This is a genomic window from Akkermansia sp. KLE1798 (genome assembly GCF_001580195.1).
Lineage (GTDB): Bacteria > Verrucomicrobiota > Verrucomicrobiia > Verrucomicrobiales > Akkermansiaceae > Akkermansia > Akkermansia biwaensis.
Genome location: NZ_KQ971090.1, coordinates 107,493 through 161,128, shown reverse-complemented (window position 1 = coordinate 161,128; position 53,636 = coordinate 107,493). Strand labels below are relative to the sequence as shown.

Below are 53,636 nucleotides of genomic sequence, written 5' to 3'. Positions count from 1 at the left end.
GTACTGCCGCCGTGTTGGCGTGCCGAGAAGTCTAATAAAATCATGCCATTTGTCAATATCATTTGGCTATTTTTCGACAGATTTTTTATGCAATTTTACAACTCGTTGATTATAGACATTTTAAAAAATCGTATTTTCTCACAAAAAAGCCCCCTTTCACAAGGAAAGGGGGCAGAATGTTTCGGATGGCTTAAGCTTCCTTCTGTTTTTTCTTTATGGCGGCATATTGGTGGACCAGCGGCAATTCGTGGAATGCTTTCAGGGCATCCTCTTTTGCCTGTACATAGTCTTTTTTCTCCATGGCCATTTCCATCATGACTTGATAACAAGCGGCATTGTAGCCACCATCACCGCGAGTATTGGCATCCCGCATGATTTGCAAGGCGCGCCGGGAGGCATCATAGCTGTTTTCCCGCATTTCATCCGAACTTCTATAGATTTTCAACATGTAGGAGGCCAGGGTATCTTCCCGGGGAAAGCGCGAAAGCATCTTGTCCAGAATATCAACCGCTTTCCGGTAGTCCTTTTCCTGGAAAGCCTGTTCAGCATGCACTTTAGCTACTGAGAAAGAAAAAGAGGAACTGTCAGAAAAACGCTCTGCATTTTCTTCCATCAATTTGATGTAATCCTCATATTTTTTCTGTTTGCGGAGTTCAAAGGATTTCTTTAATACTCCCTCAAGCTCCTGGTCGTATGCCTGGCGTTTGGCAAGCTCTTCACTCAATTTGTCTTTGTCCAGCGTTTCCCTGCGTGCCAGATCAGCCACCCAGGAAGGCATCCTCTTGATCTCTCCCGCCCATACAACCACACCATCACGAATGGCCACGGCAGACGGGAAATATTGCAGTTTAAGAGAATCAAAAAGATTCCTTACAGAGTCATCCGAAGGGACCCCGACCGGATAGGGAGACCACATGCCGGGACGTTTCAGGCATTCCTTTACCTGTTCCTTGTTCAAAGGACTCACCGACAATGCCAGCACTTTGATATTGGGATGATCCAGCAATCCGTATTTCTTCAAGACAATATCTAGTGTATTGGCAGGACGATCCCCTACCAGCTTTCCATCCTTCGGGAAAGCCCGCCAAAAGTCGATGAAAACGGTTTTCCCGGCGGGAAGTCCCGCCATACCGGGATGGTTGAACCACGTCTGCTTTTTCAAGAGAGGCGTATAAAAAGAGTCTTCCTGAACGGGATTTATTTCCTGCGCCTTGCGGGGCGGTTCCGGCTTGATTCCCTTCGTCACACGATCCAGCAAGGACTGGAGCGTTTCCTTGTCCCCGGTCTGTTCCTGCAGCTTTGCCCATGCTTTTCCCAGGGATGAAAGCGTAATAGCTTTTTCCATATACTCCAGCGCCTCCTTGTCTTTGCCCTGCTTTTCCCGCAGTTCCGCCATCATGCTCCACGGAAGAGACGCCTCCTTGTTTCCTTTTTTCGAGATTTCAATGCACCGGCGCAAGCACCGTTCCACCAGAGCGGCATCCAGTTTATCAAACGGCATGGTATCCGCTTCCAGCAGGCTTCCGGCTACATTTATCTGCACACGGTAATTATCCGGATATTCTTCTGTCAGATCATTCAGCACCGATTGTGCTTCATCGTATTTTCCCTGTTGCAGCAGAACATTGAAAGGTATGGTTTTCAAATAAATCAGCCTGTCCTGCGGAAATTGATTCGATTCCTGAATTTGCTTCAAAAGGGGTGCAACCCCCTGTCTGCCATTTTTCTGGGCAAGCTGGCTGACCATCTGCATCGTCTGCATGAAAATCTTATTTTCCTTGTCTCTCGCCTCCTCCGTTTCAACCGGCAGAGACGCCGCAGAGAAGTCCGGCTTCAACATGGACGTCAACAGTTCTTCCGAGAGCTTCGCCGGATGCCCCCGCCAGATAAGTTTTCCGTTCTTGATGGCAAAAGCGTGCGGGATTCCATTCACTTCCATCGGATCCAGCCATTTTGCCTTGGTGCGCTTCCCATCCACGTCCACCGCCATGGTATAGTTGAGGGGAGCCGGCCTGTTTTTCAGAAATTCTTTCAGAGCTTCCGGAGACTTGCGGTCCATCACGTTTACCCCGATGATCTGCATGTTGGGATTTCCCTTGAGTACCTGGTACAGATGTTCCATATGGGGCATCGCAGCAAGACAGGGGCCGCACCAGGTAGCCCAAAATTCAAAGATATACACTTTGTCTTTTTCCCATTTTTTCACGGGCTCTCCCTGCAGCCATACCTCCGGAATTCCATCCAGGGGCATTTCAGGCAATGCTTCCGCCGGGACGGCAGTTTGATTTTCTTTTTTTTCAGGAGAAGCGGCCATGGAAGGCATGCCCGCAGACATCATAAAAACAGCGGAACAGCCCAAAACAAGCAGAGTGGAATTCAGCATAGTAAAACCATACTCCTGGAGCCTGATGCGTCAAGACTATAGAAGAGGAATTCCCGGCGGATGGCACAACAAGGTTCATTTCTTCCAATGCATGGAAATTCATAAGACATCTGACCATTGAAGAAGAAAGAAAATGCTAAGCATGAGCTTTTTTGCACAAGTGCAGAAAATATCAATCTCCAACATCCACATTTTTTTGAATTTCATTGGTTTTAAGAAAAAAAATTTACCTTTTGCGATAATCAAAGACAATATTATTTTCCAAAAGAGAAAACACATTAGAAAGGTCTTGCCAGATTTTTCTGAATGCGAAAAATGCGCGCATGGATGATATGAAGTCCAGCATCAGGAAGTTTCTGGCCCTCACAAAAATGACTAGGGATGAATTCGCCGACCTTTGCGGCGTAAGCAAAAGTCAGGTTGACAAATGGCTCTCCACCGTACCCATCCCTGCTGCACGACAACGCCTCATTTCCAGAATCATGGAGGAAGAGTACGCCAAACACGCTCGCGCAGCGCAGATCAAGAATCCAAACAGTATCCACGTTCCGGTAACTCCACAACGATATGAAAAGTTCAGATCGGAAGCGGAAAGACATGGTTTGACCGTACCAGAATGGGCCAGTGAAGCTTTGGACGCACTTTCCAACATCAAGTGCAAAAGGTAGAAAGCCGGTCCAGATACCCAACACTATCATATGGAAAGGAAAAATAGAGAGCTGAACATTCACCGCCCATCCTGCGCACAATTACCAAATTCCCAGTAATTTCATGTCAGACGACGAAATACGCACCACAGTCAGGGAATGGCTTCAATGCCAACACCGCAAGTCCTATCAACTGGCCGGGGAAATAGGAATCCGTCCCCAAACATTTTACGCCCAGATGAGCGTACGCAAAATATCCGATAACACCAAAAGAGCGCTTGCCCGGGTTATTCCGGCATTGATGTCTGAGTTGGATTTGAGCTTATCGTCTTCTCCGGATAGAGACGATCCGGAACGCCTCAAAGTCAAGGAATGGCTCAAGGCACAGGGTAAAACTCGGCAGTGGCTGGCGGAACAATGCCGCGTTTCCGTCCGTACCGTGCACACTTGGTTTTCCGCAAGCGGGAGCATTCCCGCAACACAGTCCCTGTTTATCGAGAAGCTGATGAAGGAAGACGTTCCGCATCCCATGCCCCTGCATGAGTTTTCCGCCAATTTTTCCGAGGCGGAGATGTTCATCATCCATAAATTCCAGAAGCTTCATCCCGGCATTGACCTGAATACATACGGGATGTATAAAATTCTGGAACTGTGCATCAATACTCTTTTACAGGACGAGCACAGCCGCCCCGCATCCGTGCCAACTTCTACCAGCATTCCGGAAGATTATCTTCAGGCGGCTGAAAGGCCTTTTCCCTCAGGGAAACAGAGCGCAGACATGCTCCATAAAAGGCAAACCCCGCAAGCTTGCAGCTTACGAGGTTTATAATGGCACGTCCAACAGGATTCGAACCTGTGACCCACTGCTTAGAAGGCAGTTGCTCTATCCAACTGAGCTATGGACGCATGGCGTGGAAGGAGAGTAGCAAAGATGTTCTCTGCTTGGCAAGCCCGTATCTGTAAAAAACGGTGTCCCGGCTGCCCTTCAGGCATTGTCCGGAAAAGACATGCCCGCAAGTCCTCCCCCGAATTTTTCCACCAGCGGTTCCTGATGAGAGAACATCCGCTCTCTTTCCTCCGGCTCCGTGTCAATATAGCCGTGCAGATGCAGCAGGCCATGCACCATGTACCGGAAAAGTTCCCGGCAAACGGGTTCGTTGTATTCCACCGCCTGGCGGATGGCGGTATCATAGCTGACGACGATTTCCCCCAATCCGTCGCCATGAGGGAAGGTGATGACGTCCGTTTCAGAGGGATCATCCAGAAAGCGGGCATGCACATCCCGGATGGAGTCATCATCCACAATGCTTATTTCCACTTCCTCCAGGCCGGAGAGGACGGGCACGGGTCCTTCCGGAAGGGCCAGAACGGCAGACAAACAATCATTCAGAGCCAAGGACAGGGACTCCATAACGGCAGGCGGGATGCGCCCTTCCTCCAAATGGCTGTAAAGTTCAAGATGCGGTTTCATCCTTTTCCTCTCCCTCCGGATTTTCTTCTTCCGGTTTTCCTGCATTTTTCCCGCCGGAAGCGTCATCCGGCAGTTCCATGATGCCGGGAGAGGATTTGCCGTCCTGCGCCTTTCCTTCCTGCTTCCCTCCATTTTCCAGCTCGGACGCTTCCGCGTTTTTTTCTATTTTTGCTTCCGGACTGTGGGCTGGGGAAGGATACGCAATGCGGTTGTGATGGATGCTTTTCAGCGTTTGAATAAAACTGTTCCGGATTTTCTTGAGGTCTCCAAAGGTAAGTCCGCTGTCATCCAAATGACCGTCCACCACTCTTTGCTTGAGCAGTTCATCCACCTTTTTCTGCATTTCCTCGCAGGAAACCCTGCCCATGGAACGCGTAGCGCTTTCCACAATGTCCGCCAGGCTGACGATGCCCGTCTCCTTGCTCTGCGGATTCGGCCCCTTGTAGCGGAAGTTGGATTCCACCACTTCCGGAACGTCATCCGGGGAAGCGAGACCGCTTTCCACCCTGCTCAGGATTTCATCACGGTATTGAAGGGCTTTCCGGTAGAAGAAGTATGCCAGGGATGTACCGTGGTGCTGTTCGATGGCATCCACCAGAGGCCGCGGCAGGTTGTTGGCCCTGGCCATTTCCACGCCGTCGCTGACATGGTCAATGATGATGCGGGCGCTCATGCTGGGCGTGAGTTCATCATGGGGATTGGGGCCGTCCATGATGTTTTCAATGAAATAGAGGGGATTTTGCACCTTGCCGATGTCATGGTAGTAGGCAGCCACCCGGCATTCGATGGGGTTGGCGCCAATAGCCTCCGCCGCGGCCTCCGCAAGCTGGGCAACCATGAGGCAATGGTGGAAGGTTCCCGGCGCCTCCATTTGCAGACGTTTCATGAGGGGGCGGTTCATGTCCGCCATTTCCAGCCAGGAGATGGGCGTAATAATTTTGAAGACGCCCTCTATGATGGGGAGTACCCCGCTGATCAGTACGCTGGTGAGCATGCTGATGCCGAAGGATACCGCTACGCATAGCAGCACTCCCACCAGGTCTGAGTCCCACGCCTGGAGATTGACGACTCCCATGATGCAGCTCAGCACCATGATGAGCAGCCCCACGAAGAATCCCGCCCGCAACAATTGGGCACGATTTCTGAGGTTATGCGTAAGAAGCACCGTGAGCATGCCGGACAGGGAGCTCAAGATCCAGAACTGGACCTGTTTTTCCGGCATGTATTGCTCAGGAAGCACGAAGAAGCCGCCGAGCATGCAGATGCAGATGGTGGCGAACATCCCCAACAGCGGCCCCAGAAGCACCGTCACGATCAGAGGAGCCATCATGTAAGGCAGGTAGAGAAGCTCGTTGCCGATATCCGACGTGATGTCCGCCGTCACGTGGCGAATAAGGCTGAAGAAGAGCAATTGCACCAGAACAGTGCCCCAGGTAACTACAAAGGTTTTGTTCTTTTTGCGCTGGGAACCGGCGCAGAGCCAGTACATCGGCATCAGCGCCAGCGTCACAGAGAAGAGCAGGAAGGCCTCGGAAACATGATGCCATACGGACCTGCCCCAGTGCGGGCTGTAACTGCCCATCCATTGCAGGATGATGAAAACCAGGATGCACAAGGCAACGGAAACCACAGGATTGGAATCCAGGCGGTCGCCCGGGGTATGCTGAACTCCGGCAACCTTTTCCGGTCCCTTGCCTTCTTCCGCCGCGGCGTGTTTTTTCAAAAGATGAAACATGATTGATTATTTGGGGTACACTTCCGAGATTTCCGGAATGGTACCCAGTTTGGCCATCTCCTCTTCAATGAGGGGATTGACACCCGTATGCACCATTTCCATGGAAACGCGCAAGGCATTGCGGATGGCTACGGGGGAGGAACTGCCGTGCGCGATGATGGTGACGCCCTTCACTCCCAGCAGGGGGCTGCCTCCTACGGCATCCGCAGAAAGGCGCGTCTTCATGGCCCGGAACGCACCGGACGCACAAGCCGCTCCCATCATCCGGAGGGGATTCGCCTGGAGTTCCATTTTAAGCCATTTGCCAAATGCCTTGGCCGTGGCTTCACAGGTTTTCAGCAGAACATTGCCGGTAAATCCGTCCGTCAGCACTACGTCTATTTCGTGCTCAAAGAGATCGTGGCCTTCCACATTGCCCACAAATTCAAAGGGGAGCACGCCGCGCTCCTCCAAATACTTCAGCAATGCAAAAGTGCCTTTGGTGAAGTCCGTTCCTTTTTCGTCCTCGGACCCGTTGCTCATGATACCCACTTTCGGCACGGGCTTGCCATAAACGGTGCGTGCCAGAATGCCGGCCATAACGGCATATCCCACCAGATGCCGGGGCTTGGCATCCGGGTTGGCGCCGGTGTCCGTCACATTGCAGACTCCGAATTCATTGGGAAGCTGCGTCACGATTCCGGCGCGTTCCACTCCGTTGAGCAGGCGGAGCTTAATGGTGGCGGCCGCTACGGCCGCTCCCGTGTTGCCGGCGCTGACAACAGCGTCCGCATCCCCTGATTTGACAAGATCCACGGAGACGGACATGGAAGAGTTTTTCTTCTGCCGGACGGCCATCAGACCGGATTCATTCATTTCCACTACTTCCGCCGCGGGCACGATCTCCACACGCGGGCCGGACAAGCCCCAGCGGTCGCAGGAATTACGCACCACATCCTCCCTGCCTACGAGATAGATTTTTTCAATGAGGGGGAAGTCCTGCAGGGCCCGTTTCGCCCCGTCCATGTTAATATCGGGCGCATTGTCGCCGCCCATCACATCCAGTGCAATCTTCATACGTATTTGTTGAAGAAATATGTTAGCAGAAAAACACTCCGCTTCAAGCAAGTTCAGCCGCTTTGCGAAGCAAAAGCGGCCGAGGGTTCAAAATTATTACGCCGCGGTACGGCGGAAAATTTTTCAAAGTTGTTCAGGATCGCAGGCTCAGGCTTCCGCCTTCACCACGATTTCCTTGCCGGAACGGGTCGTGTAGGTGCCGCAACTCGGGCAAGCGGTATGACCGGGGATGCTGCTGCCGCAATTCTGGCATTTGCGAAGCTTCGGAGCACGCCATGCCTGGGCGGCAAGGCGGGTACGCTGCTTCATCTTGGACGTTCTGCGCTTTGGTGCTGCCATAATTTTAGTTGGTAAAAAGGTGATTAATGCTGGTCCCCCAGTTCATTGAGGGCGTCCCACACGCCGCTGTTTTCAATCGGGGCAGGACTGTTTACACCCGTTTGCCCCTGTTTGTCCACTCCAAAATACGGAGTTTTCGCCATACAGTCGTTTTCCATGCCGCCGTCCGCACATTTCGGGTATGCGGGAAAGTCCAGCACGATTTCTTCCCTCATGGCATCAGATACATCTACAACCGTTTGATTGTCAATTTCAAAAGAAGACGCAAAATCCTCCACTTCCACCACGTAGTCAAAGCGGCCCAGGCAGCGGACACAGCGGAATTTGAAGGGAGCGGAAATTTTTCCTCTCACGAACAGTTCATTTTCAAACCTCTGAACCTGCAAGTCAAAGGCAAGCGGCCCGATGGACGTGACTTCTTCATCATCTATGCCGAAGATTTCCGAATCCAGCTCCCCGCTGTATTTTTTCCCCGCTTCCGGCAAATTCTCAAGCTCTACCAGCAATCTTTTCATAAATGCATCTTACAGGCTGATTCCGCGCCTGACAAGCAGACAGGGCGGCACCCGCATCCGCAGAAGCAGGAATGACACGCGCGCCGGCAGCCGGAATAACGGAAAGCCGCTGCGGCCTAGCCGGGAGGCCATTCCAGCTTCCTCCCGGCTAGGATGTGCATGTGCAGATGCGGGACGGCCTCCCCGGCATCGGGGCCGTTATTGATAACGAGACGAAAGCCGGATTCATCAATACCCAGGCTGCGGGCAATTTTGCCTGCGGCCAGCATCATGTGGCCCAAGAGGGCGGCATCCCCTTCATCGGCCAGGGACAGGCGCGGAATGGGCTTGCGGGGAACGAGCAGCAGATGCGTGGGAGCCTGGGGACCGATGTCCCGGAAGCAGACGCACTGGTCGTCCTGATAGACAATGTCCGCAGGAATTTCCCCGGCACAGATTTTTTCAAACAGCGTGAAAGACATGGAATCAAAAAGAAGTCGTCAGGTTGTTTACCGTTTTGCAGAAGGCTTGAACAGATTATTCCCTGGCGGCGGAAGCCCGGCGCAGGCGGTCCATGATGGCGCGGCCCAGCCCCGCTTCCGGAACGGGTTCCGCCACAATGACGTCAATGGCCCCGTTTTCATCCATCTGCCTCATGAGGGCAAACAGGCGTACGGCGGCTTCCGCCAGACGGCCGCTGCCGGGGCTCATGGCCACCACCTCCGCCCAGTTTCCCTCCTGGGCCAGATCGGACGTGCCTTCGTAGGAAAGCAATCCGTAGCGCACGCCCTCCACAGGCGTGAACTCCATGCCGGGCTCCAGCAAAATCATGGGCTTGCGCGGCGCGTAATGACTGGCGAGCTGGCCGGGGGCATCCGCAGGGGCGGCTTCCGACAGGGGACAGGAAGAGGGCTTGCGGCGGATGACCTTCACCATGTTCCTGAACTGTTCCCTGGTGACAGGGCCTTCACGGAGCAATTCCAGGGCAGGCTTTCCCTTGTCGTCCACCATAGGCCGCACGATGGTGCTTTCCAGCCCTTCGGAACAGGCCCCGGCATCCAGGATCATTTCAATGTTGCCGCCCAGCTCCTTTTCCACCGCGGAGGCGGAAGTAGGGCTGATGTGGCCGAACCTGTTGGCGCTGGGCGCCGCTACGGGCCTTCCCAAAGCCTTGGCCACTCCGCGCATCGCCGGATGGGCGCTTACCCGCACGGCTACCGTAGGCAGTCCGCTGGTGACGATGTCCGGAATGATGTCAGCCTTCGGCAAAACCATGGTCAAAGGCCCCGGCCAGAATTTGGATGCCAGGGTGTGCACCAGTTCCCGAAGCTCTTCGGGAATGTTCGTGTATTTCTCAATTTCTTTCCCATGATGCACATGAATGATGAGCGGGTCGAAAGAAGGGCGCCCCTTGACTTCAAAAATTTTAGCCACCGCATCGGGATTCAGGGCATCCGCCCCCAGGCCGTAAACGGTTTCCGTGGGAATCCCCACCAGAGCACCCGCCGCCAGCGCTTCAGCCGCGCGGACATACAGCTTGCGGTTGTCTGACAGGGGATCCACCTCGAATATGTCGGTTTGCATGGCCCTATCCTTGCCTGAAGGATGCTCCTGCGTCAAGCCAGACATCATCCCCTGCCCTTCCTACGGGCCGGAAAAGGGCATACGGCTAAAAAGTTGTTTTCTCAAACGGGCGGATTGGTTACACTTGGGGTATGAAGGACCCGGTGCGCCCCCCCCTGCCTAACATCATCCTGATCGGGCTGATGGGGTGCGGCAAAACGACCATCGGGAAGGAATTGCATCGGGAAACGAATCTGCGCTTTACAGATACGGACCAACTGATCGAGCAGCAGACGGGCATGAGCATTCCGCAGATTTTCAAGACTCTCGGAGAATCCCACTTCCGTGACCTGGAAACCGGCGTCCTGCGCCAAATGCAGTCCGGCAGCAGGCACAGCCGCATCATTTCCACAGGCGGCGGCATCACCATCCGCCCGGAGAACCGGAAACTGCTGAAGGAACTGGGGTTCGTGGTCTGGCTTCATACGGATGTGAATACTCTGTACCAGCGCATTTCCCGCTGTTCCAACCGTCCCCTGCTGCAAGCTCCGGACTCCAGGGGGGTGCTTGCACGTCTTATGGACGAACGGCTTCCCTTTTATCAGGAAACAGCCCATCTCACCATAGATACGGCCAATCTCCACATTCACGAGATCACCTTCGGCATCCTTGAATCCGCCCGGGTGTTCCGTTCACGCTGACACAGCTGCATATTCCTTTTCCGTGAGCTGCTTCCCCCAGGGGCTTTCCGTCCTTTTGCAAGAAACAACAAAAGGCGATCCTCACAGGAGGAACGCCTTCAGGGAAAGCTGAACGGTTATGCGACTCAGGCCTTGCGAGCCTTGCGGATCATGGAGTTCACCGTTTCAGACGGCTGGGCGCCGTTGGAAAGCCACTTGTCAACCTTTTCCAGGTCGATGGTGTAGTTGACGCCTTCCTGCATGGGATCATAGGTGCCTACCTGTTCGATGTAACGGCCGTCGCGGCGAGCGCGGCTGTCTACAACTACGATTTTATAGTAAGGACGGTCCTTGGAACCCTGACGGTTGAGTCTGATTGCTACTGCCATATCAATTTTAAATAAAAGATGTTAATGAGAACTCCCGCGTTTTGTCGCTCGCATGCGTGCACGGTCAGCTTCCCATTGCGGGTGCAGATGTATGCGATATAATGGGATCATTGTCAACACCAGAGTTGTTTTCCGGCAAAAAAACCTTTTCATCCCTTCTTCCCTTCATTACGAAAAACTTTCCACGGCCATGCGCCCGAAGGAGTACAGCATGCTGATGCCGAATCCGGCAAGTGCCAGGGACAGCGCGGCGTCCACCCAGCTGGCATGGCGGTCATAAAAAATCCGGATGGGATGCCAGCGGAATACCAGCGCCCAGAGGATCCATCCCACCGTGCCCGTAACCACGATGAGCACGCCGATGAAGAAGGCATAGGAGACGGAATGATTCTTTTCCAGCAGAGGGGCGGCCAAAGCCACGAAGAAGAAGGTGGCCTTGGGATTCATCAGATTCGTCAGCAGAGCGTCCCGGTAAATGGAGGAGGCCGGGGGGACGTTTCCGTCTGCCGGAACGGGAGACTTACCGCCACGGGGCCATATTTTCCAGGCCAGATACAGCATCCAGCAGGAAGCCAGGCAGAAAAGCGCCAGCCCCAGCGGACTGTGAAAAACGGAAGCCCCCACCGTGCACGCCAGCGCGGCATGCGCTACAACACCCGTGCCGATGCCCAGGGCGGCCATCACCCCGGCTCCGAATCCGTACGCCAGCGTGCTTCTGGTGACGAAAGCCTGGTCGGGACCGGGAGAAGCCTGTGAAAGCAGCAGAATTCCTGCAAAGATGAGTTCTTCCATGGACGGGGAAAGTGAAAGTCATGCCCGGGGATGCGCCTGCCTGTAAACCTCCGCCATTCTGGCGCGCGTCACATGGGTGTATATCTGCGTGGTGGACAGGGAAGCGTGGCCCAGCAGTTCCTGGACGGAACGCAGGTCCGCCCCGGCATCCAGAATATGCGTGGCGAAGGTATGCCGGATTTTATGGGGGGAAATGGGGAACGGGATGGAGGAAAGCTTTACGTATTTGTCCAGCATCATCTGCACGGCACGGGCGCTGAGGCGGGTGCCTATGCGGGAGACAAAGAGGGGGGAATTCTTCGGCAGTCCGGCCATGGAAGCATACGTTTCCAGGGCGGACAGAGCGGGAGCCCCCACAGGCAGAATCCTCTCCTTGCGCCCCTTCCCCATCACGCGCACCCCGCGGAATCGGTGGTCCACGCTGTTGACGTCCAGGCCGACAAGTTCGCTCAACCGCATGCCGCAGGAATAGAAGAGTTCCAGAATGGCGGCATCCCGGTAAGGCAACCACGCCGGGGCGTTGGGAGGCACCGGTACCTTGTACGGCAATTCCAGCAATTCCACCATCTGGTTGATGGTCAGGAAAACGGGCAGGCTTTTTTTCTTTCTGGGCAGGGAAACGCCCGTCATCGGACTGGCCTCCAGACCGCAACGCCGCATCATGAACAGGTAAAAACTGCGCAGGGCGGCAAAACGCAGGCGGATGGACGCCGTAGCAGCCTCATCCTTCAATTCCTGAAACAGCCAGTCCCTCATCTGTTCAGCCGTGCAGGCCTCCCACGCCGTGAAAGAAGCACCCGCCCATGTCCGGAACTGGCGCAGGGCGCGGGCATAAACCTCAACCGTATGCGGGGATGCCTGTTTTTCCACCTCCAAATACTGCAGAAAGGCCCGTTCCGGTTCCAGCGGCTGTTCCATGGCGAAACCAGAGTTATTCCGATTCTTCCTCCTGCTCTCCGTTCACAGGAGCCTCCAGCAGCAGAACCTCGCTGATATTCGCCCTGATGAACAGGTCTATGTCGTCCGGCTCTTCCATGGAGTACAGAGGGTTGTCCCGGTAGCTGTTCGCAAGGGCCTGTTCCCTTTCCATGGGGCTGAGCGTACCGTCCTTGTCCAAGTCGTAAAGGTCCATCATTTCCTTCAGCCTGGCCTGGTACAGAGCGGCCGCATCTTTCATCACAAGAGCATGTTCCTCCGGATCAATGCGTCCGTTTCCATTGGCGTCATACTTTTTCAACAGCATGTTCCTGGTCAGCAAAAACAGGCCCGGCGCCACCATGAAGCGTTTTTTCCCCGGCGTTCTGATTTCCACCATGGGTACGGCTCGTTCCATCCCGGGAGGCGGAGGAGGGGGTGGAGGCCCTTCCTTACGGCGCATGTCCGGTCCTCCGTCCCTGCCGCGTTCCCTGCGGAGTTTTTCCACATATTCCCGGAACGCCTTGTATTCCGTAGGAGAAAGTTTTCCGTCTCCGTCCTTATCAAACTGCATCATGAATTTCCTCCGGGCCTCCTGGCGCGCGGCACGTGCGTCCTTCACCAGCCGGACCTTGTCCTCTTCGGACAAGACGCCCGTTCCCGTGCTGTCATACTCGTCCAGCACCATCTGGCGGATCAGCAGAGTTACCTGCAGGCTTTCCAAACCGGGCCTGGGAACAGGAGGAGCTGCTTCCCGCCCCTCCACGGCAGGAGCCTTAATCCGGGCCGCAGCCTGCGGCAGGAAACCGCACGCCAGCGCGGCGGCACATGATAGGATGAAAGGCTGGAACAATTTCATGGTCACTTTTATTAACCCCGCCTTGAAAAGACGGTTTCAAAAATAAACATCCGCCCCCTGCCGGCGGGCGGCACAAGGCGGATGCGGAAAATGCGGAAAACGCGGAAGCGGCGATTACTTCTCAACGTGAACGATCGCGTTCTTTTCCAGTTCAACGATCACGCCTTCCGCAATCTTGAGGGAAACGGTGCGGTCGTTGACCTTTTCAATAAAGCCGTGGAGCCCTGCGTTCGTCACCACCTTGTCCCCGCGCTGCAGGGATGCGATGCGCGCCTGCTGCTCCTTCTGGGCTTTTCTCTGCGGGCGGATCAGCATCACCCAGAACAGAATAATGATGACCACGAACATGAACATGGGACCGCCGAAGATCTGCTCGAAAATATTCGGCTGTTCCGGCGCCGGCTGGCCGGCGGGAACGCTTTCCGTGGCTGTGGTGACGGGAGCGGCAGGAGCTGCCGCACCATCCTGGGCCTGTGCTAACATAAAGATACTCATAAAATGTCGTTTGCTTGATACCGCGCGATGAATGAATCCTTGAAGGAGCCGAACGTGCCGACGGCTATGGCCTCACGCGCTTGAGCCATAAGCCGGAGATAGAATTCCAGATTCTGGAAAGAAAGCAACCTTAAAGCGAGTATCTCCCCCGCTTTGAAGAGATGGCGCACGTAAGCCCGTGAGAATTGTGTGACATGCGGATGCCCTTCCGGGTCGATGGGGCGCACATCCGCGGCCCAGCGCTGGTTCTTGATATGCATGGGGCCGTCCGGTGTCAGGGCCACCCCGTGGCGCGCCAGGCGGGTAGGCATCACGCAGTCGAACATGTCCACGCCGCGGGCAATCATCTCCAGAAGCTGGGGAGGCGTGCCCAGCCCCATCGCATAACGGGGCTTGTCCTCCGGCAGCCAGGGGGCGGAATGGTCAATAGCCCGGAGCATCTCCTCTTCCGGCTCACCCACGGAAACGCCTCCTATCGCATAGCCGTCAAAATCCATGGCCGCCAGTTCCTCCGCGCACCGTTTTCTCAAATCCGCGTACACGGACCCTTGAACAATTCCGAAGTGGTGCTGCCTCCCTTCCCCGGAACAGGGCCGGTGTTCCTGCACCCATGTCTTGCACCGCCTCGCCCAGCGGAGCGTGTAGCCCAGGGAGCTTTCCGCATACTTCCGGTCACAGGGGTAGGGAGGGCATTCGTCAAAAAGCATGGCAATATCGCTCCCCAGATCCGCCTGTATCTCCATGGAGCGTTCCGGACTAAGCATCATGTACGCGCCGTCCAGATGATTCTGGAAACGCACGCCCTCCTCCGTAATCTTGCGGAGCTTCGCCAGCGACCAGACCTGGAACCCCCCGGAATCCGTCAGAATGGGACGGTTCCACGAAGAAAAACGATGCAGCCCCCCCATTTCCCTGATCAATCCGGAACCGGGACGGAGAGACAAATGATACGTATTCCCCAGAATAATTTGCGCGCCCAGGCTTTCCAAATCCTGGGGATGCAGCGTTTTCACGGAACCCTGCGTGCCTACGGGCATGAAAATGGGTGTCTGCACCCGGCCATGCGGCAATTCAAGCGTACCCAGGCGCGCGGCCGTGGACGAATCTTTCTGATGAAGAGTAAAAGGCATGAAAATCAGGCTTACTGGCGTTTGATGAAACGGGCGAAGTAGGTAGGCTTGCCCATGGATTCCCATTGAAGCTGAAAATCCGTTTTCGGATAAAAGAAATCCCCTTCCTCCCAATTCCCGCGGCGGAACAGGCCGCAGCGTTCCGCGCGGTCCAGCACCCACAGGAAGTATTCCTCATGGTCCGTCTTGAACAGGAACTCCCCGCCGTCCGCAAGGGAACGGTGCAGCACGGGCATGAAATCATCCTGTATCAGGCGGTTCTTATGATGCCTCTCCTTCGGCCAGGGGTCCGGAAACAAATAATGCAGCCTGGAAATCCAGCCCGGTCGTAGCAGCCATTCCAGAAAATAACGGCTTTCCACCCGGCATACCTTCACGTTATCCAGGCCGCGGGATGCCGCCCTGGAACACACGCCCCGCACCCGTCCCAGCAATCTCTCAATACCCAGAAAACGGCGTTCCGGATAATGTGCCGCCATCTGAAGAAGAAAACCCCCGTCCCCGCACCCCAAGTCCACCTCGAACGGACCGTCTTCCCCGAAAATCTCGGAGGGGGCCAGCTCGCCAAAATAGTCTTCCGGAATAAATGCAGGCTCTGTCATGGGAATCAACGTGCGCATAAGATGCGTTACAAACCGGACTCTGTCAAATGAGAAGAGCTCCCTCCGCAACATGGCGCAAGGGAGCTCTAAAAAGTGTGCCCGAACGGCCCGGCGTCAGTTCCGGCAGTAAAGGCGGTTGTAAATTTTACGGTCAAACCGGTAATAGCGCGCCGCGCGGTGCGCTACGCCTTCCTCCTTTTCATCCAGTTGCACAATGTACGGCCTGGCGGCTATTTTCTTATGGAAATTGCGCACGTCCATGGACTTGCCGTGAATCTCCTCATTCAGCCTCCGGAGCTGGAGAGCGGTAAACTTGGAAGGCAGCATGTCGTAAATCAGGGCCGGCTCCTTCTTTACGGCGGAACGTATCCTTTCCAGGGCCAGTTCAATGATATCACGGTGGTCAAAAGCCAGCTCAGGCAGGTCATCCACGGGCACCCATCTGGTCTTGTGGCTCTCCATCAGCTTGCGCAGCTTGGTGGAAATCCTCAGCATCGCCATATAGGCCACCGTCACCAGCCGGCCGATCTTCCGTCCGGACGTGGCTTCCACCCATTCCCTGTCCGCCGGGTTCTTGATCCGCGAAGGAGAGCCGAACGTATGGAATTGCTCCAAATGGGGAGAAGACATGCCAGTCATGTCAAAAAGGATGCGGCGAGCAGCCGCATCAAGCTCCTCGTCTTCATAAATCAAATCTCCGGGAAGCTTGGAAATGGCTCCCGTATGCCCAGATTCAACGTGCGTTTTTTCGACCAGGAGGATTTTCAGCCCTTCCTCGTCGAACCCAATCAACACACAATCCACTGAGAGATGCGGATAAAATGCTTGTCTGTTCATTATATAATCTATTGTAGTAAGTTGCCAACAACGCCTCCGAAGCTACGCAAGCATGTAAACCAAGTCAACCCAAATCAACTAACAAGAGCATCCCGAAGCCAAGGGCCAGGCCCGGAAAGACGGAGCCGTCCCTCCGTTCCCCTCCGGTGGCATAACACCTGCAAAAAAGGGAAAAACACAGCGGCAGCTTGCATTTCCCAATGTTCTTTCCGTATAAATACACCATGCACACGGGCATCATCCGGGGAACGGCCATGCTGGCGGGGCTCTTATGGCTGGCCGCCTGTTCGTCCTCCCCCAAAAGCCGGGACTATCCCGGCTACATGACGCGCCCATACACCATACGGGGCCACCGCTACCACCCCATGAGCGTGGAACAGGCCCTGGGATTCGAGCAAACGGGTATCGCCTCCCACTATAATGAGTGCGCCCTGTGGGGCCTTGTCAGCGGATCGACGGCCATCGGGGAAAACGTCCGGCCCTGGCACCTGCACGCGGCTCATCCCACCCTCCCCCTGCCCTGCGAAGTACTTGTACAATCCCTGCGCACCGGAAAATCCGTCAAAGTCCGCGTCAACGACCGGGGGCCGTTCGTCAGGAACCGCATCATTGACCTGAGTGAGAAAGCCGCCGAGCGCCTGGACATGAAACATCACGGCCTGGACAAAGTAAGAATTACCGTCCTGTCCGTAGGGGACGGCAAATGGAAACGGGAAGCACCTCCCCTGGCCACACCCGCCTGAATTCACTTCAAGACGGACTGCGTAGTCTTGAAATGCATCTTGGCCACCTTCGGCAGCATCTCTTCCCCATGCGTGGCCACAAGCTGGCGGGCTGCCTTCACCACCTGGCCGGATGCGCCGAGCGGCAACTTCATGCCGGCAGCCTCTCCCGCAGCATCCATCCAGTTTACGAAGCGTTCACGCGCCAGAATGGAAGCGGCGGCCACCGCAACGTCGCTCTCAGCCTTGGTTCGCTGTTCCAGCCGGATGGCCAGCTTCTTGGCGGCCAGCGCCCTTTTCAGGACAAACGGATTAGCGAACTGGTCGCTCAGCGCCATGGGGCAGTCCGGCACCTTCCCCACCAAGCCTTCAATAACAGTGGCATGCCCCCACGCCAGAAAACGGTTTAAATTCTTGAATTCAGGATAAAGCTGATTGTAGCGTTCCGGCCCGATGCTCACCAAATGGAACCGGAGGCCCGGAACCTTGCGAATTCCCTCCGCCAGAGAGCGAATCCGGGAAGAAGTGGATACCAGCTTACTGTCGCATACGCCCAGTTTCCGCAAAGCCGCCCCGATGCGCGCGTCCGCATACACCCCGGCGATCACCAGCGGGCCGAAATAGTCGCCCTTGCCGCTCTCGTCAATGCCGAAGTGGGCCGGACACACTTCTCCCGCCTCTTCCTCCGGGGCGGACAGTAGCCCCGTTACCTGCGGCTCCAGGATGAACTCGACAAACTCATCCGTCCCTTTTCCTTGCACGAGAAGCTTGTTCTTTTTTTCATATACCGTCACCAGGAGGGAAGGACCGGAAAAGGAAAAACGGGCATAGGGCACCTGCCCCCTTTCAAAGCCCTTTGCGTCAAGAATGGCTTCCAATTTTCCGGCCTGGACGCCGGTCAGCATGGTTGTAAAGGTGGTGCGCATACGCTTTTTCTCTGCTCCGGATATCCGGGGGACAATAATGGAAGCATGCAAACAAGGCGGGTCAAGCAAATTCCCTGCATCACGCAGTTGAATACGCAAAAATCAAGCATGCCACGGATTCTGTGATTTTTTAGGAGACAAATCAGCCCCCGTGAACTATAAAACTCATACATTCATATCATTCTGCACTTCATATGGCTAAAACATTAACAAAACGAGACCTCGTTAACAAGATCAGCGCCGAAACGAACTTCACTCAGATTGAAGTGTTCGACATCGTACAGCGTGCCGTGGACATTATCTCCAGCACTCTTGCAGAAGGAGACCGTGTTGTGATCCGCAACTTCGGCACCTTCCAGGTAAAGGAAGTAAAGCCCAAAGTGGGCCGCAACCCCAAGAACCCTGACCAGGATGTACCGATTCCGGCCCGTTCCGTCGTCAAATTCAAAGTTGGCAAGGAATTGAAGGACCAGGTCGCCAAGCTGACCGCTTCCAAATAAACCCGGCACAGGGAAAGACAAATTACTCCGGGCGCCTTCATCCTCACGATGAAGACGCCTTTTTGTTTGCAATTTTCCTCCCAATCGGGAAAATGGGAACGTGAGCATGTTCCGGATAACGCATCTCTGCCTGATTGCTGCTGCAGGGCTTTGCTCCTGCGCTACCGAGCGCACCGTCACCAACAGTCTGGAAACCAGGGATCAAAAATCCATGGACCTGATGGACCGGTTTGCCGGCGGCTTTTCCGTGCAAAAGGATAAAGACGGAGAAATGAAGATGGTTTCCGAGAAACGAAGCTCTTTTGAAGGCCGCAGATACGGAGGGGAAATCTCCTCCGTTGAGAAAAAAGCCTTTGAAACCTCCGGATTTGAGAAAAAACAGTTTGACGGTGCGGGAACCAGATTTGAAACAAAAAAATGGGATGGCGCCAAATCCTTCATGGACGGAAAAACGGAAGTTCCGGACTTCATCGCCCACGCCAAGGGGGTGAACACGGGCTCCTGGCAGGACGCCTCCAAGCAATACGCCACGCGCAAGGCGGAAATCCAGGGACGCACCTGGAAAGAGGCGGACAAACAATTCAGCCATGAAATCAACAAAGACATTGACGCCAGGCGGAAAAGTTTTGAACAGCCTTCCATGATGAGCATCCGGGAAGCGCAGGCGCACACTATCCAGGAAACCAGGGAAATGATGGGACGGACGGACTAGGGGAAAACGTACAGGACGTGATCCCATGCCACATTTCAGGTTCGACTTTATTTTCAGCAGCCATCTATACTCCCTCTCGTGAGTGCCAAAGACGTTCCGCCTTCCATTACCCTGCCTACCAGCGATTACTACACCATTGTCAAGATGAGCAATCATGCCGTTGTGGGAGTATTCCGCCAGCATGTCTTTGCGCGCCGTTCCTCCCGCCGCTATGCGCCGCCTATTCCCGAGGAACACGACTTTTACTGCGTGAAAAGAACGCCGGACCGTGTCATGGTGCAAATCTTTCACGACGGCAACGAAGTTTACCGTTGCATTTTTGTACCTCCTGCCGATTATTAACGGCAGGACAATCATGAAAGCGCCTCTTTTCAGCCTGGGCTTCTGCCTGACAAGTCTGATTACAGCCTGCTCCCCCCCAACAGGACCCAATGCCTGGACGCCCGTAACATCCGGTGCGCCCCGCCCCCCTATTCACCAGAACGAGGTTCTGGTCATTGACGAATATCCCATGGGGGAATATACCAACGTGGGACATTTTGACGGCCCGGATGGCCGCATTGTCCATGTTTCCATGGATGACAAGGAGTTGATCAACTACTTCACCAAGGAAGCCGCCGCCATGGGCGGCAATACCGTCGTCATCAGGGAGCCGCGCATCCGCTACCGCTCCGGAGAAGGCAAAAGCAGCCGGGTGGACGTCATCTACGTGCGGGAGGAAATGGGAACGCACGGGGCGGAAGACCTGGGCATGGATTCCCTGCCCATTGATGAAGAATCCCTGCGGATCTATTAATACCGCGCTTTCAGGTACAAACCCCTCAGCGCCTGTTAGCCGCGCCGCAATGCGGGCATTCCGCATGGCTGTTATCCGGCGTAGCGTAAAACCGGTATCCGCATATGCGGCACTGGACCTTGCCGCGTCTCTCCAGGAAAGAACGTATACACCCCGTCACAAGGCATGCAAACACCACGGCGGCAAAACCGCCGCACGCGAGCAGAAACAGGCGCGTCAGGAAATCCTGGACAGACATGTTCATGACTCTTCCGCCTCCTTCCATTCTATGGACATGGTGCCGCTGCGCGGCTCCGCAGAAGGAACCCAGCGCAGGGAGCGGACAAACCTCATGGCGGAATCATCCGCGCCGGAACTCCCGGAAGAATCCAGCAAAAGCACCTGGGAAGGAACGCCCCACTCGTCCACAACCACAAAAAACTCGCTTCTCAGACCGGTATGGTCTTCGCTTCTGGCAAAGCCGTCCAGGGCGCCGGACGTCACGATCCGGCCATCCAGGCCCGGAGAATAAAAAGACAAATAAGGAACGCATGTGCCGGAAACATCCAGAGACGGATTCATCATGGAAAGAATATGAAAATCCGGATACTTCCACATGCGCCACACCTGGTCCGCCACGGTCGGCAGCGGAACGGGAGGGAGAAACTCCAGGGGGGTATCCGATGAGCTGAGAGAGGGCAGCGTCACGCCCGTTTCCCCAATGGGGCCCGCCGTCACGGGATCAGCCCACACCGGCCCTCTTACAGGCAGAGGAGTATTGCGGAGCACATACTGATGCAGGCGGGGATTGTCCGCAGGGAACAAAATGACAGCCGCCGTCTGGTTCGCACGCCTCCGGACGCCGGGAACGTCAACATCCACAAACACGGCGGCAGCCGACAGGCAAACGCCGAAAAACAGCATCCACAACAAAATCCGCCAGCGCAGAATGCCGGTCTCACGCCAGTCGAATGTCAACCCCAGATGAAGGTCGAAAATCTTGGCCCGGCTCTTTTTGTTCAGCTTCATGCGGAGGGAAGAAAAGCGGTCAGTCTGCTGGTTCAGTGGCAATATAGCATTTCATTCCCCTGGACAGCACCATATTCTCAAGCTGCTCCCTCAGGCCGTGGGAAACGGAGGAATCAAGCCGCAGGGCGATGCTCATGCGGTCACTTCCGTCCGCTCCGTGGCTGCGGGCAATCCGGTCCAGTTCCGCGGCCACTCCGGGCAATCCTCCTTCAATCAGCCGGTTTCCGAGATAAAAGGACGGCTGCTCTCCGGCCGTAACGGAAATAAACTCCACATCCCCTACGATATTCATCAGGAACCCGGAGGCAGGAGCCTTCACCTCATAACCGTACTCCATTCCCACGCGGGAGGTCATCACCGTCAGCACACACACAAGAATCACCAGATCCAGCAGAACGGTCACCTGCAGGAAAAACGCCCCGGTGGGCAATGTTGAACGGGTTTTGATCTGCACGTCTGTCCGTCTCCTTTAAACGTTCTCAGGCTTCCCTGCCGGCCATGCGTTCCCCGTCCTCGCGCCTCTGGCGGGCGTCGCATACCAGGCAGACGGCCTCTGTTCCGGCCCGTTCCAGGGAATGGACCACCTGACGGGCGCGGGAAGCCAGATAGCAATAAAACAAATAGGCGGGAATCGCGATGCTCAGCCCAAGGGCGGAACTCAGCAAGGCCTGGAACACAGCGTCAGACATGGCCAGAGTCGGAGCTTTCCCTTCCAGCAATCCGGGCTGGGAATAAAATCCGATCAATCCCTGAATGGTTCCCAGCACCCCTACCAGCGGACTGACCGTAGCCACCACCAGCAGCCCGCGGATATTCTTTTCAATCTGGAACACCTCCATCTGCACGGAATCCTCCGCCACCGTGCGCAGTTCCTGGCGTTCCAGACCGGAATGGGCCAGAACGGAAGAGACGACGCGCGCCCCGGGACCGGGCAGAATGGACGCTTCATGCCTGGCTTCATCCACACTGCCGGCGTTCACCAGCCTGGAAATGCCCCTTAAAAAATCCCCCGTGTTGATCTGAATCCTGTGGAAATACAAAATGCGTTCCGCCACAACCGCCAAGCCGTACACGGCCAGCAGGCTCAATACCCAGAACAACGGTCCTATCTTGATGATCAATTCACTCATAACCCACTTTCTCCCGTCAAATCATGCACATTTTTCCTGTCATTTCAATCCAAACCTATGTGGCGCGCACGCCCCGTTTCTGTAAAAGTCGCGTTCCGGCCCACAATACGACAGCCCCTGCTCCCAGCCAGGAACCGAAGAAAAACAGCCATGCCGCATCAAACAGGCACATGCCTGACAACAACAGCCCCACGGCGGCCTGAACACGCGGCCGTCCCGCCTCACGCCGCGCCACGAGGGAAATCACGCAGGTGAACACGGCCAGCCCCACAGCATACCACAACACGGCATTCGGAAGAATGGCGCTGCCCTCCGCATGGGAAAAAACCAGCCCCGCGGCCGTCACCCACAGCCCGCGGCAAAGCCCCATCAGCAGGATGGAGCCGCTCCAGAACTTGTGAAACATATTGTACAGGGAAATAACGATCAGCAGGAGGGCTCCCACGGCAAACTCCCCGCCCAGCAGCATATTCAGCACCAAACCGGCCAATCCGGCCATCAAGGCAATCGCCCTTAAAAAGGACGTGCTGACAGCCCCGCAAGGAACGGGACGATCCGGATACCGGCTGGCATCCCAGCAAGCGTCCACCCGGTCATTCTCCCACATGCCGTACAAATAAAAGAACAGCCCCGTCAACACCACACCCAGATAAATGACGGGCGGCGGCCATTCTCCCCCCGCTACGGCGGCCCATGCCGCCGCCGCATTCGTAAACAGGGTAGGAATATTGGCAGGACGGGCGGAACGGACTACCCCGCTCAATAAACGGCATTCGTGCATCGGCATTTACTTTATATGGAAAACAGGCAGCCACCAAGCATATCCACAGTCAGCAGGTAAGGACCGCGCCGGGGGCTGCCTGGAACCGCTCGGCTGCCATGATACAGCCACTATACATACCCAGAAATGTATTGTATTCACATATCTGTTTCCTATGATTCGGACGCATTCAAGCCTTTCCCACATATTCATGAATATCAGGACCCATATCCAGACGCTTCTCATTTTTACCATGACCTTGGCCGCCCAAGGCCAAAGCGTGGTGGACCCCGGAGCGACCCTGCCCAGGTCCGTCCAGCTTCGTGGAGGGGAAAGCGGTGGGGGAACCGTCCGTCCGGACGAATCCAGGCGCGTTTCTCCGGATGAAGCTCCCGTTTCCCGCCTCAGGCCCCAGCGCATCGTCAACCGGATAGCCGCTACAGTCAACGGACGGCCCATCACGGCCAACGAGGTCAGCGTCCGGCTGATGCCCATCGGCGCCCAGCTGGCGGCACAATATCCCAAGCAGGGACCGGAATTCTACAAGCAGCTTGCCCTGGCCAAGAAAAACATCATTGAAGACCTGGTGGAACGCGAACTGCTCCGCAATGAATTCGAAGGCATGGGCGGCGTCATCCGCGACTCCCTAATCGACCAGGAAATCAACCGCACCATCCTGACCACGTTCAATGGAGACCGCGATGCCTTTTTGAAAAACCTGAGCATGTCCGGCATGACCATCAGATCCTTCCGGGAAATGACGAAAAACCAGCTTCAGGTTCAAATCATGCGCGCTTCCAAATACGACCAGGAAATCCCGCCCACCCCCGAAGAGCTCCGGAAGGAATATGAAGCCACCAAGGAACAGTACCGGGACCTGACCAAGGACAAGGTCAAATTCAAGAAAATCTTTATCCCCATGCTCGGCAACGACTCCGCCTCCACGCCGGAAGTCCAATTCAATCTGGCCGACCTCATCGCCAATGAAATAAGGGCCAAAAAAGCGACCTTCCCGGAAATGGCCACCCGCTATTCCAAGGACATGTACGCGGAAAAGGGCGGCGACTGGCCCATTACCGAACGCTCCACCCTTTCTCCTGAATTTGCCGCCATCATCTTTGGAGCCCAGCCCGGGGAAATCATCGGCCCGCTGGTAGACGCCACCGGCTTCACCATTGTGATGGTGGAAAAAAAGGAACTGGCGCCTCCGCCCCCCCTCTCCGCCATCAAGGAGCAAATCGACATGATGGCGCGCAACAAGCGCAGCAATGAGCGCTATAAAAAATGGGTGGACCGTCTCAGGAAAAAAGCCATCGTCAAGGTGTACATCTAACCTTTTCCCCTTTGCCGGGCCGGCTACAACGGCCGGCCCGGCATTCTACCTCCCCTGTTCTGTCCTCTTATCTCTTTCTCATTCAGTAAAGAGGCCCTTTTTCATGCAGCCTCCTCATACTCTCCGGAAGCTCTCCCATGTCATCCGCTCCCGGAAAGATGCCTTATATGTAACGGAACGGACGGCCTCCGTCATCCCGCCGGATACGTCAACTCCATGCGCATTCCGCACAAACAAACGGAGCCTTGCCGAATAAAATTCTTGCAAGATCGCGGAATTACAGTCGTAATAAGGGGGATATGTTCGCCAACATTACACGTACGACCCTCTGCCTGACGGCATTCAGCATCGCCACCCTGATGGGCGCTCCCCTGGATGCCACCAAAACGGAGAGCCTGGACTGGAACTGGAAATTCGCCCGCTTCGGCAAAATGCCGGACGGCAGCACCCTGCCGGAACCGGGAAAAGCCCTGGGATTCGCCACGGCAACGAGTGAAGAAGCCGGCAACCCCGCCGACAATGCCGTGGACGGAGACAAGTCCACCCGCTGGTGCGCCGACGGCGGCAAAAGCGGAGAAAAACTGACCGTAGACATGGGGCGCCCCGTGGATGTAAAAAACATCAACATTCTGTGGGAAAAGCAGAATAACCACCTTTTCAAGCTGGAAAGCTCCAGCGACGGGAAACGCTGGACAACCATTGAGGACAAAACCTCCGGCCAGAACAACAGCAAGGACGACACGGTGGAAAACAAAAGCGGCAAGGCCCGTTACTTCCGCGTTACCGCTACAGGCAACAACCAGAGCAACTGGGCCAGTATCCGTGAAATCACCTTTACCGACGCCAAGGGAGAAACCATCCGTCCCCAGGCCCCTAATGGTGGCAAGGCCGACACCCCTTCCAGCCCCGGCTTCAACGACAAGAACTGGCGGTCCCTGAACCTGCCGCATGACTGGGGTATTGAAGGCCCTTACCGCATGGAGCTTCCTAATGAAACGGGCAAGCTCCCATGGGCAGGCATCGGCTGGTACCGCAAAACGCTGGAAATTCCCGCAGACGCCAAGGGCAACCAATTCTATCTGGACTTTGACGGCGTAATGTCACGCCCGAAAATCTATGTGAACGGAGAACTCGCCGGAGAATGGAAATACGGCTACGGTTCCTTCCGCGTGGACATCACTCCCTTCCTGAAATTCGGCCAGAAAAACTCCATTGCCGTCAGGGTGGACAATCCCCCCAACTCCTCCCGCTGGTATCCGGGCGGGGGCATTCACCGCCATGTATGGCTGACGGAATCCAACCCCGTTCATATTGAACACTGGGGCGTCTTCGTCAAAACTCCGGAAATCACCAAATCCGCAGCCAAGGTGGAAGTGGACACCACGGTGAAAAACACCACGGAACAGCCCGTCACCCCCACCGTCACGGAAGAAATCCTGGACGGAAACAAGGTAGTGGCCTCCGTCACCACCAAGGGGGAAGCCATTCCCGCCGGAGAAAAAGGCAAGGTCACCAGCACGCTCACGCTCAAAAATCCCACCCTGTGGACGCTCAAGGCTCCCCATCTCTACAAGATGAAAACAATCGTCAAGGTGGGGGACAAAATCATTGACCAGAAATTCACGAACTTCGGCGTACGCACCATCGAATGGAAACCCACCGGATTCTATCTCAATGGCGAGCGCGTCCAGCTCAACGGCGTCTGCCAGCACCACGACCTGGGACCGCTGGGCGGGGCCGCCCACACTCGCGGCTATGAACGCCAGATTGAAATCCTGAAGGAAATGGGCGTCAACTCCATCCGCACCTCCCACAACCCGCCCGCTCCGGAAGTTTTGGACTTGTGCGACAAAATGGGAATACTGGTTATCGACGAGCTCTTTGACATGTGGCACAGTGCCAAAAAGGGACAGGACTACCACAACTACTTTGACGAATGGCACGAACGCGATCTGGTCAACTTCTGCCACCGGGACCGCAACCATCCCAGCGTCATCGCATGGAGCACGGGCAACGAAGTGCCGGAACAGGGCAACAAGAGTCTGCACCACGTTTCCCAGACCCTGACGGATCTCTTCCACCGGGAAGACCCCACCCGCAAGGTAACGGCAGGCTGCAATGACGCAGGCGCCGCCCGGAACGGGTTTGCGGACACTCTGGACGTGTACGGCTACAACTACAAGCCCTGGGCATACAAGGCCTTCTCCAAGGACCGGCCGGACCAGCCCTTCTACGCCAGTGAAACCTCCTCCTGTGTCAGTACGCGCGGAGAATACTTCTTCCCCGTGGACTGGAACAAGAGCAAGGGATTCTTCCTCTACCAGGTCAGTTCCTACGACCTGTACGCCCCCGGCTGGGCATACCGTCCGGACGTGGAATTCGCCGCCCAGGACGACAACCCCAACAGCGCGGGGGAATACGTATGGACGGGCTTCGACTACCTCGGCGAACCCACTCCGTACAACCTGGACGCCACCAACGCCCTGAACGTGCCTGAAGGACCGGAACGGGAAAAAATGATGGCGGAACTCAAAAAGCTGGGCAACCGCGCGCCTTCCCGCAGCTCCTACTTCGGCATTGTGGACTTGTGCGGCTTCAAGAAAGACCGCTTCTACATCTACCAGGCAAAATGGAGGCCGGATGTCAAGATGGCCCATATCCTACCCCACTGGAACTGGCCGGAACGCAAGGGTGAAATCACGCCCGTGCACGTTTACACCAGCGGAGATGAAGCGGAACTCTTCCTGAACGGCAAATCCCTGGGAGTCCGCAAAAAGGGCAAGGGCGAAAAAGACCGCTACCGCCTCGTGTGGGAAGACGTGAAATATACGCCCGGCACCCTCAAGGTAGTCGCCAAAAAGGACGGCAAGGTGTGGGCTACGGACACGGTAACCACCACCGGAAAACCGGCGGCCCTTACCCTGAAGCCGGACCGCAATGAAATCAACGGAGACGGCTACGACCTCTCCTACGTCACCGTTGCTGTCCGGGACGCCCAGGGTCGCATGGTTCCCCGCAGCAAAAACATGCTCACCTTCAAGGTCAGCGGTCCGGTGGAAATTGCCGGCATCTGCAACGGAGATCCCACGGACTTCACCACGATGGCCAATCCGGAAAACAAGAATATCCTGAAAATCAAGGCCTTTAACGGCCTTGCCCAGGTCATTCTGCGCTCCCGCAAGGGAGAATCCGGCAAGGCGACTCTCCAGGTCATCTCCAACGGCCTCAAATCGGCCCAGACGACCGTGACGGTCAAATAAAACTGGAAAAAACTTTCCGACCCAGCCGCCGGTTTCCCTCACGGAAGCCGGCGGCTTTTTCATGCCGCCGCGGAAGGAATGAAATTGACGTTTCAATCCATCCCTCCGTCTCAGGTAGGGATTGAAAGAAAAAAACTTTATGCTACCCTGTTGCGCATGTCTGATCTGCCCAAAGCATATGATCCGTCCCTCGTGGAAGAAAAGTGGCAATCCCTCTGGATTGAAGAAGGTTGTTTCAAGGCTGACCCGGCTTCCGAAAAGCCTGCCTACTCCGTCGTCATTCCTCCCCCCAACGTTACGGGGGTGCTCCACCTGGGCCATGTGCTGAACAACACCATCCAGGACATTCTGGTGCGCCGTGCGCGGCAAAAGGGATATGAAGCCCTGTGGCTTCCCGGAACGGACCATGCGGGCATCGCCACGCAGGTGCGCGTGGAAAAGGACCTCAGGCAGACCACGGGCCAGACCCGCCATGACGTGGGCCGTGAAGCCTTTCTGGAAAAAGTGTGGGAATGGAAGGAAAAGCACGGCGGCATCATCATCAACCAGCTCCACAAGCTGGGCTGCTCCTGCGACTGGGACCGCGAGCGCTTTACGATGGATGAGGAATACACCAGGGCAGTCGGGCAGGTCTTCATCGATCTCTTCAAGGAAGGCCTCATTTACCGCGGGCGCCGCATGGTCAACTGGTGCCCCGTCTCCCTCACGGCCCTTTCCGATGAGGAAGTCATCATGACGGAGCAGAAAAGCAAGCTCTACACCGTCCTGTACAAGCTGGAAGACGGCTCGGGCGCCCTTCATGTGGCCACCACCCGTCCGGAAACCATCATGGCGGACGTGGCCGTGGCCGTAAACCCCAGGGACCCGCGTTATGCCCATCTCATCGGCAAAAACGTGATGCGCCCGCTCAACTCCACGCCCATTCCCATCATCGGGGATGAATATGTGGAAATAGAATTCGGCACCGGCGCCCTCAAAATCACCCCGGCCCACGACAAGGCGGACTTTGAAATCGGCCGGAAATTCAATCTGGAAATCATCGACATCCTCACCCCCGACGGCCATATCAACTGCCCGGACGTTCCGGAGCTGCACGGCATGGACCGCTTTGACGCGCGCCATAAATCCGTGGAAATGCTGGAAGCCGCCGGCCTCATGGTCAAAATTGAAGACTACGACAACAAGGTAGGCTTCTCCGAACGCGCTAACGTTCCGATCGAACCGCGCCTCTCCATGCAGTGGTTCCTCAAATACCCCTGCGTTCAGGAAGCTGCGGACGCCGTCGCGGATGGAGAAATCACCTTCCGCCCCGCCCGCTGGGCGAAAACCTATGCCCACTGGCTGGAAAACATTCAGGACTGGTGCATCTCCCGCCAGCTCTGGTGGGGGCACCGCATCCCCGTCTGGTACAGGAAAGACAAGGCGGAAGAACTCCGGAACGCTCCCGCGCTGGATGCCTCCGCCCTGGAAAACGGCTACATCTACGTGGGAACGGAACCTCCGGCGGATCCGGAAAACTGGATTCAGGACAACGATGTGATGGACACGTGGTTCTCTTCCTGGCTGTGGCCCTTCGCTACAATGGACGATGCCACCCGCGCCAAATTCTACCCCACTACGGACCTGGTCACAGGGCCGGATATCATCTTCTTCTGGGTAGCCCGCATGATCATGGCCGGCTACCGCTTTCAGCATGAAAAACCATTCAGCAACGTCTTCTTCACCTCCATCATCCGCGACAAAATAGGGCGCAAGATGAGCAAATCCCTGGGCAACTCCCCGGACCCCCTGGACCTGATCGCCCACTACGGTGCGGATGGCCTCCGCTTCGGCCTCATGCGCATCGCCCCCACCGGGACGGACGTCCGCTTTGATGAAAGCCAGATCGGGGAAGGCCGCAACTTTGCCAACAAGCTCTACAACGCCACCCGTTTCCGCCTCATGCAGGGCCATGTGGGGAAAGAAGCCGCCCCGCAGTACTCCTCCGTTCACCTGGCTATCATTTCCAAGCTCAGGCAGCTCCACGCGGACGTGGAAAAAGCGCTGGCGGACTACGAATTCAATGCCTTGATCCAGGTGCTGTACCAATTCTTCTGGAATGAATACTGCGACCGCTTCCTGGAAGCCGTCAAGGGCGACCTGAGGGACGGCGCGGACGCCTCCGCACGGGCGGCCACCCTGACCGTCATGGACACGGTGCTCCGCCACTATCTGGCCCTGTTGCATCCCGTCATGCCTCACATTACGGAAGAACTCTGGTCCTCCCTGGGCTTTGCGGACGGCAACGGAGGACTGCCCCTCATGCTCACCCCCCTGCCCTCTCCGGACGGCCTGCTGGCCGGGATGGATGAGGATCGCATCACGCTTGCCTGCACACAAGCCGCCGCCCTCTACGAAACGGCCAACAAGGCCCGCAACCTCAAGGCGGAATACGATCTGTCCAAAAACAAAAACGTCAGCTTCGTCCTGAAAACGGCCAACGACGTTCCGCAGGACATCCTTTCCCGGCTCTCCATCCTGGCGAACGCCAAATCCGTCACCCGGGACGCTTCCTACGCCGCCCCGAAGGGAACTCCTGCGGCTCTCACGCCTCTCGGAGAGCTCTTCCTACCGCTGGAAGGCCTCATTGATGTGGAAGCAGAGCGGGAACGCCTGGGACGGGAACTGGACAAAATCTCCAAGGAAATTGTCAAATCATCCGCCAAGCTTGACAATGCGGGCTTTGTAGAACGTGCCCCTGCGGAAGTCGTTGCCCAGGAAAAGGACCGTCTGGCGGACTGGAAGGCAAAACAGGCTCAACTGAAAGCGATGCTTGATTCCCTCTCCTAAAAGCATATTCTACCCGGAATGAATGATCTTCAACAGTACTTTGAAGACCGGAAGCAATTCGTGGAATTGCTGGAAGCGGTCGGCATCAGTACGCTGAAGGAATTCTCCGCGATTGATCCCTTCACCGTTTTGCCTGAACTCCATCAGGCAAAACGGATACTGAAACTGGAGACGGAAATACCCACGGCGCCCGTGTTCAGGGAATGGGTGGCCCAGGCCCTCACTGCTCCCAGGGCGGCAAGCCCGGACAGCATTACCCGGGCAGCAGACTTCATCCTGCCGCTCGCCACTCCTGTGAACACGACGGAGAAAACGGAAGAAACACCTAAAGTACTTCTCCCGGAGAGAAAATCCGCACTCCCCGCCGGATCCGCCGGCAAGCCTGCGGCCTCCAAATCACAGTCCCGGGAAGAATACAGCTACCGCCCCGCCAAACCGGCTTCCGTGCAGGAACAGCCCAAAACCTATCTGCGGAAAAAAGGCATCAAGCACCTGACTCCTTTTCGGACCTGGATCGGAGCCGTAGCTGTTCTTCTCTTCTTCGCCAGCAGTATCTCCGCCATTGTCCTGACAACCATGATGCTGCTTAACGGAGAACGGGGCTGGCAAATCATCTGCCTCTGCTTCGGCCCCTGGATACTGGCCCTGATTCTTTACCTTGCCGTGGCTCTTCCCCGGAAATGCAGCGTATGCCGGGCACCCCTCTTCTCCTTTAAAAAATACAACCGCAACAAGGCGGCCCACCACATTCCGCTGTTCGGTTATGTATTCGCGACAGCTCTGCATATATTCCTCTTCAACTGGTTCCGCTGTCCGGCCTGCGGCTCGGCCCAGCAGTTGGGCGGTAAATCCCCCGCGGAGAACGGCCGGCATTAAAAGGTCCCGGAAAACGGGCGCAAACTGCCGAAAAAGAGGGGGAAGCCTATAGATTCATCAGGAAGCCTTCTCCGCCCTCTGAATGCTCCACAGAAGCATTTTCTATGGCACTTGTCTGCAACTCCGGAAACCTTGCCAACGGCTTTCCAAACATCCGGATGCCATATTTCCTTCCGTATCCGCTCCCCCGGCTGCAAAAATGGCAACGTACCTTTCTCAAACCGCCATAAAAAAGCCGCCTCCCAAAAAGGAAGGCGGCATTTCAACATCCTGGCGTGTCTCGATTAGAGCACTTCCGGAGCAAGGGAAACAATCTTCATGAACTTCTTTTCACGAAGTTCACGGGCGACCGGCCCGAAAATACGGGTGCCGCGCGGGTTGTTGTCCTTGTCGATAATCACTACGGCGTTGCCGTCGAAACGAAGCACAGAGCCGTCGTCGCGGCGGATCGGGGCGGCGGTACGCACCACAACAGCCTTCACCACGGTACCCTTCTTCACGGAAGCGGTAGGAATGGATTCACGGATGTGGCAGGTAATAATGTCGCCGATGTGGGCCTGACGCGTGCGCTTGCCGATAACGCCAATCATCTTGGCGGAGCGGGCGCCGGTATTGTCGGCCACCTGAACTAAGGATTCCATCTGGATCATGGTATCAAATCTCCTCTATTTAATGGTTGATTCCTGATTAGTGGGTAAGCACTTCCACCAGTTCCCAGCACTTGAGCTTGGAAAGCGGGCGGGTCTCAACGATACGTACCTTATCGCCTACCTTGGCCATGGAATTCTCGTCGTGAGCGTAAAACTTCTTGCTCTTCTTGACGATCTTCTTGAACTTGGGGTGCGGAACGCGGGCAACGTATTCCACAACGATGGTCTTGTCCATCTTGGTGGAGGTCACCACGCCGACGCGCGTCTTGCGAAGGCCGGGCTTCTTGGTTGTTTCGGTTTGTTCGGACATGGATTCTAAAATGTAGAATGTTCTGTTGTTACCGGAAATCCTGCAGCTTACGCTTCCCCGGTTTCACCCTGAATGGTGAGGACGCGGGCAAGGTCCTTGCGGACGGTACGGATTCTCTGGTTGTTTTCCAGCTGGCCCGTGGCCTGCTGGAGACGGAGATTGAAGAGTTCTTCACGAAGGCTGCGCACCAGAGCGGAAAGCTCCTTGGCGGACATAGCACGAAGTTCTTTGGCGGAGTTCTTATCGGACATGGTGATGAGTAGCTTTAGTGTTGAACGCCTTGACGATAGACGAAGCGGGTCGGCACGCCCAGCTTGTTGGAAGCCAGACGAAGGGCTTCACGGGCCTGGGATTCGGTCACGCCGCCAACTTCAAACAGGATGTTGCCGGGGCGGACAACGGCCACCCAGCCTTCAACGGCGCCTTTACCCTTACCCATACGTGTATCCGGGGGACGGGACGTAAAGGACTTCTGCGGGAAAATGCGGATAAACACCTTACCTTTACGTTTCAGGTAACGGTTGATCGCAATACGGCAGGCTTCAATCTGGTTGTTGGTGATCCAACCGCGGTCGAGCACCTGAAGGCCGAAGTCACCAAAGGCAACATAGGTACCGCTGGTGGCATTGCCGGAACGGCTGCCGCGGTGCATCTTGCGGTGCTTCACTCTTTTGGGCATTAAAGGCATATCTTATTCCTCCTTATGTTAAGTGTGATGAATAGTGTAATGACGGGACTCAGGCGCGCGGACGACGGGGACCGCGGGGACCGGACGGACGGGAATTCTGCTGGGAGACGACTTCGTCGCGCTTGTTCACCCAGCACTTCACGCCGATAATGCCGTACAGGGTACGGGCTTCGGCAAAGCCGTAGTCGATCGGCGTGCGGAGAGTCTGCAACGGCACTTTGCCTTCGCGGTACCATTCGGCGCGGGCGATGTCGGCGCCGCCGAGACGACCGGCGCAACGGATGCGGATGCCGTCGGCACCGCGTTCCATGGCCACCTGCACGGCGCGCTTCATGGCGCGGCGGAAGGAAACGCGGCGTTCCAGCTGGACGGCCACGTTCTCAGCGATAAGCTGGGCGTCCGTTTCAGGCGAGCGGATTTCCACGATGTCAATGTTGACCTGGGTGGAAGCGCCGCAGAGCCCCTGAAGGTACTGGCGGATCTTTTCAATTTCTTCACCCTTGCGGCCGATCACCAGACCCGGGCGGGCGGTGTGGACGGTGATGCGGACGCTGTTCCAGGCACGTTCAATCACGATGCTGGAAACGGCGGCGGACATCAGCTGCTCCTTGATGTACTTGCGCATTACCAAGTCTTCATGCAGCTTGGTGGCGTAATCCTGGCCCGTGGCGTACCACTTGGAGCGCCAGTCCTTGTTGACGGCGAGGCGGAACCCGATTGGATTTACTTTCTGACCCATGATGTTAGTTCAGCTATATGTGTGTTAGATTGTGATGAACTTAGCCTTCTTGATCGGCCAGTACAACGGTGATGTGGGATGTGCGCTTCCGGATCATGTTGGCGGATCCTCGGGCGCGGGGCATGGTACGACGCATGGTGGGGCCTTCATCAACCATGACGGACTTGACGACGAGCGTATCGACAGACAATTCCACATTGTTTTCAGCGTTGGCCACGGCGGACTTGAGCGTCTTATTCAGCAGATAGGCACCCTTCTTGGGGGTGTAGGACAGGATGTCGGTCGCCTGGGAGACGGACAAGCCTTGGATTTCTTGAGCAACATCGCGCATCTTCTTGGCAGAGATGCGGGCGTATTTGTAAACAGCTTTCACTTCCATGGGTTTTTCCTCGTAGTGCAGGTTATTTATGAAGATGATTTAATCGTTGGTTTTTACTGAGGCAGAATCTCCGACGCGCACCGGATCGGCCGGCGCCATGAGCTTCTGAACAAGCGCGCCACACACATCCTTGCGAACGTCCGTGACCACGGCTTCTCCGATGGTTTGTGCTCCACGGGTCAGCAGCAATGGCATCCCGATTTGCATCCCGGCGGATTTTCCGACGTTGACCACCACCACTCCGGACTCGGAGTCGATGCTGAGCACCTTGGCTTCCGCCTGGGTTCCCGCGCCATCTCGCACGGGCTGTTGCCTGTATCCGAGCACGGAATCCAGCAGGCGCAGGGAACTTTCCACTGCCGTTCTGGCGTCCGCATCCTCGGATATGGCCTGTTTCATGTAGGCGAGGATAGCTCCGGAGAGCTTGACTGACGCCTGTTCCAGCCGCTGAATGCGGTCGCTGAGAACTTCGATGTTAGCCATCGCCTGGATCAGGCGTTCCTCACTGTTACCTAGCGCTGCACCCCCCAAAGCCTCCAGCCGGGAACGGATGTCCAGAAGCTGGGCATTCGCGTTGTCGGCATCAATGCGGGCCTGGGCGTAAGACGCCTTGAGAGCCGCATTCTGCTTTTCGAGGTGCTCGATTCTGCGCGTCAGTGCTGCCGTACCCTCTTCCGCTCCCTGCATGGTTCCGCCCAGGCCGACAATGGCCGAGAGGGAATAGGCAAGGATGGAAGAAGGGTTCGACATGTTGATTGTTAACTTACTGATTACTTCTTACCGATACCGCCGTGCTGTTTGAAGACACGAGTCGGGGCAAATTCACCAAGCTTGTGGCCTACCATGTTTTCCGTGACGTACACGGTGGCAAAATTCTTGCCGGCGTGCACCAGGAAGGTCAAACCTACGAAGTCAGGCGTAATCATGGATGCACGGCTCCAGGTCTTGATCGGCTTGCGATCGCCGGATTCAAGCTGAGCGTCGATCTTGGCGAGAAGCTTTTGACTGACAAAAGGGCCTTTTTTGAGAGAACGTCCCATGTTATATGATCCTAGTTAAAGTTATTGTGTATTGATTACTTGGAGTTGCGGCGCTGTACGATGACGGAGTCGCTGGGCTTGCGGAGACGGCGGGTCTTCTGGCCCTTGACATGGCCCCAGGGGGACTTCAGGTGCTGGCGGCCGCCACCGGACTTGGACTTGCCTTCGCCACCGCCGTTGGGGTGGTCGACGGGGTTCATCGTCATACCGCGAACGGTGGGACGGACGCCCAGCCAGCGGGTGCGGCCGGCCTTGCCGGACATTTCGTTCATGTGCTGGGTATTGCCGACCTGACCGATGGTGCAGTAGCAATCCTCATTGAAACGGCGGATTTCACCGGAGGGCATCTTGATCAGCGCATAACCTGCTTCACGGTTGGAAACGATGGCCTGCTGACCGGCTGCACGGGCAACCTTGCCGCCGGAACCCGGACGGATTTCAATGTTGTGAACGGAGGTACCCAGGGGAACGTTCTTCAAAGGCATGGCATTGCCAACCTTGGGAGCAACCTTCTGGCCGCTTTCCACCTTCATGCCTACCTGCAGGCCGTTGGGGGCCAGGATGTAGGACTTTTCACCGTCCTTGTATTCGATCAGGGCGATGCGGCAGGTGCGGTTGGGATCGTATTCGATGGTGAGCACGGTGGCAGGCACATCGAACTTGTTGCGCTTGAAGTCCACCAGGCGGTACTTGCGCTTGTGGCCACCGCCAATGTGGCGGGTGGTGATGCGGCCGTTATTGTTGCGGCCACCGGACTTCTTGAGGGGACGGCAGAGACTCTTTTCCGGAGTGGAGGTAGTGATTTCGTCAAAGGACGGCCACACCTTGTAGCGGTTAGAGGGAGTAACTGGCTTGAATGACTTGAGGGACATGATAGCTTTCCTTCCTAATAGGGGCTTTAAACGAGGTCAAGGGTTTCACCGTTGGCAAGCTTGATGTAAGCCTTTTTCCAATGGGCGGTGCGACCCGCGTCAGCGCGGCGCTGACGCTTGAGCTTGCCGTCATAGTTGGCGGTACGGACAGAAGCGACCTTCTTGCCGAAAGCAACTTCAACAGCCTTCTTGATTTCGATCTTGTTGGCGTCGCGGTCAACTTCAAGGACCAGCTCTCCGGTGGTTTCCTGGAGCATGGTGGCCTTTTCGCTGATGCGCACCTTCTTAATGACTTGGTAAATGTCTTTCATGGCTTCTTAAGCAGTACGGCTGGCGAGGGTTTCTAAAGCGTTGTCAACGAGGATCACTGCGTCAGCCTTCATGAGCTGTTCAATGTTCACTTCAGCGGCGGTCATCAGGAGCACGTCCTGAACGTTGCGGCCGGCGAGGTAGGTGGCTTCATCAAAGGAAGCGGCCACGATGAGCACTTTCTTGGCGTCTGTCAGATCCTTGACGGCCTTGATGAAAGACTTGGTCTTTCCGTCGGCCACGGAGAATTCGGCAACGGTGCTGATTCTGGAAGCGGCGATCAGATCGCCCAGAACGCGGCGCAGGGCCAGACGGCGGGTGCTCTTGTTCACCTTCTTGGAATAGTCGCAGGGACGGGGGCCGAAGACCACGCCGCCGCCCACGAAGATGGGAGCGCGCTTGTCGCCGTGGCGGGCGTTGCCCGTGCCCTTCTGGCGGAAGATCTTCTTGTTGTTGCCGCTGACTTCACCGCGGGTCTTGGTGTTGGCGGAACCGGTGCGGCGGTTTGCTTGATAAGCCACGATGAGGTCGTGAACGGCCTGGGAGCCCTTGTCACTGCCTGCAACCTGGATGTTGGCGGCAGCGGCGGCTTCTAATGTAAAGGTATTTGCGGACATAGATAGGTTTTCCTATATTCAATGTGTGGTTGCTAAAGCCTACTTCTTCTTGGCGGGGCGGATCACGAGGTAGGAACCGCGTGCACCGGGAACGGCGCCGGAGATGAGGATAACATTGTCTTCCGGACGAACGGCCACAACCTTCAGGTTCTGAACCGTGCGCCTGGCGTTGCCCATCTGCCCGGGCATCTTCTGGTTCTTCCAGACGCGGCCGGGGGTGGAGCAGCCACCCACACCACCGGTACGGCGGTGCATCATGGAACCGTGGGCGGCGGGAGAGCCGTGGAAGTTGTGGCGGCGCATTGCACCCTGGAAGCCCTTGCCCTTGGAAGTGCCGATCACGTCAACCCACTGGCCGGCGGAAAAGAGATCCACGCCGGGATCTTCAGCGCCTTCGGCAGGCAGTTCGGAAGCTTCCACGCGGAATTCCTTGAGGAGCTTGGTGGGCTGAATGCCCAGTTTCTTGAAGTGGCCGGCCTGAGGCTTGGCCACGCGGCTTTCCTTCTGCGCATCAAAAGCAACCTGAATGGCATTGTAGCCATCCTTGTCTTCCGTTTTGATCTGGGCGAAGGTGTTGCCCTTGACGTCAATGACGGTCACGGGCACCATAGCGCCGGATTCCTGGTCAAACAGACGGGTCATACCGACCTTTTTTCCGATAAGTCCTAGAGCCATTGTAGTGTGTCTTTCTGTTTTTTAATTACTTATCCGGGTACCAAACTAGATGCGGATCGTGATGTCCACGCCGGCGGGAAGGTTGAGCTTCTTGAGCTCATCAATCGTGCGTGCGGTCGGATCGACGATGTCGAGCAGGCGCTTGTGGGTGCGGATTTCAAATTGTTCAGCCGACTTTTTGTTGACGTGAACGGAACGGTTCACGGAGAATTTCTCAATGCGGGTCGGCAGCGGGATCGGGCCGTGAACTTTGGCTCCGGTGCGCTTGGCGGTTTCAACGATCTCCTGGGAGGAGCGGTCGATGGCGCGGGAGTCGAAAGCGCGGAGTCGAATACGGATTTTTGGACTTTGCATGGACGTGCGGTCTATTGGTTATACTTCAAAGGTTGTTTATTTGGCCCTGTCGCTGACGATCTGGTCAACGAGGTTCTGAGGCACCTGTTCAAAGTGGGAGGGCTCCATGGAGTAGGAGGCGCGGCCACTGGAAAGGGTACGGATGGCGGTGGAATAGCCGAACATTTCGGACAAGGGAACCATGGCCTTGAGAATGCAGGCATTGGCCTTGTTTTCCATGTTGCTGATCTGGCCGCGGCGGCGGTTCAGGTCGCCCATGATGTCGCCCTGGTAGTCGGTCGGCGTGGAAGCTTCAACGGACATGATGGGTTCCAGCATGATGGGCTTGGCCTTCTTGAAGGCGTCCTTCATGGCGAAGATGGCGGCCATCTTGAACGCGTTTTCGTTGGAGTCCACTTCGTGATAGGAACCGTCCACCACTTCAACGTGTACGTCCACCACCGGATAACCGGCGATAACGCCCGTGGTCATGGCTTCGTTGAGACCGGCGTAAACGGCGTTCATGTATTCCTTGGGAATCGCGCCGCCCACAATCTTGTTTTCAATGGTGAGGCCCTTGCCCCGTTCGTTCGGCTTCACATCGATGACAACGTGGCCGTACTGGCCGCGGCCGCCGGACTGCTTCACCAGCTTGCCGTCGCCGTGAGCGGGAGCAGTGATGGTTTCGCGGTAGGCGATCTGGGGCTTGCCGATGTCGGCTTCCACCTTGAATTCGCGCATCAGGCGGTCAATGATGATTTCCAGGTGAAGTTCACCCATGCCGGAAATCAGGGTCTGGCCGGTTTCTTCGTCGGTCTTCACGCGGAAGGTCGGGTCTTCTTCAGACAGACGGCCCAGGGCGTTGGACATTTTTTCCTGGTCGGCCTTGGTCTTGGGTTCCACGGCCATGGAAATAACGGTTTCCGGGAAGGTGGGGGGTTCCAGGCAGATATCGTTGTCCGGGCTGGTGATGGTGTCGCCCGTGGTCACATTGCGCAGACCCACGATGGCGGCGATGTCGCCGGAATACACGGCGTCAATATCCGTGTGCTGGTCAGCCTGGATCTGGATGATGCGGCCCACGCGTTCCGTTTTGCGGGTGCGGGGATTGTACACGGTGTCGCCCTTCTTGAGGACGCCGGCATACACGCGGATGAATACCAGCTTGCCGACGAACTTGTCAGCCCAGAGCTTGAACGCCAGCACCATGGGCTTGGCGTCGTCCGTAGCGGTAATTTCAAAGGTCTTTTCCGGATCCAGCGTGCTTTCAGCGTGGGCAGGAACGGTTTCCACCGGGGAGGGAAGATAATCCACAACGGCGTCAAGCAGGAACTGAACGCCCTTATTCTTGAAGGCGGAACCGCCGGCAACGGGGATAAACTTGTTGGCGATGGTGGCGCGGCGGATGGCCTGCTTGAGTTCGAGAGCCGTGAAAGGTTCTTCCATGAGAACCTTCTCAGCAAGTTCGTCGTCCACGTCGGCAACACGGCTCACCAGTTCGTGGTAGGCCAGTTCGGCTTCTTCCTTGAGTTCGGCGGGAATCTCTTCAACCGAATAGGTGGAGCCGAGGCGGTCGTTGTCGGCGTAAATGATGGCCTTCTGGTTCACGACGTCGATCTGACCGCGGAGCTGGTCTTCGGAACCGATGGGAATCAGGATGGCGGCGGCGTTGGCACCCAGCTTGTTGTGGATGTCGTCCAGCACATTGTTGAAGTTGGCGCCGGTGCGGTCCATCTTGTTCACAAAGCACATGCGGGGAACGCTGTACTTGGTGGCCTGGCGCCACACGGTTTCCGTCTGGGGCTGCACGCCGGCCACACCGCAGAATACCACGATGGCGCCGTCAAGCACGCGGAGGGAGCGTTCCACTTCAGCGGTGAAGTCAACGTGCCCGGGAGTGTCAATAACGTTCAGCTGGAAGTTTTCACCTTCGAACACTTTGCTGATGCCTTCATTCTTCACCTGCTTCCAGTTGGTGGTAACGGCAGCGGAGGTAATGGTGATACCGCGTTCGCGTTCCTGCTCCATCCAGTCGGTGGTAGCGGCACCGTCGTGCACTTCGCCGATCTTGTGGATCATGCCTGTGTAGAAGAGGATGCGCTCGGACAAGGTGGTTTTGCCGGCGTCAATGTGAGCGGAGATACCGATGTTGCGGTACCGCTCAAGAGGAGCCTTGCGATTGGGATTGTTTACGTGATCGGACATAGTGTCTGGGAAATATCTGTAATGATCGAAAGTGAATGATTCTGCTGACGGTCGCGAAAGGGATTACCAGCGGAAGTGAGCAAAGGCGCGGTTGGCCTGGGCCATTTTGTGCACGTCGTCGCGCTTGCGGACGGCGGCGCCCTGGTTGTTGGCGGCTTCCTTGATTTCGTTGGAGAGCGCCTTGTGCATCGGCACGCCCTTGCGGTTGCGGGCATAGTTCACGATCCAGCGCATGGCCAGGGATTCGGAACGGGCCGGATCCACTTCGAGCGGAACCTGGTAGGTGGCACCGCCAACGCGGCGGCTCTTCACTTCCACACGGGGCTTGGCGTTTTCAATGGCGCGGGTGATCACTTCCAGGGGATCAATGCTGTCCGTGCCTTCGTTAGCCATGTCGATGGCGGCATAAACAATGCGTTCCGCAAGGGAGCGCTTGCCATCCAGCATAACCTTGCTGATCAGCTTGCCGACAAGAGTGCTGTCGTAACGGGGGTCACGACGTTCGATTTTTCTATAGACGCGTTTACGGCGGGCCATAATATTTAATAGGTAAGATTGTTAATGTTTACTTGGCAGCAGCCTTCGGGCGCTTGGCGCCATACTTGGAACGGCCCTGGCGGCGCTTGTCGACACCGAGGCAGTCAAGAGCGCCGCGGACGATATGATAGCGAACACCGGGCAAGTCCTTCACACGACCGCCGCGAACAAGCACGATGGAGTGTTCCTGAAGGTTGTGGCCTTCACCGCCAATGTAGGCGATCACTTCTTCACCATTGGTAAGACGGACCTTGGCCACCTTGCGGAGAGCCGAGTTCGGCTTCTTGGGCGTACGGGTCATCACCTGGAGACAAACACCGCGGCGTTGCGGGCAGCTATGAAGAGCGCGTGACTTGGACTTCTCTTCCGGAGTAATACGTCCCTTGCGGACGAGCTGATTAATAGTCGGCATGTTTTCCTGCTTTGGTTGTGGTTCGTCGGTCTGCACCGATATTCAAGGCGAACATCCCTTTCAGTAAGCAGGAAGCGCGCCTTTTTTCCGGAGGCAAACCCGATAGAAAACGTATTTCTTGCACCTTCTGGTGCGTTTGGGGACGGCAAATATAACGTGATTTCACACCATGACAAGTCTTTTATTCCCTTTTCCTGAATATTTTTCTCAGAGACACGCTTTTCCCTCAAGCGGACGGTTCTCGCAGTCCTGCCATGACAAAAAAATCCCGTCCGCGCAAACCGGCGCACGGACGGGAAATGAAAAAAACGCAGACCGGATCAGTTCTTGGGCGTCACCAGGCTGTGGCCGGACATTTCGGCGGGCTGTTTCAGCCCCATCAGGCTCAGCAGCGTGGGGGCCACGTCCGCCAGAATGCCGTCGGACAACTTCACCTCGTCCTTGTCTTCCGCCACGTAAATAAGGTCCACCAGATTGGTGGTATGGGCGGTATTCGGAGAACCGTCTTCATTGCGCATGTGCTCGGCATTGCCGTGGTCCGCCGTGATGAGCAGCTTGCCGCCCAGCTCCAGAATCCTCTTCACGCACTTCTCCAGGGCATTGTCCACGGCTTCGCACGCGGCAACGCCGGCTTCCAGATAACCCGTGTGGCCCACCATGTCTCCGTTGGCAAAATTCATGATGATCACGTCGTACTTGTCTGCGGCTTCCACAAACTTGTCCGCCACTTCCTCCGCGCTCATCTGGGGCTTGAGGTCGTAGGTAGCCACCTCGCGGGGGGAGGGAACCAGAATGCGGTCTTCGCCGGGGAACTGCGTCTCCACGCCTCCGTTGAAGAAGAAAGTGACGTGGGCGTATTTTTCCGTTTCCGCGATGCGGAGCTGGGTCTTCCCGGCTTCCGAAACGATCTGGCCGAAAATATTGTCGAGCTGCTCCTGCTCAAACACGATGGGAGAGGGATACTTGGCGTCGTACTCCGTCAGGGTCACATAATGCACCTTAGGTTGCACTTCGCGGTCAAATCCGTCAAAATCGGAATACAGGAAGGCGTCGCTCATCTGGCGGGCTCGGTCGGCACGGAAATTGAAAAAGAACACCACGTCATTATCGCGCACGCGCTGTTCGTTGCCATACGCGAAAATGCCGGGCTTCAGGAACTCATCCGTCTCGCCCTTCGCATAGCACTGTTCCACATACTCGGCAGGAGAGCAGGAACACTGTTCGCCGCGGCCCAGAACGATGGCGTCCCACGCAAGCTTGTTGCGGTCCCAGCGCTTGTCGCGGTCCATCGCGTAAAAACGGCCGATCACCGTAGCTATCTTGGCGCCGTAAGGCTTCACGGCTTCCTCAAGCTGGCGCATAAATCCGGCTCCGCTGGTGGGGGAGCAATCGCGCCCGTCCGTAATGGCATGAATGCAAATATCGCGCACCCCCGCTTCATAGGCGTACTTGACGATGCCCGCCAAATGGTTGATGTGGCTGTGCACGCCGCCGTCGCTCACCAAGCCCAGCAAATGCAGGCGGGAAGAAACGGCCTGGGAAAATGCGGTCTTCAATACGGCGTTCTCACCCATGGAGCCGTCCTTGATGGCATTATCCACGCGGCAAAGATCCTGATACACCACGCGCCCCGCACCCAGATTCAGGTGACCTACTTCGGAATTGCCCATCTGTCCATCGGGAAGGCCCACGTCTTCCCCGGAAGCGCCCAGCAGGCTGTGGGGATAGTTGGCAAGGAGGTAATCAGTAAACGGAGTATCAGCCAGAACAGTGGCGTCACCGTATTCCTTCGCGACATCAGGCCCCAACGGATTGCGGCCCCAGCCGTCGCGAATGACAAGAACGACAGGCTTTTTAGACATGCGCCTTACTTACAGGCATTCCCCTCTTTTGAAAAGCCTGAAATCAGGCATTCCTTCTCCGCCTCTGAAATAGCCTGCGGCTTGCCGCCCCGCCCGACGCGGACGACGACGTACCTTCCCTGCATCACGGGGCGTTCCGAATGAAACACCGCAAATTTCCATTCCAGGGAGCTGGTTCCCACGTGGCCCAGGCTCAACTCAATGCTCAGCCAGTCCCCCAGCCCGGCGGAACTGGAGTAATCCACCTCCACATGCACGCGGGGCCAGCCGCAATCCGGGGAAAGCACCTCCAGCCCGCGGGAACGCAGGTACTCATGCTCCACTTCCTCCACCAGGCACAGCAGCCGGGTAAAATGGGCCACGCCGGAAGCGTCCGTATCGTGAAAGGCTACTTGGCGCGTTCTGACAAAAGGCATGCAGGGGTAATTTTCATTCATGCCGTTATCCTGCCCCCGTTTCCGGAAACATGTCCAGACGCAAATGTGCGACAATATGTCACATCCGCTTGATTTGCGACATACTTCCCTTTATACATAGTGCAAGCCCGGAAGGGATACGGCGCCGCCATGAAGAAGGACACCATCGACAAGCTGATCGACCGCATCGACCATATCAAGGAGGAGGACCTCCAGCGCTTCTTCGTCAAGCTGGCGGAACAGCAGGGCTTCTTTCAGCAGGTATTCGAATCCATCCAGGAAGGGCTGATCCTGCTGGACAGCAAGGGAAAAATCCTGTTCGTCAACCAAGCGGCGCTCAAGCTCTTCGACAAGGAACCCGAACACATCACGCCGGAGGACTTCTGCATCTTCCTGGGCCGCGACTGCTCCTGGAACACGGTCCAGCAGAGCCATACCGCCGTTTCCCGGGATGTGGAAATCTTCTACCCGGAGCACAAATTCCTGAATATTTTCATTTCCCCCATCGGCAATAAAAACCAGGGCCACCTGATCCTCATCCGGGACGAAACGCCCCAGCAGAAGCGCAATGCGGAAAACATTGAGGCGGAACGGCTCAATGCGCTGACCCTGCTGGCAGCCGGCGTGGCTCATGAAATAGGCAACCCCCTCAACTCCATCGGCCTCCATCTCCAGCTCCTCGCGCGGAAAGCAAAAAAACTGCCGCCGGAATACCGGAACGACTTTGAAGAACTGCTGAAAACGGCGGAAGGGGAAACCACCCGCCTGGACGTTATCCTGAAACAATTCCTCCAGGCCATCCGCCCTACCAAGCCCATCCGGGAGCCCCACAACATTGAAGACATCATCATGGACGTCCTCAAACTGCTGGAACCGGAAATCCGGCAGCGCGGCATCCAGATCAACACGGAACTTCAAACCGGACTGCCCATCCTCAGCCTGGACCCCGTTCAGATCAAGCAGGTATTCTACAACCTGATCAAAAATGCCTATCAGGCCATTCCTCCGGCAGGGGGAACCATCCTGATCAAAAGCGGCTATACGGATGACAGCGTATTCGTCACCGTGGCGGACACGGGCTGCGGCATCTCTCCGGAAGTCATGGGCAGCATTTATGAACCCTTCCTGACCACCAAATCCACCGGTTCCGGCCTGGGCTTGCTCATCGTCCGCCGCATCGTCAAGGAGCACGGCGGCTCCATCACCCTTGCCAGCCAGCCGGGCCAGGGAACCACCTTCACCGTATTCCTGCCGCGCGTGGAACGCACCATCCGCCTCCTGCCTCCCTCCGTGCCGTCATGAACATGCCCGTCCTGCTGATTGTCGATGATGAAAAACCCACGCGCGACGCCCTGCGCATGGGGTTTCAGGATGATTATGAAGTGTACACCGCCTCCAACCTCTCCCAGGCCGTCACCCTCATGCGGGAGGAATCTCCGGACCTGGTACTCACGGACCTGAGGCTGGGCGGGGAAAGCGGCATGGACGTGCTCAAATCCGCCGCCGCCCTGCCCCACCCTCCACAAAGCATCATGATGACGGCCTACGGCTCCGTGGATGCCGCCGTGGAAGCCATGAAGCAGGGAGCCTACGACTTCGTCACCAAGCCCCTGAATCTGGACGCCGTGGAAATGGTGCTCAAACGCGCCCTGCATACCCGGAATCTGGAAACCGCCAACCAGGAACTCACCTCCCGCATCCAGGCTGATTCCGGACTGCAAAAACTGCTGGGCCGTTCTACCGCCATGGAGCATGTATTCTCCATGATACGCCAGGTAGCCCCCAGCAAAACGACGGTGCTCATCGAAGGGGAAAGCGGAACCGGGAAGGAGCTCGTGGCCCAGGCCATCCATTCCCTCTCCGGAAGGCCGGAAAACAAATTCGTGGCCGTCAACTGCGCGGCACTCTCCCCCCAGCTTCTGGAAAGCGAACTCTTCGGCCATGAAAAAGGCTCCTTCACCGGCGCCGCCCAACGGCGCATCGGACGCTTTGAACAGGCGGACGGTGGCACCATCTTTCTGGATGAAATCGGGGAAATAGACGCAAGCACGCAGGTCAAGCTGTTGCGGGTGCTTTCCGAACGGACGATAGAACGGGTAGGCTCCAACACGCCCATTCCCGTAAATGTCCGCGTCATCGCCGCCACGAACAAATCCCTGAAGCAACTCGTCCAGGAAGGCAAATTCCGGGAAGACCTCTACTTCCGCCTGAATGTGGTTCACATCCAGATGCCTCCACTCCGTGACCGCAGGGAAGATGTAGCTCTGCTGGCGGCGGCATTCCTCAAGGAATTCGCACGGGAAAACAACAAGGAACTCAAGCCCCTTTCCCCGGAAGCCCTTCACGCTGTACGGAACTACCTCTGGCCCGGCAACGTCCGGGAGCTGCGCACGGCCATGGAGCACGGCGTGGTCATGTGCAACTCGGACCGGATAGAACTCCAGCACCTCCCTCCCCAGCTCCAGGCGGCATCGTCCCGCCCGGTTGCGGGGAAGACCTCCGGAGACCCGCCCCCGGACAATGGGAACAACACACAGAATGGGCTTGTCCCGCACGGGGTTTTGAATTTATCCTTGCTTGAACGGAACGCTATCCGGCAGGCGCTTGCCCAATCCAACGGCAACAGAACGGCAGCGGCTCTTCTGTTGGGCATCAGCCGCCGCACGCTTCAACGCAAATTACAAGAACTCCAAGACATATGAATCCGCCTAACACAGGCTCCCGCGCACCGTTCTTCATTGTTCTCATCCTGTTGCTGGTCATCACGGGGGTTCAATTCTTCTTCAACTTCCGCGGCCTGTCGTCGGACGCCGCCATGGACCAGGCCCAGATCGCCCGCAACGTAGCGCGGGGAGAGGGCCTGACCACCCACAGAATCCGCCCCATCCAGCTCATTGCGGACAGCAGCAAATCCGGACTCAACCCCCTCCTTTCCGACGCCCAGCTCCGGGAACAGGAGGCCATTCTGGCAGGTCAGGGGAAAAGTCTGGTAGATGCGGAAAATTTTTCTCCCTACAAGCTCCGGGACACGCGCTACGCTCCGCTGAACATTCTGGTGGAAGCGGCCGTATTTAAACTGGCGGGCATACACAACTACGAACTCTGGAAAATGACCGGAGACTCCATGATCTACCTGCCGGACCGCATCGTGGCCGCCGTCTCCGCCATCTTCTTCATCCTTTCCGTCCTGAGCTGCTATTACGTGCTCCGCAGAATGTTTGACACCACCATCGCCGGCTTCACCTGCCTGACGATGATCTTCAGCAATCTGTTCCTGCAATATGCCACCAGCGGACTTCCGCAAATGCTCATGCTCTTCTTCTTCACATGGGGCGTTCACTTCCTGTACACCGCACTGGTCAATGACCAGGAAAACCGCAAATTCCTGTGGCCCATTGTCTTCAGCGCCATTTGCTTTTCCTGCGTCTGCCTGACGGGATGGATCGGCCTCTGGCCCATGGCCGGCTTCCTGCTCTTCGTGGGCATCCGCTTCAAGCCGCACGGTCTCTACTGTCTTCCCGCCCTGGCGATCCTGCTGCTCTTCCTGGCCTATCCCGTCTATATAAACAAAACCACCAGCGGCAGCATCTTCGGGACCGCCTTCTATACCATCTGCACCGGCCTTCTCGGTTCGGAAAGCACAGCCATGAAGGCGCTCGTCTTCGGAGACATCCCCATCGGCGCACAAACGGCCGTCATATCCATCATCAACAACATCATTACCCAGGGAGACATTCTTTATGAAAACCTGGGGCATCTCCCCCTGGCCCTTGTCTTTCTGCTGGCCCTGCTGCACACGTTCAAAAAGAAACCCGTCAACCAGGCCAAATGGGGCATCTTCTCCATGTGGTGCCTGGCTACGGTGGGCATGGCCCTGTACACGGCCAACAAGACGGAAATCTCCATCGGACAAATCCAGATACTCTTCTCCCCCTTCTTTACGGCATTTGGTACGGCATTCGTCCTCAATCTGATTGCCAGGCATTCCAAGGAAGCGGCTCCCGTCCTGCGCGGCGGCGTCCTTCTCCTGGCGCTGCTGGTCACGGCCCTCCCCCTCCTGCTGAGCCTGCCCCAGATTGTGCGGGTCGGCATCCTGACGGCCCACCGGGGCATTCCCGCATGGCCTCCGTACTATCCGCTGGGCATCAGCCAGGAAGTGCGCAACCAAACCCAGGCCGGGGACTTCATCCTCACGGACCAGCCGGCGGCCGTCAGTTGGTACGCGGACAGAAAAACCCTTGATATCCCCAGCCTTGTCTCCCATTTCACCACGCTGGAACGCGTCCTGTCATTCCACGGCGGCAAGGTAGGTAGCATCCTGGTCACTCCTTCCTCCACCATGGGTAGGGACATACGGGCCGTATCCGGCTATTACGGGGAATTCGCGCCGCTCGTTCTGGAAGGCTCCATCCTCGGCCAGACGAGGGACAAAAACCCCGTATACATATTCAACCACAGCGGCGCCCTCTCCAAACTGGCCGAGCGCTTCGGCCAGTCAGACTCCCGCCAATTCATCATGGGCGCGGACATGATCCTTTACAAGGACCTTCAGCAACCCGGTCCCGCACATCAAAATTAACCAATCCATATGGCCAAACAACGGAAAAACTCCCCCGGATTTGAAGAATCCGTAGCCCGCCTGGAAGAAATCATCAGGCTGACGGAAGCTCCCGTCACAGAGCTGGAAGACATGATCGCCCTCGTGGAAGAAGGCAACAAGCTCATACGCCACTGCCGCGGCATTCTTCACAATGCGGAACTTCGCATCCAGACCCTCAGCAACCCGGAAACCGCCCAGGAAGAACAGGACGGTGCGGAACCAGACGACCCAGACACTAATGAATTCTCCCTCACCTGAATTGCCGGAACTGCTGGGCAGCATACATAACCATGCGGACCTGATGAAAATCCCGGAGGCGGAACTCCCCCGGCTGGCTGAAGAAATCCGCTCCACTCTGATCCAGTCCCTTGCCGTCACCGGCGGCCATCTGGGCCCCAACCTGGGAGTGGTGGAACTAAGCATCGCCCTCCACCGCGTCTTTGAAACTCCCCGGGACAAAATCATCTTTGACGTTTCCCACCAGGCCTATGTCCATAAAATGCTCACAGGCCGCGCCGAGCAAATTCATACCATCCGCCAGTACCAAGGGCTGTCCGGATTCGCCAAAATGTCGGAATCCCCCCATGACTCCTATGGGGCGGGCCATGCGGGCACGGCCCTCTCCGCGGCGCTGGGCATGTGCGCGGCCCGCGACCTCAAAGGGGAGGACTACCACGTGGTCGCTGTCGCCGGAGACGCAGCCTTCACCTGCGGCACCACACTGGAGGCTCTCAACAACATCAGCCAGACCACCAGGCGCTACATCACCATTCTGAACGACAACGAATGGGCCATTGACAAAAACGTGGGAGCCCTGGCCAAATACTTCAACTCTCTGCAAACCTCGGAAACCTTCTCCTGGCTGAGGGACAAGACCGCCTCCTTCATTGAAAAACTCGGAGGAACCCAGGCCAAGGAATTCGCATTCAAGCTGGAAGACACCACCAAAAACCTCATCTTCCCCTCCCTGCTGTTCAACAAATTCGGCCTGCGCTACTTCGGCCCCCTGAACGGGCACGACATCCCCACGCTGATCCGCACGCTGAACTACATCAAGGACCTGAACGAGCCCGTCATCCTGCACATAGTCACCCAGAAAGGACTGGGCTACCAGCCCGCCCTGGACAACCCCACCAAATTCCACGGACTGGGCTCCTACTGCGTGCACGACGGAGAAACGCAGGGCCCCCCTACGCCCACCTTCTCCCAAATCTTCGGTTCCACGCTGGTGGACATGGCGAAGCAGGACGAATCCATCACGGCCATCACGGCGGCCATGGCCAGCGGAACCAAGCTAGACCTGTTCAAGGAAGCCTTCCCCAAACGCTACTTTGACGTAGGCATCGCGGAAGAACACGGCGCCCTGTTCGCCTGCGGCCTGGCGGCGGAAGGCATGAAACCCTACGTAGCCATCTACTCCACCTTCATGCAGCGCTGCGTGGACATGATCCAGCATGATGCGGCCCTTCAAAAACTCCCCGTGCGTTTCTGCATGGACAGGGCCGGACTCTCTCCGGACGACGGCCCCACCCACCACGGCCTGTTTGACATCGCCATGATCCGCAGCATTCCGGACGTCGTCTTCATGCAGCCCAAGGATGAAGCGGAATTCGTCCACATGCTCCGCACCATGAACCACTACCAGAACGGCCCCACCGTCATCCGCTATCCCAGGGGATGCGGCTCCGGCGTACCCCTTCCCGCCACGGCGGAAATCCTGCCCATCGGCAAGGCGGAAGTGCTTCAAACAGGAAACGACGTCCTCCTCGTTTCCCTGGGCACCATGATCGGAATCGCCCGGGACACGGCCACGCTCCTGGAAGAACGCGGCTACAGCGTCACCCTGGTCAACGCCCGTTTCATCAAGCCGCTTGACGACGAATGCATCCGGCTCCATGCCTCCCGCAGCAAAGTGATCTGCACCTTTGAAGATCACTCCATCCGCGGCGGATTCAACTCTGCCGTCCTGGAATCCCTGGAAGCCGGAGAAATCACCATTCCCGTGGAAGCTATCGCATGGCCGGACCAATTCATCGAACACGGCTCGGAATCCATTCTCAGAAAAAAATATGGACTCACGGCGGAAGCCGCGCTACAAAAAATTATTCCTCATTTGACTCCCAATCCTCAATGAAAGCCTTCATCCTTCTCATCACAGCCCTGACATTTGCCATACCCCACGCTTCCTCCCAACAGCCGGAAGCCGCTGCACAAACACCCGCCTGGGTTCAGAAATTCAACACCCTGCCGGAAGAAACCAGGAAACAATACATCGGAAAATTCCAGGAGGCCGAACGATTCTTTGCACAAAAAAGAACCTTGGAAAGCCTCTTCTCCCTCCTGGAACTGGAAAAAATCTTTGACGGCAACCCCGGATTGTACAACCTCCGCGGCGCCTGCTACATTGAAATCCGCAACATTGAAAAAGCGTTGGAAAACTTTGAAAAGGCGCTGAAACTGGACCCGGAAAACCTCACTGTCCAATTCAACCTGGCGGAAGCCCTCTACGTAAGCCACGACTATGCCAAGGCTCTGAAAGCCTTCACGGAACTCCTGCCCCATTTCAAGGACACGGACAAAAACGGCATCATCCCCCTCCTTCAATTCAAGCGCTACATCTGCGCCCGCAAACTTGACAACCAGCCGCTCGCCAAAGAGCTGGAAGGTCTCTACGGCCCCATGGACGACACCCCTTACTACTACTGCATCCAGGCAGTCATGAAATATCTGAGAGGTGACCAGGAGGCAGCCCAGGAACAGGTATTCTCCGCCTTCCGCATCTACCAGGGAACCAGCGCCCTCCAGGCCTTTACGGACGCCATGACGGAGGCCGGCATCCTGCCCTCTCCCTACGGGCAAACCGTCCCGAACCAGCCTGAAAAAACAGGGCTGGAAAAATCCCGTTCATGAATGCGGAAGCCACTGTACTCAAGCTCTACCCGCTGGGGGAAAACGGCCTGATCGTCGTCTGGTGCTCCGAAGAAGGCATCATCAGAACGGCGGCCAAGGGAGCCAGAAAACAATCCAGCCCCTTTGCCGGACGGCTGGACCTCTTTTACCAGTGCCGCATGCAGTGGACGCCGGCGAAAACGGGCGACCTGCACACGCTGACCACCGTGGACCTCATTTCCCCGCGCCTTTCCCTCCGTGCGGACTACTCCCGGCTCTCCGCGGCAGGCTACTTCGCGCGCCTGTTCCTCCAAATGCTGGAACCGGACACGCCCATTCCGGAATTCTACGATCTCCTGCAAAGGGCATACTCCTATCTGGAAAAAAACGTGCCTTCCGTGCGGGCGGTCCTCCACTTTGAACAGGAACTCGCCCGGTTGCACGGCATTTCCCATCCCGGAATTCCCGCACACGTCATTCTGAAATCCCACTTCGGCAAACTGCCTCCGCAGCGGGAAAGACTGCTCAGGGAACTTGAACCGCAGAGCGATCGACCGGAATGAGGCAACCTCTTTCCGGACACACCCCATGCTGTCCGGACATGCGCCCGTCCTCAGGCGGAAATGGATTGTGGTGTCCACATGATTGACTTGTCTCCAGGCTTCGGGCAGAATAAACCGCACGTTTTTACTGCATGAAAATCTTTGACAGATACATTGCCCGACAATTGCTGGGAGTAACGGTCCTGGGGGTAATGTCCCTGAGCGCCCTGCTTCTGCTGGGGAACTTGTTCAAGGAATTGCGCCCCCTCCTGGTGGAAAGCGGAGCCCCGTTCACCATCGTCATGGAATTCATCTTCCAGGTCATTCCCTTCTCCCTGATGTTCTCCATTCCCTGGGGCTTCCTCACTGCGGTACTTCTGGTGTACGGACGGCTGGCCTCAGACAATGAACTCACCTCCATGCGCATGGCGGGCATGAGCCTGTGGCGTTTGAGCGCTCCCGCCCTCGCCATCGGCATTGCCCTTTCCTGCCTCTGCTACTGGATCAACATAGACCTGGCGCCCCGTGCCAAGCAGGCCATCTCCGAACTTCTGATCAAAGCCGCCTCCATCAACCCGGAGGGACTGCTCCGGGAAGGTCAAGCCATCACCAAATTCGATAATCAGGAAATCTACATTGACAAGCATGTACCGGAGGAAAAGCTCATCTACGGCATGCATATCTACCAGAAGGCCTCGGACAAATCCCCGGCCGTAGCCATGCATGCGGAACGCGTCACCTACCATTTTTCTCCGGAAAAAAAGATATTTGACCTTCATCTGTTCAACACGCTTGTCACCACGCAGGAAAAAAACGGAATTTCCAGAAGCGTGGTCGTGGATGAAATGCCCAGAAGCATCAGCACGGACAGGCGCTCCGGCCGCCGCATCAAGGCCAACCGGTTCACCAACGAAGAAATCAGGGAGGCCCTCAACACTCCCGGCTACCTGGATGAAAGGCAAACACGGGAATTCGCCACGGAACTGCCCCGGCGCGCCTCCTTCTCCCTGGCCTGCATCGTCTTTGCCCTCATCGGCGTGCCCCTGGCCATCAACACCCGGCGGAAAGACACTTCCACGGGATTTGCCATGGGCATCCTGATCGCCTCCCTCTACTTTGTGGCGCTCATCTTCGCGGACCTGTCCCGCAAAAGCGGAACCGCGCTGCCCTATATCCTGCTGTGGCTCCCCAACGTCATCACGATAGCCGTCGCCCTCTACCTTCACAATAAGGCCAGGCACAAGGGGTAAGGCTTCTAAGGAGCCGTCTTCCGTTGGCGCGGAATTGTCTTTAACTGCCTGGAACGTTCCCGTATCATGGCGCGCATGCAGCACGTCCCCACCATTGCGATCGTAGGCAGGCCCAACGTCGGGAAATCCGCCATATTCAACAGAATGGCGGGCAGGCGCATCGCCATCGTGCATGATGAACCGGGCGTCACCCGCGACCGCATCAGCGCACCCTGCAAAATCACGGACCATGCCTGCAAGCTCATGGACACAGGCGGCATCGGAGCCCGGCTGAGCGACGGCTTTGCGGAACAGGTAGCCGCAGAGGCGGACATAGCCATGAAAACGGCGGACCTGATCCTCTTCGTCCTGGACAGCCGGGACCACCTCACCCCTATTGACCAGAGCATCGCGGACCATCTCCGCAAATCGGAAGTGCCGGTCATGCTGCTGCTCAACAAGGCTGACCACGAAAAACAGGACCTCAACCTGGGTGAATTCTCCGGACTCGGTTTTAACGACTACATCTTCCTCTCCGCCGCCCACGGCCGGGGCTTTTCGGAACTGGCCTCCAGACTGGACTCCTTCCTCAAGCAGGCAGGCGCGCCCCTGAAAGAAGAAATGGAGGAAACTCCGGTGGAAGACACGGAAACGGTCCCTCCCATCAAGGTGGCCGTCGTAGGCCGTCCTAATGCGGGCAAATCCTCCCTGGTCAACGCCATCCTTCAGGACAGGCGCACCATCGTCTCCGACGTAGCGGGAACCACCCGCGACGCCATTGACATTCCCTACCTCCACGACGGCCAGCCCTACGTCCTGATTGACACGGCCGGAATGCGCCCGCGCTCCCGGCGGGACACATCCGTGGAAGTATTCTCCGCCATGCGCAGTGAAAAAGCCATCCGCCGGGCGGACATCTGCCTGCTGGTCATCGACATCGCGGCGGGCATCACGCAGCAGGACCGCCGCATCGCCGGCATCATCGCGGAGGAAGGAAAACCCTGCATCATCATCGTCAACAAATTCGACCTCTTCCACCCCAACGCCCCGCGCAAGGAGCGCATGGCGGAAGTAGAGGAACAAGTGCGCAGGG

At 56.7% G+C, this 53,636-nt stretch carries 61 protein-coding genes and 1 tRNA gene (1 of these 62 only partly in view); 21 read left to right on the top strand and 41 right to left on the bottom strand.

All coding sequences use genetic code 11. The annotated features are described in order from the left end of the window. Positions 1-190: 190 nt before the first annotated feature. Entirely contained in the window at positions 191-2,251 is a 2,061-nt protein-coding gene (locus HMPREF3039_RS10205; protein ID WP_167506742.1) for a thioredoxin-like domain-containing protein, read from the bottom strand. Between the two features lie 455 nt (positions 2,252-2,706). Between HMPREF3039_RS10205 and HMPREF3039_RS10195 the strand changes: the two genes are divergently transcribed. Then, positions 2,707-3,051, top strand: coding sequence for a helix-turn-helix domain-containing protein (locus HMPREF3039_RS10195; RefSeq protein WP_067570783.1), 345 nt, complete (start codon positions 2,707-2,709; stop codon positions 3,049-3,051). A gap of 103 nt (positions 3,052-3,154) precedes the next feature. Beyond that, positions 3,155-3,859: a hypothetical protein gene (locus HMPREF3039_RS10190; RefSeq protein WP_067570788.1), complete on the top strand. Its 705-nt coding sequence runs from the start codon at positions 3,155-3,157 to the stop codon at positions 3,857-3,859. Here the strand turns inward: HMPREF3039_RS10190 and HMPREF3039_RS10185 are convergent. The 8 genes from HMPREF3039_RS10185 to HMPREF3039_RS10150 all read right to left on the bottom strand — a co-directional run bounded on the left by HMPREF3039_RS10185 (position 3,860) and on the right by HMPREF3039_RS10150 (position 9,709). Beyond that, positions 3,860-3,936, bottom strand: a tRNA-Arg gene (locus tag HMPREF3039_RS10185). Positions 3,937-4,015: 79 nt separating this feature from the next. Next, on the bottom strand, positions 4,016-4,501 hold the full coding sequence (ybeY, locus tag HMPREF3039_RS10180; protein ID WP_067982043.1) for an rRNA maturation RNase YbeY: 486 nt from the start codon (positions 4,499-4,501) through the stop codon (positions 4,016-4,018). Further along, positions 4,485-6,236: an HD family phosphohydrolase gene (locus HMPREF3039_RS10175; RefSeq protein ID WP_067570791.1), complete on the bottom strand. Its 1,752-nt coding sequence runs from the start codon at positions 6,234-6,236 to the stop codon at positions 4,485-4,487. The genes ybeY and HMPREF3039_RS10175 overlap by 17 nt, the downstream gene beginning before the upstream one ends. Positions 6,237-6,242: 6 nt before the next feature. Next, complete coding sequence (gene plsX, locus HMPREF3039_RS10170; RefSeq protein ID WP_067570793.1) at positions 6,243-7,292, bottom strand: phosphate acyltransferase PlsX; 1,050 nt, start codon at positions 7,290-7,292, stop codon at positions 6,243-6,245. Positions 7,293-7,439: 147 nt separating this feature from the next. Next, on the bottom strand, positions 7,440-7,631 hold the full coding sequence (gene rpmF / locus HMPREF3039_RS10165; protein ID WP_067570795.1) for a 50S ribosomal protein L32: 192 nt from the start codon (positions 7,629-7,631) through the stop codon (positions 7,440-7,442). Positions 7,632-7,654: 23 nt separating this feature from the next. Continuing rightward, positions 7,655-8,146, bottom strand: coding sequence for a YceD family protein (locus HMPREF3039_RS10160; protein WP_067570796.1), 492 nt, complete (start codon positions 8,144-8,146; stop codon positions 7,655-7,657). 116 nt (positions 8,147-8,262) lie between these two features. Next, positions 8,263-8,607, bottom strand: a complete 345-nt coding sequence (locus HMPREF3039_RS10155; protein ID WP_067570797.1) for a histidine triad nucleotide-binding protein — start codon at positions 8,605-8,607, stop codon at positions 8,263-8,265. A gap of 55 nt (positions 8,608-8,662) precedes the next feature. Then, complete coding sequence (locus HMPREF3039_RS10150) at positions 8,663-9,709, bottom strand: L-threonylcarbamoyladenylate synthase (protein ID WP_067571037.1); 1,047 nt, start codon at positions 9,707-9,709, stop codon at positions 8,663-8,665. A 131-nt stretch (positions 9,710-9,840) separates the two neighbouring features. Here HMPREF3039_RS10150 and HMPREF3039_RS10145 point away from each other — a divergent pair, with 131 nt between their 5' ends. Further along, positions 9,841-10,389 carry a shikimate kinase gene (locus HMPREF3039_RS10145; protein WP_067570798.1) on the top strand — a complete coding sequence of 183 codons (549 nt, stop codon included), beginning with the start codon at positions 9,841-9,843 and terminating at the stop codon, positions 10,387-10,389. Positions 10,390-10,514: 125 nt separating this feature from the next. Here HMPREF3039_RS10145 and rpsP read toward each other — a convergent pair whose 3' ends face one another. The 8 genes from rpsP to HMPREF3039_RS10105 form a co-directional block, all read right to left on the bottom strand. Further along, positions 10,515-10,757, bottom strand: coding sequence for a 30S ribosomal protein S16 (gene rpsP / locus HMPREF3039_RS10140; RefSeq protein ID WP_067570799.1), 243 nt, complete (start codon positions 10,755-10,757; stop codon positions 10,515-10,517). A 168-nt stretch (positions 10,758-10,925) separates the two neighbouring features. Then, the gene (locus tag HMPREF3039_RS10135) at positions 10,926-11,549 is read right to left on the bottom strand and encodes a LysE family translocator (RefSeq protein ID WP_067570801.1); all 624 of its coding nucleotides are present in this window, start codon (positions 11,547-11,549) and stop codon (positions 10,926-10,928) included. A gap of 18 nt (positions 11,550-11,567) precedes the next feature. After that, positions 11,568-12,467 (bottom strand): tyrosine recombinase XerC, encoded by a 900-nt coding sequence (locus HMPREF3039_RS10130; protein ID WP_067570803.1) that lies wholly within the window; start codon positions 12,465-12,467, stop codon positions 11,568-11,570. 13 nt (positions 12,468-12,480) lie between these two features. Beyond that, entirely contained in the window at positions 12,481-13,323 is an 843-nt protein-coding gene (locus tag HMPREF3039_RS10125) for an EF-hand domain-containing protein (RefSeq protein ID WP_067570805.1), read from the bottom strand. A gap of 114 nt (positions 13,324-13,437) precedes the next feature. Next, positions 13,438-13,806: a preprotein translocase subunit YajC gene (gene yajC, locus HMPREF3039_RS10120; RefSeq protein WP_231863909.1), complete on the bottom strand. Its 369-nt coding sequence runs from the start codon at positions 13,804-13,806 to the stop codon at positions 13,438-13,440. 8 nt (positions 13,807-13,814) lie between these two features. Beyond that, positions 13,815-14,948, bottom strand: coding sequence for a tRNA guanosine(34) transglycosylase Tgt (gene tgt, locus HMPREF3039_RS10115; protein ID WP_067570812.1), 1,134 nt, complete (start codon positions 14,946-14,948; stop codon positions 13,815-13,817). A gap of 11 nt (positions 14,949-14,959) precedes the next feature. Further along, positions 14,960-15,550 carry a tRNA (guanine(46)-N(7))-methyltransferase TrmB gene (locus HMPREF3039_RS10110; protein ID WP_067571039.1) on the bottom strand — a complete coding sequence of 197 codons (591 nt, stop codon included), beginning with the start codon at positions 15,548-15,550 and terminating at the stop codon, positions 14,960-14,962. 114 nt (positions 15,551-15,664) lie between these two features. After that, positions 15,665-16,387: an NUDIX hydrolase gene (locus HMPREF3039_RS10105; protein WP_067570813.1), complete on the bottom strand. Its 723-nt coding sequence runs from the start codon at positions 16,385-16,387 to the stop codon at positions 15,665-15,667. A gap of 224 nt (positions 16,388-16,611) precedes the next feature. Here HMPREF3039_RS10105 and HMPREF3039_RS10100 point away from each other — a divergent pair, with 224 nt between their 5' ends. Continuing rightward, complete coding sequence (locus HMPREF3039_RS10100) at positions 16,612-17,130, top strand: septal ring lytic transglycosylase RlpA family protein (protein ID WP_067570814.1); 519 nt, start codon at positions 16,612-16,614, stop codon at positions 17,128-17,130. A 2-nt stretch (positions 17,131-17,132) separates the two neighbouring features. Here the strand turns inward: HMPREF3039_RS10100 and rnhC are convergent, their stop codons facing one another. Beyond that, positions 17,133-18,035, bottom strand: a complete 903-nt coding sequence (gene rnhC / locus HMPREF3039_RS10095) for a ribonuclease HIII (protein WP_067570815.1) — start codon at positions 18,033-18,035, stop codon at positions 17,133-17,135. Between the two features lie 158 nt (positions 18,036-18,193). Here rnhC and HMPREF3039_RS10090 point away from each other — a divergent pair, with 158 nt between their 5' ends. From HMPREF3039_RS10090 to HMPREF3039_RS10075, 4 genes are all read left to right on the top strand, one after another. After that, positions 18,194-18,535, top strand: coding sequence for an HU family DNA-binding protein (locus HMPREF3039_RS10090; protein WP_306419612.1), 342 nt, complete (start codon positions 18,194-18,196; stop codon positions 18,533-18,535). Positions 18,536-18,641: 106 nt separating this feature from the next. Continuing rightward, complete coding sequence (locus HMPREF3039_RS10085; protein ID WP_067570817.1) at positions 18,642-19,247, top strand: hypothetical protein; 606 nt, start codon at positions 18,642-18,644, stop codon at positions 19,245-19,247. Positions 19,248-19,325: 78 nt separating this feature from the next. After that, the gene (locus HMPREF3039_RS10080; RefSeq protein ID WP_067570818.1) at positions 19,326-19,589 is read left to right on the top strand and encodes a hypothetical protein; all 264 of its coding nucleotides are present in this window, start codon (positions 19,326-19,328) and stop codon (positions 19,587-19,589) included. A 13-nt stretch (positions 19,590-19,602) separates the two neighbouring features. Then, positions 19,603-20,043, top strand: a complete 441-nt coding sequence (locus HMPREF3039_RS10075) for a hypothetical protein (RefSeq protein ID WP_067570819.1) — start codon at positions 19,603-19,605, stop codon at positions 20,041-20,043. 25 nt (positions 20,044-20,068) lie between these two features. Here the strand turns inward: HMPREF3039_RS10075 and HMPREF3039_RS10070 are convergent, their stop codons facing one another. Genes HMPREF3039_RS10070 through HMPREF3039_RS10050 form a run of 5 tightly spaced genes read right to left on the bottom strand, consistent with a single transcriptional unit; the run spans position 20,069 to position 22,944 of the window. Beyond that, the gene (locus HMPREF3039_RS10070; RefSeq protein ID WP_067982056.1) at positions 20,069-20,287 is read right to left on the bottom strand and encodes a hypothetical protein; all 219 of its coding nucleotides are present in this window, start codon (positions 20,285-20,287) and stop codon (positions 20,069-20,071) included. Beyond that, positions 20,284-21,051 carry a hypothetical protein gene (locus tag HMPREF3039_RS10065; protein ID WP_067570821.1) on the bottom strand — a complete coding sequence of 256 codons (768 nt, stop codon included), beginning with the start codon at positions 21,049-21,051 and terminating at the stop codon, positions 20,284-20,286. The genes HMPREF3039_RS10070 and HMPREF3039_RS10065 overlap by 4 nt, the downstream gene beginning before the upstream one ends. Before the next feature lie 19 nt (positions 21,052-21,070). Beyond that, on the bottom strand, positions 21,071-21,505 hold the full coding sequence (locus HMPREF3039_RS10060; RefSeq protein ID WP_147549698.1) for a hypothetical protein: 435 nt from the start codon (positions 21,503-21,505) through the stop codon (positions 21,071-21,073). Positions 21,506-21,530: 25 nt separating this feature from the next. Further along, positions 21,531-22,181, bottom strand: coding sequence for a MotA/TolQ/ExbB proton channel family protein (locus HMPREF3039_RS10055; RefSeq protein WP_067570823.1), 651 nt, complete (start codon positions 22,179-22,181; stop codon positions 21,531-21,533). A 55-nt stretch (positions 22,182-22,236) separates the two neighbouring features. Further along, positions 22,237-22,944 (bottom strand): UbiA family prenyltransferase, encoded by a 708-nt coding sequence (locus HMPREF3039_RS10050; RefSeq protein WP_067982062.1) that lies wholly within the window; start codon positions 22,942-22,944, stop codon positions 22,237-22,239. Between the two features lie 208 nt (positions 22,945-23,152). On the opposite strand from HMPREF3039_RS10050, the gene HMPREF3039_RS10045 reads away from it, so the two are divergent. From HMPREF3039_RS10045 to HMPREF3039_RS10030, 4 genes are all read left to right on the top strand, one after another. Then, on the top strand, positions 23,153-24,274 hold the full coding sequence (locus HMPREF3039_RS10045) for a peptidylprolyl isomerase (RefSeq protein ID WP_067570825.1): 1,122 nt from the start codon (positions 23,153-23,155) through the stop codon (positions 24,272-24,274). Positions 24,275-24,573: 299 nt separating this feature from the next. Next, on the top strand, positions 24,574-27,534 hold the full coding sequence (gene galB, locus HMPREF3039_RS10040; RefSeq protein WP_067570827.1) for a beta-galactosidase GalB: 2,961 nt from the start codon (positions 24,574-24,576) through the stop codon (positions 27,532-27,534). 156 nt (positions 27,535-27,690) lie between these two features. Then, positions 27,691-30,363 carry a valine--tRNA ligase gene (locus HMPREF3039_RS10035; RefSeq protein ID WP_067571041.1) on the top strand — a complete coding sequence of 891 codons (2,673 nt, stop codon included), beginning with the start codon at positions 27,691-27,693 and terminating at the stop codon, positions 30,361-30,363. A gap of 18 nt (positions 30,364-30,381) precedes the next feature. Beyond that, entirely contained in the window at positions 30,382-31,239 is an 858-nt protein-coding gene (locus HMPREF3039_RS10030) for a hypothetical protein (RefSeq protein WP_067570832.1), read from the top strand. 284 nt (positions 31,240-31,523) lie between these two features. Here HMPREF3039_RS10030 and rplN read toward each other — a convergent pair whose 3' ends face one another. The 18 genes from rplN to HMPREF3039_RS09940 all read right to left on the bottom strand — a co-directional run bounded on the left by rplN (position 31,524) and on the right by HMPREF3039_RS09940 (position 43,304). Beyond that, entirely contained in the window at positions 31,524-31,889 is a 366-nt protein-coding gene (gene rplN / locus HMPREF3039_RS10025; RefSeq protein WP_012419350.1) for a 50S ribosomal protein L14, read from the bottom strand. A 37-nt stretch (positions 31,890-31,926) separates the two neighbouring features. After that, positions 31,927-32,199, bottom strand: coding sequence for a 30S ribosomal protein S17 (rpsQ, locus tag HMPREF3039_RS10020; protein WP_067570841.1), 273 nt, complete (start codon positions 32,197-32,199; stop codon positions 31,927-31,929). A gap of 47 nt (positions 32,200-32,246) precedes the next feature. After that, the gene (gene rpmC, locus HMPREF3039_RS10015; RefSeq protein WP_067570843.1) at positions 32,247-32,450 is read right to left on the bottom strand and encodes a 50S ribosomal protein L29; all 204 of its coding nucleotides are present in this window, start codon (positions 32,448-32,450) and stop codon (positions 32,247-32,249) included. Between the two features lie 14 nt (positions 32,451-32,464). After that, complete coding sequence (rplP, locus tag HMPREF3039_RS10010) at positions 32,465-32,887, bottom strand: 50S ribosomal protein L16 (RefSeq protein ID WP_022397796.1); 423 nt, start codon at positions 32,885-32,887, stop codon at positions 32,465-32,467. 49 nt (positions 32,888-32,936) lie between these two features. Then, positions 32,937-33,626: a 30S ribosomal protein S3 gene (rpsC, locus tag HMPREF3039_RS10005; protein ID WP_012419354.1), complete on the bottom strand. Its 690-nt coding sequence runs from the start codon at positions 33,624-33,626 to the stop codon at positions 32,937-32,939. Between the two features lie 40 nt (positions 33,627-33,666). Further along, on the bottom strand, positions 33,667-34,005 hold the full coding sequence (gene rplV, locus HMPREF3039_RS10000) for a 50S ribosomal protein L22 (protein ID WP_067570848.1): 339 nt from the start codon (positions 34,003-34,005) through the stop codon (positions 33,667-33,669). A gap of 39 nt (positions 34,006-34,044) precedes the next feature. Beyond that, positions 34,045-34,755 carry a hypothetical protein gene (locus HMPREF3039_RS09995; protein WP_067570850.1) on the bottom strand — a complete coding sequence of 237 codons (711 nt, stop codon included), beginning with the start codon at positions 34,753-34,755 and terminating at the stop codon, positions 34,045-34,047. Between the two features lie 20 nt (positions 34,756-34,775). Next, on the bottom strand, positions 34,776-35,045 hold the full coding sequence (gene rpsS / locus HMPREF3039_RS09990) for a 30S ribosomal protein S19 (protein ID WP_012419357.1): 270 nt from the start codon (positions 35,043-35,045) through the stop codon (positions 34,776-34,778). Between the two features lie 35 nt (positions 35,046-35,080). Beyond that, on the bottom strand, positions 35,081-35,917 hold the full coding sequence (gene rplB, locus HMPREF3039_RS09985) for a 50S ribosomal protein L2 (RefSeq protein WP_067570852.1): 837 nt from the start codon (positions 35,915-35,917) through the stop codon (positions 35,081-35,083). Between the two features lie 26 nt (positions 35,918-35,943). Further along, a complete protein-coding gene (gene rplW / locus HMPREF3039_RS09980; RefSeq protein ID WP_022397790.1) occupies positions 35,944-36,228 on the bottom strand; it encodes a 50S ribosomal protein L23 in 285 nt (94 codons plus the stop codon). Positions 36,229-36,234: 6 nt separating this feature from the next. Continuing rightward, the gene (gene rplD, locus HMPREF3039_RS09975; protein WP_067570854.1) at positions 36,235-36,843 is read right to left on the bottom strand and encodes a 50S ribosomal protein L4; all 609 of its coding nucleotides are present in this window, start codon (positions 36,841-36,843) and stop codon (positions 36,235-36,237) included. Positions 36,844-36,882: 39 nt separating this feature from the next. Next, the gene (gene rplC / locus HMPREF3039_RS09970; RefSeq protein ID WP_067570855.1) at positions 36,883-37,518 is read right to left on the bottom strand and encodes a 50S ribosomal protein L3; all 636 of its coding nucleotides are present in this window, start codon (positions 37,516-37,518) and stop codon (positions 36,883-36,885) included. Positions 37,519-37,563: 45 nt separating this feature from the next. After that, positions 37,564-37,872, bottom strand: coding sequence for a 30S ribosomal protein S10 (rpsJ, locus tag HMPREF3039_RS09965; protein WP_022397787.1), 309 nt, complete (start codon positions 37,870-37,872; stop codon positions 37,564-37,566). A 36-nt stretch (positions 37,873-37,908) separates the two neighbouring features. After that, complete coding sequence (fusA, locus tag HMPREF3039_RS09960) at positions 37,909-40,056, bottom strand: elongation factor G (protein WP_067570856.1); 2,148 nt, start codon at positions 40,054-40,056, stop codon at positions 37,909-37,911. A gap of 63 nt (positions 40,057-40,119) precedes the next feature. After that, on the bottom strand, positions 40,120-40,593 hold the full coding sequence (gene rpsG, locus HMPREF3039_RS09955; RefSeq protein ID WP_067570857.1) for a 30S ribosomal protein S7: 474 nt from the start codon (positions 40,591-40,593) through the stop codon (positions 40,120-40,122). 28 nt (positions 40,594-40,621) lie between these two features. Then, the gene (gene rpsL, locus HMPREF3039_RS09950) at positions 40,622-41,005 is read right to left on the bottom strand and encodes a 30S ribosomal protein S12 (RefSeq protein WP_012419365.1); all 384 of its coding nucleotides are present in this window, start codon (positions 41,003-41,005) and stop codon (positions 40,622-40,624) included. A 320-nt stretch (positions 41,006-41,325) separates the two neighbouring features. Beyond that, complete coding sequence (gene gpmI, locus HMPREF3039_RS09945; RefSeq protein ID WP_067570859.1) at positions 41,326-42,867, bottom strand: 2,3-bisphosphoglycerate-independent phosphoglycerate mutase; 1,542 nt, start codon at positions 42,865-42,867, stop codon at positions 41,326-41,328. A gap of 5 nt (positions 42,868-42,872) precedes the next feature. Continuing rightward, positions 42,873-43,304, bottom strand: coding sequence for an acyl-CoA thioesterase (locus HMPREF3039_RS09940; protein WP_067570861.1), 432 nt, complete (start codon positions 43,302-43,304; stop codon positions 42,873-42,875). A gap of 129 nt (positions 43,305-43,433) precedes the next feature. Here HMPREF3039_RS09940 and HMPREF3039_RS09935 point away from each other — a divergent pair, with 129 nt between their 5' ends. The 9 genes from HMPREF3039_RS09935 to der all read left to right on the top strand — a co-directional run. Then, positions 43,434-44,585 (top strand): sensor histidine kinase, encoded by a 1,152-nt coding sequence (locus HMPREF3039_RS09935; protein WP_067571043.1) that lies wholly within the window; start codon positions 43,434-43,436, stop codon positions 44,583-44,585. Beyond that, a complete protein-coding gene (locus HMPREF3039_RS09930) occupies positions 44,582-45,985 on the top strand; it encodes a sigma-54-dependent transcriptional regulator (RefSeq protein ID WP_067570864.1) in 1,404 nt (467 codons plus the stop codon). The genes HMPREF3039_RS09935 and HMPREF3039_RS09930 overlap by 4 nt, the downstream gene beginning before the upstream one ends. Further along, a complete protein-coding gene (locus tag HMPREF3039_RS09925; RefSeq protein WP_067570866.1) occupies positions 45,982-47,862 on the top strand; it encodes an ArnT family glycosyltransferase in 1,881 nt (626 codons plus the stop codon). Before HMPREF3039_RS09930 ends, HMPREF3039_RS09925 begins: the two co-directional genes overlap by 4 nt. 9 nt (positions 47,863-47,871) lie before the next feature. Beyond that, positions 47,872-48,141, top strand: a complete 270-nt coding sequence (gene xseB / locus HMPREF3039_RS09920; protein ID WP_067570868.1) for an exodeoxyribonuclease VII small subunit — start codon at positions 47,872-47,874, stop codon at positions 48,139-48,141. Beyond that, positions 48,122-50,017 (top strand): 1-deoxy-D-xylulose-5-phosphate synthase, encoded by a 1,896-nt coding sequence (gene dxs / locus HMPREF3039_RS09915; RefSeq protein ID WP_067570870.1) that lies wholly within the window; start codon positions 48,122-48,124, stop codon positions 50,015-50,017. The genes xseB and dxs overlap by 20 nt, the downstream gene beginning before the upstream one ends. Further along, positions 50,014-50,793, top strand: coding sequence for a tetratricopeptide repeat protein (locus HMPREF3039_RS09910; protein ID WP_067570871.1), 780 nt, complete (start codon positions 50,014-50,016; stop codon positions 50,791-50,793). The genes dxs and HMPREF3039_RS09910 overlap by 4 nt, the downstream gene beginning before the upstream one ends. Further along, complete coding sequence (locus tag HMPREF3039_RS09905; RefSeq protein WP_067570872.1) at positions 50,790-51,335, top strand: DNA repair protein RecO; 546 nt, start codon at positions 50,790-50,792, stop codon at positions 51,333-51,335. Before HMPREF3039_RS09910 ends, HMPREF3039_RS09905 begins: the two co-directional genes overlap by 4 nt. A gap of 131 nt (positions 51,336-51,466) precedes the next feature. After that, positions 51,467-52,564 (top strand): LptF/LptG family permease, encoded by a 1,098-nt coding sequence (locus HMPREF3039_RS09900; RefSeq protein ID WP_082770111.1) that lies wholly within the window; start codon positions 51,467-51,469, stop codon positions 52,562-52,564. A gap of 66 nt (positions 52,565-52,630) precedes the next feature. Next, positions 52,631-53,636, top strand: partial view of a ribosome biogenesis GTPase Der gene (gene der, locus HMPREF3039_RS09895; protein ID WP_231863907.1) — the 5' portion only. It continues 398 nt past the right edge of the window; only the first 1,006 of its 1,404 coding nucleotides appear in the window; the start codon lies at positions 52,631-52,633; its stop codon lies off the right edge, out of view.

Excerpts from the sequence above, each read along its gene's own strand:
- HMPREF3039_RS10085 (WP_067570817.1), top strand. The coding sequence starts at position 18,642 with ATGTTCCGGATAACGCATCTCTGCCTGATTGCTGCTGCAGGGCTTTGC.
- rpsL (WP_012419365.1), bottom strand. The coding sequence starts at position 41,005 with ATGCCGACTATTAATCAGCTCGTCCGCAAGGGACGTATTACTCCGGAA.
- HMPREF3039_RS10175 (WP_067570791.1), bottom strand. The coding sequence starts at position 6,236 with ATGTTTCATCTTTTGAAAAAACACGCCGCGGCGGAAGAAGGCAAGGGA.
- HMPREF3039_RS10145 (WP_067570798.1), top strand. The coding sequence starts at position 9,841 with ATGAAGGACCCGGTGCGCCCCCCCCTGCCTAACATCATCCTGATCGGG.
- rplW (WP_022397790.1), bottom strand. The coding sequence starts at position 36,228 with ATGAAAGACATTTACCAAGTCATTAAGAAGGTGCGCATCAGCGAAAAG.
- HMPREF3039_RS10105 (WP_067570813.1), bottom strand. The coding sequence starts at position 16,387 with ATGAACAGACAAGCATTTTATCCGCATCTCTCAGTGGATTGTGTGTTG.
- yajC (WP_231863909.1), bottom strand. The coding sequence starts at position 13,806 with ATGTTAGCACAGGCCCAGGATGGTGCGGCAGCTCCTGCCGCTCCCGTC.
- rplV (WP_067570848.1), bottom strand. The coding sequence starts at position 34,005 with ATGGAAGTGAAAGCTGTTTACAAATACGCCCGCATCTCTGCCAAGAAG.
- HMPREF3039_RS10035 (WP_067571041.1), top strand. The coding sequence starts at position 27,691 with ATGTCTGATCTGCCCAAAGCATATGATCCGTCCCTCGTGGAAGAAAAG.
- rpmC (WP_067570843.1), bottom strand. The coding sequence starts at position 32,450 with ATGTCCGATAAGAACTCCGCCAAAGAACTTCGTGCTATGTCCGCCAAG.
- HMPREF3039_RS09900 (WP_082770111.1), top strand. The coding sequence starts at position 51,467 with ATGAAAATCTTTGACAGATACATTGCCCGACAATTGCTGGGAGTAACG.
- HMPREF3039_RS10150 (WP_067571037.1), bottom strand. The coding sequence starts at position 9,709 with ATGCAAACCGACATATTCGAGGTGGATCCCCTGTCAGACAACCGCAAG.
- plsX (WP_067570793.1), bottom strand. The coding sequence starts at position 7,292 with ATGAAGATTGCACTGGATGTGATGGGCGGCGACAATGCGCCCGATATT.
- rpsC (WP_012419354.1), bottom strand. The coding sequence starts at position 33,626 with ATGGGTCAGAAAGTAAATCCAATCGGGTTCCGCCTCGCCGTCAACAAG.
- HMPREF3039_RS09905 (WP_067570872.1), top strand. The coding sequence starts at position 50,790 with ATGAATGCGGAAGCCACTGTACTCAAGCTCTACCCGCTGGGGGAAAAC.
- rplB (WP_067570852.1), bottom strand. The coding sequence starts at position 35,917 with ATGTCCCTCAAGTCATTCAAGCCAGTTACTCCCTCTAACCGCTACAAG.
- rpsJ (WP_022397787.1), bottom strand. The coding sequence starts at position 37,872 with ATGCAAAGTCCAAAAATCCGTATTCGACTCCGCGCTTTCGACTCCCGC.
- xseB (WP_067570868.1), top strand. The coding sequence starts at position 47,872 with ATGGCCAAACAACGGAAAAACTCCCCCGGATTTGAAGAATCCGTAGCC.
- rplC (WP_067570855.1), bottom strand. The coding sequence starts at position 37,518 with ATGGCTCTAGGACTTATCGGAAAAAAGGTCGGTATGACCCGTCTGTTT.
- rpmF (WP_067570795.1), bottom strand. The coding sequence starts at position 7,631 with ATGGCAGCACCAAAGCGCAGAACGTCCAAGATGAAGCAGCGTACCCGC.
- HMPREF3039_RS10155 (WP_067570797.1), bottom strand. The coding sequence starts at position 8,607 with ATGTCTTTCACGCTGTTTGAAAAAATCTGTGCCGGGGAAATTCCTGCG.
- HMPREF3039_RS09925 (WP_067570866.1), top strand. The coding sequence starts at position 45,982 with ATGAATCCGCCTAACACAGGCTCCCGCGCACCGTTCTTCATTGTTCTC.
- HMPREF3039_RS09910 (WP_067570871.1), top strand. The coding sequence starts at position 50,014 with ATGAAAGCCTTCATCCTTCTCATCACAGCCCTGACATTTGCCATACCC.
- HMPREF3039_RS10205 (WP_167506742.1), bottom strand. The coding sequence starts at position 2,251 with ATGCCCCTGGATGGAATTCCGGAGGTATGGCTGCAGGGAGAGCCCGTG.
- fusA (WP_067570856.1), bottom strand. The coding sequence starts at position 40,056 with ATGTCCGATCACGTAAACAATCCCAATCGCAAGGCTCCTCTTGAGCGG.
- rpsP (WP_067570799.1), bottom strand. The coding sequence starts at position 10,757 with ATGGCAGTAGCAATCAGACTCAACCGTCAGGGTTCCAAGGACCGTCCT.
- HMPREF3039_RS10110 (WP_067571039.1), bottom strand. The coding sequence starts at position 15,550 with ATGACAGAGCCTGCATTTATTCCGGAAGACTATTTTGGCGAGCTGGCC.
- rnhC (WP_067570815.1), bottom strand. The coding sequence starts at position 18,035 with ATGCGCACCACCTTTACAACCATGCTGACCGGCGTCCAGGCCGGAAAA.
- HMPREF3039_RS10125 (WP_067570805.1), bottom strand. The coding sequence starts at position 13,323 with ATGAAATTGTTCCAGCCTTTCATCCTATCATGTGCCGCCGCGCTGGCG.
- HMPREF3039_RS10055 (WP_067570823.1), bottom strand. The coding sequence starts at position 22,181 with ATGAGTGAATTGATCATCAAGATAGGACCGTTGTTCTGGGTATTGAGC.
- tgt (WP_067570812.1), bottom strand. The coding sequence starts at position 14,948 with ATGCCTTTTACTCTTCATCAGAAAGATTCGTCCACGGCCGCGCGCCTG.
- HMPREF3039_RS10070 (WP_067982056.1), bottom strand. The coding sequence starts at position 20,287 with ATGAACATGTCTGTCCAGGATTTCCTGACGCGCCTGTTTCTGCTCGCG.
- ybeY (WP_067982043.1), bottom strand. The coding sequence starts at position 4,501 with ATGAAACCGCATCTTGAACTTTACAGCCATTTGGAGGAAGGGCGCATC.
- rpsQ (WP_067570841.1), bottom strand. The coding sequence starts at position 32,199 with ATGTCCGAACAAACCGAAACAACCAAGAAGCCCGGCCTTCGCAAGACG.
- HMPREF3039_RS10075 (WP_067570819.1), top strand. The coding sequence starts at position 19,603 with ATGAAAGCGCCTCTTTTCAGCCTGGGCTTCTGCCTGACAAGTCTGATT.
- HMPREF3039_RS10195 (WP_067570783.1), top strand. The coding sequence starts at position 2,707 with ATGGATGATATGAAGTCCAGCATCAGGAAGTTTCTGGCCCTCACAAAA.
- HMPREF3039_RS10135 (WP_067570801.1), bottom strand. The coding sequence starts at position 11,549 with ATGGAAGAACTCATCTTTGCAGGAATTCTGCTGCTTTCACAGGCTTCT.
- rplP (WP_022397796.1), bottom strand. The coding sequence starts at position 32,887 with ATGCCTTTAATGCCCAAAAGAGTGAAGCACCGCAAGATGCACCGCGGC.
- rpsS (WP_012419357.1), bottom strand. The coding sequence starts at position 35,045 with ATGGGACGTTCTCTCAAAAAAGGCCCTTTTGTCAGTCAAAAGCTTCTC.
- HMPREF3039_RS10030 (WP_067570832.1), top strand. The coding sequence starts at position 30,382 with ATGAATGATCTTCAACAGTACTTTGAAGACCGGAAGCAATTCGTGGAA.
- HMPREF3039_RS10065 (WP_067570821.1), bottom strand. The coding sequence starts at position 21,051 with ATGAAGCTGAACAAAAAGAGCCGGGCCAAGATTTTCGACCTTCATCTG.
- rplD (WP_067570854.1), bottom strand. The coding sequence starts at position 36,843 with ATGTCCGCAAATACCTTTACATTAGAAGCCGCCGCTGCCGCCAACATC.
- rpsG (WP_067570857.1), bottom strand. The coding sequence starts at position 40,593 with ATGGCCCGCCGTAAACGCGTCTATAGAAAAATCGAACGTCGTGACCCC.
- HMPREF3039_RS10130 (WP_067570803.1), bottom strand. The coding sequence starts at position 12,467 with ATGGAACAGCCGCTGGAACCGGAACGGGCCTTTCTGCAGTATTTGGAG.
- rplN (WP_012419350.1), bottom strand. The coding sequence starts at position 31,889 with ATGATCCAGATGGAATCCTTAGTTCAGGTGGCCGACAATACCGGCGCC.
- gpmI (WP_067570859.1), bottom strand. The coding sequence starts at position 42,867 with ATGTCTAAAAAGCCTGTCGTTCTTGTCATTCGCGACGGCTGGGGCCGC.
- HMPREF3039_RS10045 (WP_067570825.1), top strand. The coding sequence starts at position 23,153 with ATGAATATCAGGACCCATATCCAGACGCTTCTCATTTTTACCATGACC.
- galB (WP_067570827.1), top strand. The coding sequence starts at position 24,574 with ATGTTCGCCAACATTACACGTACGACCCTCTGCCTGACGGCATTCAGC.
- HMPREF3039_RS09940 (WP_067570861.1), bottom strand. The coding sequence starts at position 43,304 with ATGAATGAAAATTACCCCTGCATGCCTTTTGTCAGAACGCGCCAAGTA.
- HMPREF3039_RS10100 (WP_067570814.1), top strand. The coding sequence starts at position 16,612 with ATGCACACGGGCATCATCCGGGGAACGGCCATGCTGGCGGGGCTCTTA.
- HMPREF3039_RS10160 (WP_067570796.1), bottom strand. The coding sequence starts at position 8,146 with ATGAAAAGATTGCTGGTAGAGCTTGAGAATTTGCCGGAAGCGGGGAAA.
- HMPREF3039_RS09995 (WP_067570850.1), bottom strand. The coding sequence starts at position 34,755 with ATGTCGAACCCTTCTTCCATCCTTGCCTATTCCCTCTCGGCCATTGTC.
- HMPREF3039_RS10190 (WP_067570788.1), top strand. The coding sequence starts at position 3,155 with ATGTCAGACGACGAAATACGCACCACAGTCAGGGAATGGCTTCAATGC.
- dxs (WP_067570870.1), top strand. The coding sequence starts at position 48,122 with ATGAATTCTCCCTCACCTGAATTGCCGGAACTGCTGGGCAGCATACAT.
- HMPREF3039_RS09935 (WP_067571043.1), top strand. The coding sequence starts at position 43,434 with ATGAAGAAGGACACCATCGACAAGCTGATCGACCGCATCGACCATATC.
- HMPREF3039_RS09930 (WP_067570864.1), top strand. The coding sequence starts at position 44,582 with ATGAACATGCCCGTCCTGCTGATTGTCGATGATGAAAAACCCACGCGC.